General features: G+C 69.1%; 52 protein-coding genes and 1 riboswitch (2 of these 53 running past the window's edge). Of the genes, 30 read left to right on the top strand and 22 right to left on the bottom strand.

The window, feature by feature from the left end; all coding sequences use genetic code 11:
• A protein-coding gene (locus ABD808_RS07420; protein ID WP_344891830.1) for a tetratricopeptide repeat protein crosses the window boundary here: on the top strand, positions 1-2,652 show its 3' portion. It extends 1,215 nt beyond the left edge of the window; the window shows 2,652 of its 3,867 coding nt (coding positions 1,216-3,867); the start codon falls outside the window, past its left edge; the stop codon is at positions 2,650-2,652.
• Between the two features lie 96 nt (positions 2,653-2,748).
• Positions 2,749-3,456, top strand: coding sequence for a Crp/Fnr family transcriptional regulator (locus ABD808_RS07415; RefSeq protein WP_344891827.1), 708 nt, complete (start codon positions 2,749-2,751; stop codon positions 3,454-3,456).
• Positions 3,457-3,492: 36 nt separating this feature from the next.
• On the opposite strand, the gene ABD808_RS07410 is transcribed toward ABD808_RS07415, so the two are convergent.
• Positions 3,493-4,239, bottom strand: coding sequence for a maleylpyruvate isomerase family mycothiol-dependent enzyme (locus ABD808_RS07410; protein ID WP_344891824.1), 747 nt, complete (start codon positions 4,237-4,239; stop codon positions 3,493-3,495).
• Between the two features lie 71 nt (positions 4,240-4,310).
• Between ABD808_RS07410 and ABD808_RS07405 the strand changes: the two genes are divergently transcribed.
• The 8 genes from ABD808_RS07405 (at position 4,311) to whiA (ending at position 14,401) form a co-directional block, all read left to right on the top strand.
• Entirely contained in the window at positions 4,311-5,102 is a 792-nt protein-coding gene (locus tag ABD808_RS07405) for an MBL fold metallo-hydrolase (RefSeq protein WP_344891821.1), read from the top strand.
• A 210-nt stretch (positions 5,103-5,312) separates the two neighbouring features.
• Positions 5,313-8,147 (top strand): excinuclease ABC subunit UvrA, encoded by a 2,835-nt coding sequence (gene uvrA / locus ABD808_RS07400; RefSeq protein ID WP_344891818.1) that lies wholly within the window; start codon positions 5,313-5,315, stop codon positions 8,145-8,147.
• Positions 8,148-8,234: 87 nt separating this feature from the next.
• Complete coding sequence (locus ABD808_RS07395) at positions 8,235-8,675, top strand: Rieske (2Fe-2S) protein (protein ID WP_344891815.1); 441 nt, start codon at positions 8,235-8,237, stop codon at positions 8,673-8,675.
• Positions 8,676-8,778: 103 nt separating this feature from the next.
• Positions 8,779-9,312: a Rieske (2Fe-2S) protein gene (locus ABD808_RS07390; protein WP_344891812.1), complete on the top strand. Its 534-nt coding sequence runs from the start codon at positions 8,779-8,781 to the stop codon at positions 9,310-9,312.
• Positions 9,313-9,385: 73 nt separating this feature from the next.
• A complete protein-coding gene (uvrC, locus tag ABD808_RS07385; protein ID WP_425548894.1) occupies positions 9,386-11,482 on the top strand; it encodes an excinuclease ABC subunit UvrC in 2,097 nt (698 codons plus the stop codon).
• Positions 11,479-12,357: an RNase adapter RapZ gene (gene rapZ / locus ABD808_RS07380; protein WP_344891806.1), complete on the top strand. Its 879-nt coding sequence runs from the start codon at positions 11,479-11,481 to the stop codon at positions 12,355-12,357. Before uvrC ends, rapZ begins: the two co-directional genes overlap by 4 nt.
• 51 nt (positions 12,358-12,408) lie before the next feature.
• Entirely contained in the window at positions 12,409-13,362 is a 954-nt protein-coding gene (locus tag ABD808_RS07375) for a gluconeogenesis factor YvcK family protein (RefSeq protein ID WP_344891803.1), read from the top strand.
• Positions 13,363-13,423: 61 nt separating this feature from the next.
• Positions 13,424-14,401: a DNA-binding protein WhiA gene (gene whiA / locus ABD808_RS07370; protein WP_344891800.1), complete on the top strand. Its 978-nt coding sequence runs from the start codon at positions 13,424-13,426 to the stop codon at positions 14,399-14,401.
• On the opposite strand, the gene ABD808_RS07365 is transcribed toward whiA, so the two are convergent.
• Genes ABD808_RS07365 through ABD808_RS07355 form a run of 3 tightly spaced genes read right to left on the bottom strand, consistent with a single transcriptional unit; the run spans position 14,398 to position 17,487 of the window.
• Positions 14,398-15,588, bottom strand: a complete 1,191-nt coding sequence (locus ABD808_RS07365; RefSeq protein ID WP_344891797.1) for a hypothetical protein — start codon at positions 15,586-15,588, stop codon at positions 14,398-14,400. The two genes, whiA and ABD808_RS07365, sit on opposite strands and share 4 nt — an antisense overlap.
• Complete coding sequence (locus tag ABD808_RS07360) at positions 15,578-16,822, bottom strand: hypothetical protein (RefSeq protein ID WP_344891794.1); 1,245 nt, start codon at positions 16,820-16,822, stop codon at positions 15,578-15,580. Before ABD808_RS07360 ends, ABD808_RS07365 begins: the two co-directional genes overlap by 11 nt.
• Positions 16,819-17,487, bottom strand: a complete 669-nt coding sequence (locus tag ABD808_RS07355) for a hypothetical protein (RefSeq protein ID WP_344891791.1) — start codon at positions 17,485-17,487, stop codon at positions 16,819-16,821. The genes ABD808_RS07360 and ABD808_RS07355 overlap by 4 nt, the downstream gene beginning before the upstream one ends.
• Before the next feature lie 169 nt (positions 17,488-17,656).
• On the opposite strand from ABD808_RS07355, the gene gap reads away from it, so the two are divergent.
• From gap to ABD808_RS07325, 6 genes are all read left to right on the top strand, one after another.
• Positions 17,657-18,661, top strand: coding sequence for a type I glyceraldehyde-3-phosphate dehydrogenase (gene gap, locus ABD808_RS07350; RefSeq protein WP_344891788.1), 1,005 nt, complete (start codon positions 17,657-17,659; stop codon positions 18,659-18,661).
• An 86-nt stretch (positions 18,662-18,747) separates the two neighbouring features.
• Complete coding sequence (locus ABD808_RS07345; protein ID WP_344891785.1) at positions 18,748-19,980, top strand: phosphoglycerate kinase; 1,233 nt, start codon at positions 18,748-18,750, stop codon at positions 19,978-19,980.
• Between the two features lie 3 nt (positions 19,981-19,983).
• A complete protein-coding gene (tpiA, locus tag ABD808_RS07340) occupies positions 19,984-20,778 on the top strand; it encodes a triose-phosphate isomerase (RefSeq protein WP_344891782.1) in 795 nt (264 codons plus the stop codon).
• Between the two features lie 151 nt (positions 20,779-20,929).
• Positions 20,930-21,166 carry a preprotein translocase subunit SecG gene (gene secG, locus ABD808_RS07335; protein WP_344891779.1) on the top strand — a complete coding sequence of 79 codons (237 nt, stop codon included), beginning with the start codon at positions 20,930-20,932 and terminating at the stop codon, positions 21,164-21,166.
• Positions 21,167-21,256: 90 nt separating this feature from the next.
• Positions 21,257-21,628, top strand: a complete 372-nt coding sequence (locus tag ABD808_RS07330) for an RNA polymerase-binding protein RbpA (protein ID WP_344891776.1) — start codon at positions 21,257-21,259, stop codon at positions 21,626-21,628.
• 115 nt (positions 21,629-21,743) lie between these two features.
• Positions 21,744-21,829, top strand: a riboswitch (ZMP/ZTP riboswitch).
• A gap of 52 nt (positions 21,830-21,881) precedes the next feature.
• Entirely contained in the window at positions 21,882-23,153 is a 1,272-nt protein-coding gene (locus ABD808_RS07325) for a serine hydroxymethyltransferase (RefSeq protein ID WP_344891773.1), read from the top strand.
• A gap of 3 nt (positions 23,154-23,156) precedes the next feature.
• Here the strand turns inward: ABD808_RS07325 and ABD808_RS07320 are convergent, their stop codons facing one another.
• Positions 23,157-23,948, bottom strand: coding sequence for a class I SAM-dependent methyltransferase (locus ABD808_RS07320; protein ID WP_344891770.1), 792 nt, complete (start codon positions 23,946-23,948; stop codon positions 23,157-23,159).
• Between the two features lie 111 nt (positions 23,949-24,059).
• On the opposite strand from ABD808_RS07320, the gene ABD808_RS07315 reads away from it, so the two are divergent.
• Positions 24,060-24,731, top strand: coding sequence for a carboxymuconolactone decarboxylase family protein (locus ABD808_RS07315; RefSeq protein ID WP_344891767.1), 672 nt, complete (start codon positions 24,060-24,062; stop codon positions 24,729-24,731).
• Positions 24,724-25,320: a GNAT family N-acetyltransferase gene (locus tag ABD808_RS07310; protein WP_344891764.1), complete on the top strand. Its 597-nt coding sequence runs from the start codon at positions 24,724-24,726 to the stop codon at positions 25,318-25,320. Before ABD808_RS07315 ends, ABD808_RS07310 begins: the two co-directional genes overlap by 8 nt.
• A gap of 3 nt (positions 25,321-25,323) precedes the next feature.
• On the opposite strand, the gene ABD808_RS07305 is transcribed toward ABD808_RS07310, so the two are convergent.
• Genes ABD808_RS07305 through ABD808_RS07290 form a run of 4 tightly spaced genes read right to left on the bottom strand, consistent with a single transcriptional unit; the run spans position 25,324 to position 28,434 of the window.
• Positions 25,324-26,088 carry an isocitrate lyase/PEP mutase family protein gene (locus ABD808_RS07305; protein WP_344891761.1) on the bottom strand — a complete coding sequence of 255 codons (765 nt, stop codon included), beginning with the start codon at positions 26,086-26,088 and terminating at the stop codon, positions 25,324-25,326.
• A complete protein-coding gene (locus ABD808_RS07300) occupies positions 26,085-26,933 on the bottom strand; it encodes a cytochrome P450 (protein ID WP_344891758.1) in 849 nt (282 codons plus the stop codon). The genes ABD808_RS07305 and ABD808_RS07300 overlap by 4 nt, the downstream gene beginning before the upstream one ends.
• A gap of 9 nt (positions 26,934-26,942) precedes the next feature.
• On the bottom strand, positions 26,943-27,698 hold the full coding sequence (locus tag ABD808_RS07295) for an aspartate/glutamate racemase family protein (RefSeq protein ID WP_344891755.1): 756 nt from the start codon (positions 27,696-27,698) through the stop codon (positions 26,943-26,945).
• A 7-nt stretch (positions 27,699-27,705) separates the two neighbouring features.
• Positions 27,706-28,434, bottom strand: a complete 729-nt coding sequence (locus ABD808_RS07290; RefSeq protein ID WP_344891752.1) for a metallophosphoesterase — start codon at positions 28,432-28,434, stop codon at positions 27,706-27,708.
• A gap of 46 nt (positions 28,435-28,480) precedes the next feature.
• Here ABD808_RS07290 and pdxR point away from each other — a divergent pair, with 46 nt between their 5' ends.
• Positions 28,481-29,872, top strand: a complete 1,392-nt coding sequence (gene pdxR, locus ABD808_RS07285; RefSeq protein ID WP_344891749.1) for a MocR-like pyridoxine biosynthesis transcription factor PdxR — start codon at positions 28,481-28,483, stop codon at positions 29,870-29,872.
• Here the strand turns inward: pdxR and ABD808_RS07280 are convergent.
• Positions 29,859-30,521 carry an aminotransferase class IV gene (locus tag ABD808_RS07280; protein ID WP_344891746.1) on the bottom strand — a complete coding sequence of 221 codons (663 nt, stop codon included), beginning with the start codon at positions 30,519-30,521 and terminating at the stop codon, positions 29,859-29,861. The two genes, pdxR and ABD808_RS07280, sit on opposite strands and share 14 nt — an antisense overlap.
• 221 nt (positions 30,522-30,742) lie before the next feature.
• Between ABD808_RS07280 and ABD808_RS07275 the strand changes: the two genes are divergently transcribed.
• Positions 30,743-31,099: a MerR family transcriptional regulator gene (locus ABD808_RS07275; protein ID WP_344891743.1), complete on the top strand. Its 357-nt coding sequence runs from the start codon at positions 30,743-30,745 to the stop codon at positions 31,097-31,099.
• Between the two features lie 57 nt (positions 31,100-31,156).
• Here ABD808_RS07275 and ABD808_RS07270 read toward each other — a convergent pair whose 3' ends face one another.
• Positions 31,157-31,531, bottom strand: coding sequence for an ATP-binding protein (locus ABD808_RS07270; RefSeq protein ID WP_344891740.1), 375 nt, complete (start codon positions 31,529-31,531; stop codon positions 31,157-31,159).
• Positions 31,532-31,773: 242 nt separating this feature from the next.
• On the opposite strand from ABD808_RS07270, the gene ABD808_RS07265 reads away from it, so the two are divergent.
• Entirely contained in the window at positions 31,774-32,631 is an 858-nt protein-coding gene (locus tag ABD808_RS07265; protein ID WP_344891737.1) for a helix-turn-helix domain-containing protein, read from the top strand.
• Positions 32,628-32,843, top strand: a complete 216-nt coding sequence (locus ABD808_RS07260) for a DUF397 domain-containing protein (protein WP_344891734.1) — start codon at positions 32,628-32,630, stop codon at positions 32,841-32,843. The genes ABD808_RS07265 and ABD808_RS07260 overlap by 4 nt, the downstream gene beginning before the upstream one ends.
• A 331-nt stretch (positions 32,844-33,174) precedes the next feature.
• Here ABD808_RS07260 and ABD808_RS07255 read toward each other — a convergent pair whose 3' ends face one another.
• Positions 33,175-34,296 (bottom strand): FAD-dependent oxidoreductase, encoded by a 1,122-nt coding sequence (locus ABD808_RS07255; RefSeq protein WP_344891731.1) that lies wholly within the window; start codon positions 34,294-34,296, stop codon positions 33,175-33,177.
• 525 nt (positions 34,297-34,821) lie between these two features.
• Between ABD808_RS07255 and ABD808_RS07250 the strand changes: the two genes are divergently transcribed.
• Positions 34,822-35,340: a hypothetical protein gene (locus ABD808_RS07250; protein ID WP_344891728.1), complete on the top strand. Its 519-nt coding sequence runs from the start codon at positions 34,822-34,824 to the stop codon at positions 35,338-35,340.
• 55 nt (positions 35,341-35,395) lie between these two features.
• On the top strand, positions 35,396-36,841 hold the full coding sequence (locus ABD808_RS07245) for a DUF4303 domain-containing protein (protein WP_344891725.1): 1,446 nt from the start codon (positions 35,396-35,398) through the stop codon (positions 36,839-36,841).
• Here the strand turns inward: ABD808_RS07245 and ABD808_RS07240 are convergent.
• On the bottom strand, positions 36,822-37,622 hold the full coding sequence (locus ABD808_RS07240) for a class I SAM-dependent methyltransferase (protein WP_344891722.1): 801 nt from the start codon (positions 37,620-37,622) through the stop codon (positions 36,822-36,824). The genes ABD808_RS07245 and ABD808_RS07240 overlap by 20 nt on opposite strands.
• Positions 37,623-37,832: 210 nt before the next feature.
• On the bottom strand, positions 37,833-39,560 hold the full coding sequence (locus ABD808_RS07235; RefSeq protein WP_344891719.1) for a hypothetical protein: 1,728 nt from the start codon (positions 39,558-39,560) through the stop codon (positions 37,833-37,835).
• A gap of 582 nt (positions 39,561-40,142) precedes the next feature.
• Here ABD808_RS07235 and ABD808_RS07230 point away from each other — a divergent pair.
• The 3 genes from ABD808_RS07230 to ABD808_RS07220 all read left to right on the top strand — a co-directional run bounded on the left by ABD808_RS07230 (position 40,143) and on the right by ABD808_RS07220 (position 48,811).
• Positions 40,143-47,045: an RHS repeat-associated core domain-containing protein gene (locus tag ABD808_RS07230; protein ID WP_344891716.1), complete on the top strand. Its 6,903-nt coding sequence runs from the start codon at positions 40,143-40,145 to the stop codon at positions 47,043-47,045.
• 630 nt (positions 47,046-47,675) lie between these two features.
• A complete protein-coding gene (locus tag ABD808_RS07225; protein WP_344891713.1) occupies positions 47,676-48,515 on the top strand; it encodes a polymorphic toxin-type HINT domain-containing protein in 840 nt (279 codons plus the stop codon).
• A 14-nt stretch (positions 48,516-48,529) separates the two neighbouring features.
• A complete protein-coding gene (locus ABD808_RS07220; RefSeq protein WP_344891710.1) occupies positions 48,530-48,811 on the top strand; it encodes an SMI1/KNR4 family protein in 282 nt (93 codons plus the stop codon).
• 630 nt (positions 48,812-49,441) lie between these two features.
• Here the strand turns inward: ABD808_RS07220 and ABD808_RS07215 are convergent.
• The gene (locus tag ABD808_RS07215) at positions 49,442-49,897 is read right to left on the bottom strand and encodes a MarR family winged helix-turn-helix transcriptional regulator (protein ID WP_344891707.1); all 456 of its coding nucleotides are present in this window, start codon (positions 49,895-49,897) and stop codon (positions 49,442-49,444) included.
• A gap of 94 nt (positions 49,898-49,991) precedes the next feature.
• Between ABD808_RS07215 and ABD808_RS07210 the strand changes: the two genes are divergently transcribed.
• Entirely contained in the window at positions 49,992-51,470 is a 1,479-nt protein-coding gene (locus tag ABD808_RS07210; protein ID WP_344891704.1) for an MDR family MFS transporter, read from the top strand.
• 4 nt (positions 51,471-51,474) lie between these two features.
• Here ABD808_RS07210 and ABD808_RS07205 read toward each other — a convergent pair whose 3' ends face one another.
• The 4 genes from ABD808_RS07205 to ABD808_RS07190 form a co-directional block, all read right to left on the bottom strand.
• On the bottom strand, positions 51,475-52,140 hold the full coding sequence (locus tag ABD808_RS07205) for a response regulator transcription factor (protein ID WP_344891701.1): 666 nt from the start codon (positions 52,138-52,140) through the stop codon (positions 51,475-51,477).
• Between the two features lie 9 nt (positions 52,141-52,149).
• Complete coding sequence (locus ABD808_RS07200; protein ID WP_344891699.1) at positions 52,150-52,575, bottom strand: pyridoxamine 5'-phosphate oxidase family protein; 426 nt, start codon at positions 52,573-52,575, stop codon at positions 52,150-52,152.
• A 33-nt stretch (positions 52,576-52,608) separates the two neighbouring features.
• Positions 52,609-53,763 carry a sensor histidine kinase gene (locus ABD808_RS07195; RefSeq protein ID WP_344891696.1) on the bottom strand — a complete coding sequence of 385 codons (1,155 nt, stop codon included), beginning with the start codon at positions 53,761-53,763 and terminating at the stop codon, positions 52,609-52,611.
• A gap of 76 nt (positions 53,764-53,839) precedes the next feature.
• A complete protein-coding gene (locus ABD808_RS07190; protein WP_344891693.1) occupies positions 53,840-54,517 on the bottom strand; it encodes a DUF2249 domain-containing protein in 678 nt (225 codons plus the stop codon).
• A 75-nt stretch (positions 54,518-54,592) separates the two neighbouring features.
• Here ABD808_RS07190 and fdxA point away from each other — a divergent pair, with 75 nt between their 5' ends.
• Positions 54,593-54,916 carry a ferredoxin gene (gene fdxA, locus ABD808_RS07185; RefSeq protein WP_344891690.1) on the top strand — a complete coding sequence of 108 codons (324 nt, stop codon included), beginning with the start codon at positions 54,593-54,595 and terminating at the stop codon, positions 54,914-54,916.
• 5 nt (positions 54,917-54,921) lie between these two features.
• Positions 54,922-55,557, top strand: a complete 636-nt coding sequence (locus ABD808_RS07180) for a helix-turn-helix transcriptional regulator (RefSeq protein ID WP_344891687.1) — start codon at positions 54,922-54,924, stop codon at positions 55,555-55,557.
• Positions 55,558-55,579: 22 nt separating this feature from the next.
• Here ABD808_RS07180 and ABD808_RS07175 read toward each other — a convergent pair whose 3' ends face one another.
• The 3 genes from ABD808_RS07175 to pgl form a co-directional block, all read right to left on the bottom strand.
• Positions 55,580-55,912, bottom strand: coding sequence for a cupin domain-containing protein (locus ABD808_RS07175; RefSeq protein ID WP_344891684.1), 333 nt, complete (start codon positions 55,910-55,912; stop codon positions 55,580-55,582).
• Positions 55,913-55,955: 43 nt separating this feature from the next.
• Positions 55,956-57,164 carry a L,D-transpeptidase gene (locus tag ABD808_RS07170; protein ID WP_344891682.1) on the bottom strand — a complete coding sequence of 403 codons (1,209 nt, stop codon included), beginning with the start codon at positions 57,162-57,164 and terminating at the stop codon, positions 55,956-55,958.
• 94 nt (positions 57,165-57,258) lie between these two features.
• Positions 57,259-57,671, bottom strand: partial view of a 6-phosphogluconolactonase gene (gene pgl, locus ABD808_RS07165; protein ID WP_344891679.1) — the 3' portion only. It continues 325 nt past the right edge of the window; the window shows 413 of its 738 coding nt (coding positions 326-738); the start codon falls outside the window, past its right edge — the gene reads right to left on this strand; it ends in the stop codon at positions 57,259-57,261.

Below are 57,671 nucleotides of genomic sequence, written 5' to 3'. Positions count from 1 at the left end.
GACCGGCGCATGCTGCTGATCCTCGACAACGCCTCCAGGCCCGAGCAGATCAGGCCGCTGCTGGCGGCGGCGACGTCCGGGCTGGTGGTGGTGACCAGCCGCCGACGCCTGGCCGCCTCGCTCGGCGCCGCCGACATCCGGACGCTGGAACTCGGCGAGATGAGCACGCAGGAGGCCGTCGACCTCATCTCCAACGTCCTCGGACCGGAGGACGCGCGCGTCCGCGACGAGCACCGGGCCGCCATCCGGCTCGCCCGCGAGTGCGGGCACCTGCCGCTGGCGCTCGGCGTCATGGCGGGACGGCTCGCGGAGAACCGCGGCGAGTCCATCGCCGCGACCGTTCGGCAGCTCGCCGCGCAGGACGCCCCGCCCTACGGCCCCGGCCTGACCGGCACCGGCCTCGGCGAGGGCGTCGCGCACGGCGCGTCGGGCCCGGGGCTCCAGGCCGTGCTCAGCCCGACGTTCGACGTCGCCTACCGGAGCCTGCGCGGCGACCAGCGGGAGGCGTTCCGCAGGCTCGGCGTCGTCACCGGCCCCGACTTCACCCCCGCCGCGCTCGCCGCCCTCCAGGACCGGACGGTCGACGAGGCCCGCGAATGCCTGGAGGGGCTCCGGCAGGCCTACCTCGTCCAGGACGTCGGCCCGGACCGATACCGGATGCACGACCTGCTGCGCGACTTCGCCCGCGAACGCGGCCTGCGGGAGGACTCCGACGGCGAGCTGCTCGCGGCGCAGCGGCGGCTGCTGGCGGGCCACCTCGCCGACGCCCGCGCGGCCGGGACGGCGCTGGCGCCACGGCTGCGGCCCGCCGTGCACCGGGGCGAGGCGCGCGACCGTCCCGCCGGGACCGCCGAACGCACCGCCGCGCTCGCCTGGTTCGAGTCCGAGCGCCGCAACCTCGTCGCCGCCGTCCACCAGGCCGCCCGGCTCGGCCTGCACCGCACCTGCTGGGAACTCGCCGACGCCCTGTTCGACTTCCAGGAGTTCCGCCGCTACAGCGAGGACAACATCGCCGTCCACCAGGCGGGCCTGCACGCGGCCCGCACCGAGGAGGACTGGGCCGCCGCCGCCGTCATGCTCCACAACCTGGCGACCGCCCACTTCGAGATGGGCGACTCCGTCCAGGCCATCGGGTACGGGGAGGACGCGCGGCGCGGGTTCCGGGCCGTCGACCCGCCCGACCGGTACGGGGAGGCCGTCACGCACGGCACCCTCGCCGACGTCCATGTCGCGCTCGGCCGCTACCTGACGGCGATCGAGCACACCCGCCGCTCCCTGGACATCCACGCCGAACTTCCGGACGAGGGCGGCGACGCCGGGGCCGCCAAGGGTCACGACACCCTCGCCCGCGCCCACCTCGGCCTCGGCGACAACGAGCGGGCCCTCGACCACGCCTTCACGGCGCTCGGCCTGCGGCGCCGGATCGACGACCAGCCCGGCGTCGCGGAGACCCTCCTCACCGTGGCGCAGGTCCACCGGCGGCAGGGCAACGTCCACGAGGCGGTGGCGCACGCGCTGGAGGCCCTCTACATCCGGCAGGAACTCGCCGACATGCACGGCGCCGCGCAGGCCCTGACGGAGCTGGCGCGGATGCTCGCCGCGCTCGGCCTGCGCGACATGGCCCGCAAGGACGCCGAACAGGCCCTGCGCACCTACCGGGCCCTCGGCGCCCGCCACGGCGAGGCGCGTGCGCTCACCACGCTCGGCATGCTGATGTGCGACGCCGCGAACTTCGCCGAGGCGTTCACCTACTGCGGGCACGGGCTGCGCCTGCACCGCGACACCAGCGACCGGCACGGCGAGGCGGAGGCGCTCGCGCAGATCGGGATCGTCCAGTGGCGCCTCGGCCGGTACCGGGAGGCCCGCGAGAACCTGCTGCGCGCCCTGGAGATCCGCCGCGAGATCGGCGACCAGCACGGTGAGGCCCACGACCTGGAACACCTGTCGGTCGTCATGCGGCGCCTCGGCCGCCACCAGGAGGCGTTCGTCCTCGGCCTGGAGGCCCTGGACCTGTGGCACCGGCTCGGCGCGCGCGGCGGCATGGCCGGGACGCTCGGCAGCCTCGCCCGCACCTACTCCCGGCTCGGCCTGCCCGAACACGCCGAGCGCGCCGCGCGGCAGGCGCTCCAGATCCGCGAGGACGGCGGCGACTGGTACGGCCTCGGCGTCGGCATGGACACCCTCGCCGCCGTGCTGCGCCGCGCCGGACGCCCCGAGGAGGCCCTCGAACGCGAGCTGGAGGCCCTCCAGTACCTCGGCGAGGTCGGCGACCGGCACTCCGAGGGCACCGCGCTCGTCCACCTCGCCGTCATCCACCTCGACCTCGGCCACGCCGACGAGGCCCTGGAGACCGGGCGGCGCGCGCTCGACCTGGCCGCCGAGCTCGGCGACACCCGCGAACAGGCGTACGCGCTGCACACCATGGCCCGCGCGTCGCAACTGCTCGGCAAGCACGCCCGCGCCGTCGAACACGTCAACGCCGAGGTCGTCATCCGCCGCGACATGGACGACCAGCGGGGCCTGCGCGGGGCCCTGGAACTGCTCCGCGAGTCGTTCCTCGCGCTCGGCGACCAGGCCGCGGCGGCCGACTGCGTCCGCCGCGTCCGCGCCCTCGACAGCTGGCTCGAATCGGATCGCTCACTCGACATGTGACATAAGACGTAGTCCGTCGGCGCGGCGCCGCGTTCACTGGACGGTGACGGACCGCGAGGCACCGCGCCCCGAGCTGGGTTCGGTGGAGGAGGCCAGATGGAGACCACCCGGTTCTGGGACGCGCTGCCCGTCCGGGCCCAGGAGGCGCTGCGCCGCGCGGGCGCCCCCGTGGTGATCAGGCCGGGCGCGTTCCTGATGCGCGAGCACACCCGCGCGTCCCAGGTCTTCGTGCTGCGCTCCGGCGCCGTGAAGGTCTGGGTGGACCGCGACGGCGACATGGCCATCCTGGACGTCCTCGGCCCCGGCGACCTGGTGGGGGAGATGGAGGCCGTGGACGGCGGCGTCCGGCACGCCAACGTCGAGGCCATGACCCGGGTGGAGGCGCTCGTGCTGCCCGCCGCGCGGTTCCGGAACGTCCTGGACTCCCATCCCGGTTCGGTGTGGGCCGTCGCCGCCGTCCTGTCCGAGCGGCTGCGCGACTCCAACGACATGCGCGTCGCGCACTTCCCCGACGACCCCGAACGCCGCCTCGCGACCCGGCTGCTGCGCCTGGTGTCGCGCTTCGGCTCCCCGGTCAAGGCCGAGCGCCCGGACGGGACGCCGGACGCCGTGCCCGACGAGGGCGGCGTCCAGGTCCAGGTGCCCGTCTCCCAGCAGGACCTCGGCCGCTGGGCGGGCATGGGACGCCGCAAGGTCGCGCAGATCCTCGCCGCCGAACCCGTCCGCGGCGGCATCACCGTCGCCCGCAGCGCGATCGTCGTCCGCTCGGTCGACGCCCTGCACCGGCTGGCGGGCCACGACTAGAACCCGGCGGGAACGACTAGAACTCGGCGGGCACGACTAGAACTGAGACGGAGCGTGCGGCCAGGGCGGCGGGACCGGGAGGGGACCGTCGGGACGCAGGGTCACGCCCGCGCCGTCGGAACGGCCGCTCAGCCAGCCGAGCAGCGCCCGCCCCGACCCGGACGCCTCCGGACCGCCCGGCGCCCAGCCGAGATCGGCGGACTCCCCGGAGTCGGTCGCGGTGATCCGGTGCCCGGCGAGTTCGCCGCGCTCGTCGCCGGGCAGCGCGGCGACGTCCGTCAGCGTCCGGCCGAGCGCCCACCGGACGTAGGGCTCGGGCCAGTCGGCGGGCCCGTACCCGGCGGCGAGGTCGACGTGGTGCGCCTCCACCTCGTTCCACCGCCGGTACAGCGTGTACCAGGCGGGGTGGGGCCTGCCCTGCAACGGCCGCACCGGCCTGTCCCACGCCTCCTTCGGCAGGGTGCGGGCCTGCTCGGAGAACCGTTTCGCCGTCGCGCGGACGTCCTCGACCAGCTCGTCGCGGCCGCGTCCGGCGCCCTCGTCCAGCGCGGCGTTCCGGGCCTCCACGCTCGGGTACTGCGGGATCTCCACGCCCGTCCGCGCCCATTCGAGCAGGTTCCACAGCGAGTCGGCGTTGCGGGCGATGTGCGTCGCCACGTGGGCGCGGCTCCATCCGGGCAGCGCGGAGGGGGCGCGCATGTCCTGGTCGCCCAGATCCGACAGCGATCCGATGACGCGCTCCACCCCCGGGTCGAGCTCGTCGATGACGTCGCGCCAGTCCATGGTTCCTCCTTGACCCCGAAAGGGGCCTCCATCCTTACGTACCCCCGGTACCCGTGTCACAGAATGGGATCATGGAGCACCCGATCTGCGCGACCTGCGGCGTCCAGTACGGCGCCCCCCGCCCCGACTGCCCGATCTGCGAGGACGAGCGCCAGTACGTCGGCTGGGACGGCCAGCGCTGGACGACCCTCGCGGAACTCCGCGCCGACCACCGCGGCCGCGTCGCCGAGGAGGGCCCGGACGTCGTCGGGATCGGCGCCGAACCCGGCGTCGCCATCGGCCAGCGGGCCCTGCTGCTGCGGGCGCCGTCCGGAAACGTCCTGTGGGACATGACCGCCTACCTCGACGACGACATGGTCCGGCAGGTCAACGACCTGGGCGGCGTCTCCGCCATCGCGATCAGCCACCCGCACTTCTACGGCAGCATGATCGAGTGGGCGCACGCCTTCGACGCCCCGGTCTACATCCACGAGGCCGACCGCCGCTGGGTCGCCCGGCCCGACGACTCCGTCGTCTACTGGACGGGCGACACCCACGAGCTGGCCGACGGCCTCACGCTCATCAACGCGGGCGTGCACTTCGACGGCGGCCAGGTCCTGCACTGGCGCGACGCCCGCGCCCTGTTCTCCGGCGACATCCTCACGGTCGTCAACGACCGCGACTGGGTCAGCTTCATGTACAGCTACCCGAACCACATCCCGGAACGTCCTCGCATCGTGCGGCGGGCCCTGCGCCTGCTGGAGCCCTACGACTTCGACCGTGTGTACGGCGCCTGGTGGCGGAAGATCGTCCACACCGACGGCAAGGAGGCCGTCCGCCGCTCCGCCGTCCGCTACCTCTCCTTCGCCCTCGACGACGAATAACTCACATGGGTGGCGGGTGGTGTTCGAACACGTGTACGGTGCGGGGGTGCCGTCCGGACGGGCGGGGAGCACCGTGACAAGCACCGTGAAATGCGGCGGCGGGGATCGCTGTTATGCAGTCCGGGGGATTCTGTCAGACCCCCTGACTAGCCTTGAGACCGACGTGTCTCTCCCCATCGCCGCGCCCAGAAGAGGAACCGGAAGTACACCGTGCATGACCGACTCATCGTGCGTGGAGCACGCGAGCACAACCTGAAGGACGTCTCGCTCGACCTCCCTCGGGACGCCCTGATCGTGTTCACCGGTCTGTCGGGCTCCGGGAAGTCCAGCCTGGCGTTCGACACGATCTTCGCGGAGGGCCAGCGCCGCTACGTGGAGTCGCTGTCCGCCTACGCCCGTCAGTTCCTCGGGCAGATGGACAAGCCCGACGTCGACTTCATCGAGGGGCTGTCCCCGGCGGTGTCGATCGACCAGAAGTCGACCAGCAAGAACCCGAGGTCGACGGTCGGGACGATCACCGAGGTGTACGACTACCTGCGGCTCCTCTACGCGCGGATCGGGCACCCGCACTGTCCCGACTGCGGCCGTCCGATCAGCAGGCAGGCGCCGCAGCAGATCGTCGACCGGGTGCTGGAGCTGGAGCCCGGCACCCGCTTCCAGGTGCTCGCGCCCGTGATCCGCGGGCGCAAGGGCGAGTACCTGGAGTTGTTCCGCGAACTCCAGTCCAAGGGCTACTCGCGCGCCCTGGTCGACGGCCAGATGATCCGCCTGGACGAGCCGCCCACGCTGAAGAAGCAGGAGAAGCACGACGTCTCCGTCGTGGTCGACCGCCTCTCCGTGAAGGACTCCGCGCGCCAGCGGCTCGCCGACTCGGTGGAGACCGCGCTCGGGCTCGCGGGCGGCACGATCGTCCTTGACTTCGTCGACCTGCCGGAAGGCGACGAGCACCGCACTCGGATGTACTCCGAGCACCTCTACTGCCCCTACGACGACCTGTCGTTCGAGGAGCTGGAGCCGCGGTCGTTCTCGTTCAACTCGCCCTACGGCGCCTGCCCCGACTGCACGGGCCTCGGCACCCGTATGGAGGTCGACCCGGAACTCGTCGTCCCGGACGTGGAGCTGACCCTCGGCGAGGGCGCTATCCAGCCGTGGTCGAACGGGCACGTGAGCGACTACTTCCTGCGGCTGCTGTCCGCGCTCGGCGACGCCATGGGCTTCGACCTCAACACGCCGTGGGAGAAGCTGCCCACCAAGGCGCGCAAGGCGGTGCTGAACGGGCACGAGACCCAGGTCCACGTGCGCTACAAGAACCGTTACGGGCGGACGCGTTCGTACTACACGGCCTACGAGGGCGTGATCCCCTACATCCACCGGCGGCACTCCGAGTCCGAGAGCGACTCCAGCCGGGAGAAGCTCGAAGGCTACATGCGCGAGATCCCGTGCCCGACGTGCGAGGGCGCCCGGCTCAAGCCTGTCGTGCTGGCCGTCACCATGGGCGGGATGCCGATCGCCGAGGTCGCCTCCATGCCGATCGGCGAGGCCGCCAAGTTCCTGCTGGCGATGGAGCTGAGCGAGCGCGAGACGCACATCGCCGAGCGGGTGCTGAAGGAGATCAACGCCCGGCTCGGGTTCCTGCTGGACGTCGGGCTCGACTACCTGACGCTCGACCGGGCGTCGGCGACGCTGGCCGGGGGCGAGGCGCAGCGCATCCGGCTGGCCACGCAGATCGGCTCCGGGCTGGTCGGCGTCCTGTACGTGCTGGACGAGCCGTCCATCGGCCTGCACCAGCGCGACAACCACCGGCTGCTGGAGACGCTGATCCGGCTCCGCGACATGGGCAACACGCTGATCGTCGTCGAGCACGACGAGGACACCATCGCCGCCGCCGACTGGATCGTCGACATCGGGCCCCGCGCCGGTGAGCACGGCGGCGAGATCGTCGTGTCCGGCACCGTCGACGACCTGAAGACCTCCGAGCGCTCGCTGACCGGCGCGTACCTGGCGGGGCGCCGTGAGATCGCCGTCCCGGAGATCCGCCGTCCGCGGACGCGGGGGCGCGAGCTGATCGTCAAGGGCGCCCAGCAGAACAACCTGCGCGACGTCGACGTGGCGTTCCCGCTCGGCGTCCTCACCGCCGTGACGGGCGTGTCGGGTTCCGGCAAGTCGACGCTGGTCAACGACATCCTGTACAACGCGCTCGCCAAGAAGCTGAACGGCGCGAAGACCGTCCCCGGGCGGCACAGGCGCGTCAACGGCGTCGACCAGCTCGACAAGGTCGTGCACGTCGACCAGTCGCCGATCGGGCGGACGCCCCGCTCCAACCCGGCGACCTACACCGGCGTCTTCGACCACATCCGCAAGCTGTTCGCGCAGACCACCGAGGCGAAGGTGCGCGGCTACCAGCCGGGCCGGTTCTCCTTCAACGTCAAGGGCGGGCGCTGCGAGAACTGCTCCGGCGACGGCACCATCAAGATCGAGATGAACTTCCTGCCGGACGTCTACGTCCCCTGCGAGGTCTGCCACGGCGCCCGCTACAACCGGGAGACGCTGGAGGTCCACTACAAGGGCAAGACGATCTCCGAGGTGCTCGACATGCCGATCGAGCAGGCGACCGAGTTCTTCGAGCCGGTCACGGCGATCCACCGGCACCTGAAGACGCTGAACGACGTCGGGCTCGGGTACGTCCGGCTCGGGCAGCCCGCACCGACCCTGTCGGGCGGTGAGGCGCAGCGGGTCAAGCTGGCGTCGGAGTTGCAGAAGCGCTCCACCGGCCGCACCGTCTACGTGCTGGACGAGCCGACCACCGGCCTGCACTTCGAGGACATCCGCAGGCTTCTCGGTGTCCTGAACGGCCTGGTCGACAAGGGCAACACGGTGATCATCATCGAGCACAACCTGGACGTCATCAAGACCGCCGACTGGATCATCGACATGGGCCCCGAGGGCGGCTCGCGCGGCGGCACCGTCGTCGCCACCGGCACCCCCGAGGACATCACGAAGGTCGACGCCAGTCACACCGGGCAATTCCTCAAGAAACTGCTCTGATGGCGGCCGGACGCGGCGCGGAAGCGCGGCGCGCCGAGCCCGGGGGGCGGTGCGGCGTGTCGGGTCCCGTGCACCAGGATGGTGACCATGGGAGAGAACGTGACACCCGGGGCCGGGCGGGCCGCCGGAGACGGGGGTATCGGCCGCCGCGCGGTGCTGTGCGGCGGGGTCGGGGTGGTCGGCGCCACCGCGCTCGCGGGCTGCGGCGGCGACAAGGAGAAGAGCACCGCCGAACTCAAGGGCAAGGAGATCGCGAAGGTCTCCGACATCCCGGTCGGCGGCGGCAAGGTGTACGGGTCCGACAAGGTCGTGGTGACGCAGCCGACCCAGGGCGCCTTCAAGGCGTTCACGGCGGTGTGCACGCACCAGGGCTGCACGGTCGGCGGTGTGTCCAACGGGCTGATCAAGTGCGACTGCCACGGTAGCGAATTCAAGATCACGGACGGCTCGGTGCAGCACGGCCCGGCCGACAAGCCGTTGAAGGAGTACCCGGTGCAGGTCAAGAACGGCGGGATCGTCGTCACCTGACCGTCGCGGCACCCGGCGGAACGGTTCGGTATTGAACCACCCCGGCCGCGTGTACGTGCTTCCTGGTGACGTACGGGAATCGAGATGTCACCGGAGGATGAGCATGCCAGAGGGGTCCGAGACACGGCTGGACGCGACGGAGCAGGCACCGGAGGGCGCCGGGGAGACCGCACCGGCCGGGGGTGGCACCCGCAGGGGGCTGCTCGTCGGGGCCGGGTTCGCGGGCATCGCCGGGCTCGTGGCGGCGTGCGGCGGCTCCGACGACGCGGACGGCTCCAAGGACACGGGCAGCTCCGGCGGTTCCGGGGGTTCCGGCGGCCAGTCGCCCGGGGGAGCGGCGGGCGGCGCGGGCACGGCGCTCGCGTCCGCCGCCGAGATCCCGGTCGGCGGCGGAAAGATCTTCAAGGACGCGAAGGTCGTGGTGTGTCAGCCGACGCAGGGCCAGTTCACGGCGTTCTCGGCGACCTGCACGCACCGCGGCTGCCCCGTCGGCTCGGTGTCCGGCGGCACGATCAACTGCGACTGCCACGGCAGCAAGTTCAAGATCACTGACGGCTCGGTGGCGAACCCGCCCGCCAACGAGCCGCTGCCGGAGAAGAAGATCAACGTCCAGGGCGACAAGATCATGCTCGCCTGAGTGTCTCCGCGGCGGACCGGGCGGCCCCCGACGGGGCCGTCCGGGACGGCGGTCACGGACGGGGGAGACGGAGATGCTCGCGGTCGGCGTGTCGGTACCGCCCACTAGGCTTTCTCCTGTGGCAGATCCGGCGACCTACCGACCCGCATCCGGCTCCATTCCCGAGTCTCCCGGGGTGTACCGGTTCCGCGACGAGCACGGCCGGGTCATCTACGTGGGCAAGGCCAAGAGCCTGCGCCAGCGCCTCAACTCCTACTTCGCCGACTTCGCGGCCCTGCATCCCCGCACGCAGACGATGGTGCAGACCGCCGCCCGGGTCGACTGGACGGTCGTCTCCACCGAGGTCGAGGCCCTCCAGCTCGAATACTCCTGGATCAAGGAGTTCGATCCGCGGTTCAACGTCCGTTACCGCGACGACAAGTCCTATCCGTACCTCGCCGTCACCCTGAACGAGGAGTTCCCGAGGGTGATGGTGATGCGCGGAGCGAAACGCAAGGGTGTGCGCTACTTCGGTCCGTACTCCCACGCATGGGCGATCAGGGAGACGGTCGACCAGCTGCTCCGCGTGTTCCCCGTCCGGACGTGCAGCGCGGGGGTGTTCAAGCGGCAGCACCAGCTCGACCGCCCCTGCCTGCTCGGCTACATCGGCAAGTGCTCGGCGCCCTGCGTCGGCCGCGTCTCGCCCGACGAACACCGCCTCCTCGCCGAAGACTTCTGCGACTTCATGGCGGGCCACACCACCCGGTTCACCAAGCGCCTCGAACGCGACATGCGCGAGGCCGCCGCGTCCCAGGAGTACGAGCGCGCCGCCCGGCTCCGCGACGACATCCGCGCCCTGGAGCGGGCGCTGGAGAAGCAGGCCGTCGTCCTGCCCGACCGGACCGACTGCGACATGATCGCCTTCGCGGAGGACGAGCTGGAGGCGGCCGTCCAGGTCTTCTACGTGCGCGGCGGCCGGATCCGCGGCCAGCGCGGCTGGGTCGTCGACAAGGTCGAGGACGTCACCACCTCCGACCTGGTCGAACACTTCCTCATCCAGATCTACAGCGAGAGCGAGTCGGTGCCGCGCGAGGTGCTCGTCCCGGCGCCCCCGCCCGACGAGGACGCGATGACCGAGCTGCTGGCCGAGGCGCGCGGCGGGCCCGTCCAGCTGCGCGTCCCACAACGCGGAGACAAGAGGGCCCTGCTGGAGACCGTCGCCCGCAACGCGCACGAGGCACTCAAACAGCACAAGACGCGCCGCGCGTCCGACCTCACCACCCGCAGCCGCGCCCTCCAGGAGATCCAGGACGCCCTGGAGCTGGACGAGGCGCCGCTGCGCATCGAGTGCTACGACGTGTCCAACCTCCAGGGCACCGACGTGGTCGCGTCCATGGTCGTGTTCGAGGACGGCCTGGCCCGCAAGGCCGAGTACCGCCGGTTCACGATCAAGGCCGTCGAGGGGCAGGACGACGTCCGCTCCATCCACGAGGTCATCACCCGCAGGTTCAGGCGCTACCTCGCCGAGAGCGAGAAGATGGGCGAACTCGACCACCTCGGCGACTCGGAGGAGGCGGTCGCCGAGGGGCCCGGGGGGCCGTCCCCCCAGAACGGCTCGGAGGAGGGCGCGCACCAGCCGATCGACCCGGAGACGGGCAGGCCGCGCAAGTTCGCCTACCCGCCGAACCTGGTGCTCGTCGACGGCGGCCCGCCGCAGGTCGCGGCCGCGCAGCGGGCCCTGGACGAGCTGGGCGTCGACGACATCGCCGTCTGCGGCATCGCCAAGCGGCTGGAGGAGCTGTGGCTCCCCGCCGAGGACGACCCGGTGATCCTGCCGCGCAACAGCGAGGGCATGTTCCTCGTCCAGCGGGTCCGCGACGAGGCGCACCGGTTCGCGATCACCTTCCACCGGCAGCGGCGGTCCAGGTCGATGACGGTGAGCGAACTCGATAACGTTCCGGGACTGGGTCCGGCACGCCGCGCGGCGCTGCTGAAACACTTCGGGTCGCTGAAGCGGCTGAAGGACGCGACGCCCGAGCAGGTCGCCGAGGTCCCGGGCATCGGGCCGCGCCGGGCGGAGGGCATCGTCGCGGCACTGCACGGCGGCGGGCTCGCTGGCGGGCACAGTGGCGGGCCCGGCGGGGGGAACGGCGGGGGCCACAACGGGGAGCACACGGGGAGACCGACATGACCAGCGACACCAAGATCCCGGACATCGTGATAGTCACCGGAATGTCCGGGGCGGGCCGCAGCACGGCGGCCAAGTCCCTGGAGGACCTCGACTGGTACGTGGTCGACAACCTCCCGCCCGGGCTGCTCGCGACGATGGCCGACCTCGGCGGGCGGGTGAAGGACGCCGTGCCGCGCATCGCCGTCGTCGTCGACGTCCGCAGCCGCGCCTTCACCGACGACCTGCACTCGTCCATCGCCGAGCTGGAGGCGCGCGGCGTCCACCCGCGGGTGGTGTTCCTGGAGGCCAGCGACGACGACCTGGTGCGCCGGTTCGAGAACGTCCGCCGCCCGCACCCGTTGCAGGGCGACGGCCGCCTCGTCGACGGCATCGCCCGCGAACGCGAGCTGGTCCGCGAGGTCCGCGCCGAGGCCGACCTGGTGATCGACACCAGCGGCCTCAACGTGCACGAGCTGCGCAACAAGATCATCGGGTTCTTCGGCAACGACACCGGCGAGTCCAGCCTCCGCGCGACCGTCGTGTCGTTCGGCTACAAGTACGGGCTGCCCGTCGACGCCGACCTGGTCGTCGACTGCCGCTTCCTGCCGAACCCGCACTGGGTGCCGGAGCTGCGGCCGAAGACGGGTCGTGACCCCGCCGTCCGCGACTACGTTCTCAGCCAGCGCGGAGCCAAGGAGTTCCTGGACTCCTACGCCGAAGTGCTGCGTCTTCTCGCCGACGGGTATGAGCGCGAAGGCAAACACTACGTGACCCTCGCCGTGGGATGTACCGGTGGTAAACACCGTAGTGTTGCCATGGCGGAACAGATCGCCGCCCGGCTACGGGACGAGGGCATCGACGTGCAGGTCGCCCATCGTGACCTCGGCCGCGAGTAGACCCCTGACCGGTGCCCGGCGGGGGCCCGGACGGAGTGGAGAAGCGGCACGGTGAAGCCCAACGGCCCGAAGGTCGTCGCCCTCGGCGGCGGCCACGGACTCTACGCCTCGCTGTCGGCGCTGCGCCGCGTCACCGACCAGCTCACCGCGATCGTCACCGTCGCCGACGACGGCGGGTCCAGCGGACGGCTCCGCCGCGAACTCGGCGTCCTGCCGCCCGGCGACCTGCGGATGGCCCTGGCCGCGCTGTGCGGCGACGACGAATGGGGACAGACCTGGCGCGACGTCGTCCAGCACCGCTTCCGCACCGACGGCGACCTGCGCGGCCACGCCGTCGGCAACCTCCTCATCGTCGCCCTCTGGGAACTGCTCGGTCAGGACGCCGCCGTCGCGGGCCTCGACTGGGTCGGGCGGCTCCTCGGCGCGCACGGTCGGGTCCTGCCGATGGCGGCCGTCCCGATGGACATCGTCGCCGAGGTCCGCGGGGCCGACCCGTCCCGCCCCGACGAGGTCACCCACGTCAAGGGGCAGGTCGCGTGCGCGAGCACCCCCGGCGGCGTGCTCGGCGTGTCGCTCGTCCCCGCCGACCCGCCCGCGTGCCCGGAGGCGCTCGCCGCCGTCGAGGACGCCGACTGGATCGTGTTCGGCCCCGGCTCCTGGTTCACCAGCGTCCTGCCGCACCTCAAGGTGCCCGCGCTGGCCCGCGCGCTCGTCTCGTCCCGCGCCCGCCGCGCCGTCGCCCTCAACCTCGCACCGCAGCCGGGCGAGACCGACGACTTCTCCCCGCAGGCCCACCTGGAGGTCCTGCGCGCCCACGCCCCCGACCTCACCGTTGACGTCGTCCTCGCCGACGCCGGTATCGTGGACGATCCGGTCGCCCTCGACAAGGCCGTCCAGGAGATCGGTGGGCACCTCGTCCTCGCCGACGTCGCCGCCGACGACGGGTCGCCGCGTCATGAACCCGCCCGGCTGGCCCAAGCCTTCGTACAGATTTTCAGCGAGTGACGTCCCGCGGCGCCGTGATCGGCGACACTGCTGGGAGTCCGATAGGGGGAGGGTTCATCAGATGGCGATGACCGGTCTGGTCAAGGACGAGCTGAGCAGGCTCACGATCTTGAAGCCGTGCTGCCGCAAGGCCGAGGTCTCGACGCTGCTGCGCTACGCGGGCGGCCTGCACCTGGTCAGCGGGCGGATCGTGATCGAGGCCGAGATCGACACCGGCGTCGCCGCACGCCGCCTGATCAAGGACATCTCGGAGGTGTTCGGACACACCTCGGAGGTCGTCGTCCTCGCCCCGAGCGGCCTGCGTAAGGGCAACCGTTATGTCGTCCGCGTCTTCCGGGACGGCGAGTCGCTCGCCCGGCAGACCGGGCTGATCGACAGCAACGGCCGCCCCGTCCGCGGCCTGCCCCGGCACGTCGTCGCGGGCGCCGCCTGCGACGCCGAGTCCGCCTGGCGCGGCGCGTTCCTCGCGCACGGCTCCCTCACCGAACCGGGCCGCTCCATGTCGCTGGAGGTGACCTGCCCCGGCCCCGAGGCCGCGCTCGCCCTCGTCGGCGCCGCCCGCCGCCTGAAGATCCACGCCAAGGCCCGCGAGGTCCGCGGCGTCGACCGCGTCGTCGTCCGCGACGGCGACGCGATCAGCGCCCTGCTCACCCGGCTCGGCGCCCACGACAGCGTCCTCGCCTGGGAGGAACGCCGCATGCGCCGCGAGGTCCGCGCGACCGCCAACCGCCTGGCCAACTTCGACGACGCCAACCTCCGCCGCTCCGCCCGCGCCGCCGTCGCCGCGGGCGCCCGCGTGGCCCGCGCCCTGGAGATCCTCGGCGAGGACGCCCCCGACCATCTGGTCAACGCGGGCCGTCTCCGCCTGGAACACAAACAAGCGTCCCTGGAAGAACTCGGCCAACTGGCAGACCCGCCCCTGACCAAGGACGCGATAGCGGGCCGAATCCGCCGCCTCCTGGCCATGGCCGACAAACGCGCAGGCGACCAGGGCATCCCCGGCACAGAAGCCAACCTGACCGCAGACATGCTCGGCTAGTCCTTGCGGGTCTGGTCGCCTCTGAGGATTCGGGGGATGAGGTCGGTGCGGAGGTGGCCGTAGCCGGTTTCGGCCCAGACGCTTTGGGACGGGTCGGCCTCGAAATAGGGGACGTCGTGGCCGTCTTCGCGGTCCATCAGGATGTCGGGGGTTTCCTTCGCGCGGGTGGCGCGGGTGCATTCTCGGCAGGCGTGGACGCGGAGGCGGCGGCGGGAGCCTACGGGGCGCCATTCGATTTTGGTCGGGGCGTCGCCGTGGAAGGGATTGAAAAAGCAGAGGGGGCTGGGCGGGATTGGCGGGCGGCCGGAGGCTATGGCCTGGGCTGAGGCCAGTGCGTCGCGGCCCTGGTCCAGGAGAACCAGGACGCCTGCCAGGTCTGGGATGCCGGTCGCGCCGTCCAGGACTTTTCCGGCTGCCTGGTAGGCGTCCAGGGCTCGGGTCATGAGGTCGCCGGTTTTATCGCCGGGGATTTCTGTCTCGTCCAGGAGTTCGCCGAAGGCTATGACTTCATTTGTTGCCTGGTCGCGTAGTTGGTCTTCGTTGGCGCGTTTCGCCGTGGAGAAGACCGTCCGGGGGAGGAGCAGGGCGCTGTCGGTGCGGCGGACGGACGTCATGCGGCGGCGTCGCCATAGGAGTACCGCTGTTATTCCGGCGGCTGCGATTCCTGCGGCGCCCAGCGAGATCGGGAGGGCGGGCGAGGAGTTGGGTTCTTCCTCCTTTCGGCGTTCCTCGGCGCGTTTGTTGATTTCGGCTGAGACGCGGTCGTATTCCTTTTTCGCTGTGCCGGAGAGCATGAGGTCGGCTATGCGGTTCAGGCGGGTCGAGAGGGACGTCTCGTCGTAGGCGCGGTTCAGGGAGACGGCCCAGGCGGCGTAGCGGGCCTGATGGTCGCCGCCCCATTCCTTGGCTCGGAGTTCGTCTCCGATGTCGCTGAACGTGATGTAAATGCCGTCGCGGCCCAGTTTCGCGTGGACGACCGTCGCCACCTGCTCGTCGTCGCTCCAGGTGCCGCCCTTGACCAGGGGGACGAGGACGACGAAGACGGGCACGGGGAGTTTGCGGAACTTGGTGATGAGCTGCGTGCGGTCCGCCCCGGACAACGCGGAGGCCAGGGACGGGTCGACGTAGATGAGGGAGCGCCGCAGGGCGGCGGCCAGCCGTTCGCCGGGGGACGGTTCAGTCGACACCGAGGTACTCCTGGACACGGGGGATCAGTTTGCCTTCCGTCCCGAACGCGGTGTCCTTCCAGACGCCGGGGACGGTGTAATGCGGGCGCGGTCCGTCCGGGCCCGGGACGCGCAGGATGTGGGTGGTGAGCGTCCTCATGCCTTTGCCTTGGCAGGACGCGCAAACGGGGCGGCGCCGGGACCGTCCGTCGAGACGTATTTTCTGGGTCGCCGTCGACTGGCCGTGCAGAGGATTCACCCAGCATGGTGGGGACGGTTTCTGTGTTCTCGCGTCGAGGGCCGCCAAACCCAGCCGGGCCAGCACGATCGCCCCGGCCAGGTCGATGGCTCGGTCGGGGGTTTCGCCCGCGTCGTCGTAGAGGATTTGTGCGACGTCGTAGGCGGACACCGCGTACTCGCGCCCCGGGTTCGTGGTGCTGGTGGGGAGTTCGGTTCGCAGTTTGTCCAGTTCCTTGGCGCCGGTGCGGCGAAGCCATTTCGTGGAAGGTTCGGTTGGCGCGTTGCTGGGTGGTCCGCCCGTCTTTTTGGTCTTGCCGTGTCGCCACAGGGCGGCGGCGGTCAGGCCCGCGATCCAGACGGCCACGGCCGCGAACGGGCCCGCGAGGAGGAGGCCGGTAAGGAAGGGGGCCTTGATCTCGGGGTCGACGGGACGCAGTTCGCTCTCGTGGCCGAAAGGGTCGGGAGTGGTGTGCAGTTCGGGGGTCTCGGGGGGCCGGGACTGGGCGTCCCGGATGAGCTGGAGGCGGGTCGTGAGCCGATTGGGCAGGTCGGCGAAACGCTTGTCGCGGTCGGCGGGAATGTCCGTGCGCTCGTCGTCGATCCTCCACAGTTGGAGTGGCACGTTGAACGCTTCTTCCTCGAACCAGGCCGCCTGATTGACCATCAGGTACAGGCCGTCTCGATGGAGGCGGTCGTGAAGCCAGTGGAGAAAGACATCGCCCATCCCTTGGCTCTCTGACTCGGAACCGTTGGGCATCACCACCACATAGACCGGGGCGCCGAGCTTGCTCGCTGTCCTTTCCATCGCCGTTCGGACTTGGGCGCGTTCGGTGTCGTCCAGGGCCGAGGACATGTCGGGATCGACGAAGAGGGAGTCCTTGGCGAGTGCCGTCGCGACCCGGTTCAGGCGGTGCTGCGCGTACGCCGGGATCGGCTCGTCGGCCGCCGCCGGTGTCATGGTGAGCAATGGCATCAGCAAGGGGACGACGGCCAGGGCCCGGGTCAGGGGGTTCACCGGCGCTTCCTTCGCTTGATCGTTCGGCCGAATTGCAGGAAGAACAGGATCGTGACGCCGCTGAGCGCGGTTCCTCCGGCGAACACGCCCCATTCCGTCCGGCTGGCGTCGCGTTCCGAACGGTCGTGGGCGTCCAATGCGAGGCGGACCTTCGACTTCGGGGGAGGGCCCGTCGGCACCGTGATGTCGCCGGACAGGGCGATGTCCACGAAACGCTCGATCTTCGTGACGGCCGTCGCGTCGGTGGGGAGTTCCGCCAGCGTGGCCCGTTTCGCGTCCCTGACCGGGAGCGTGTCGCCGCCGTACTGGATGGCGGACATCGCTGAACTCGTCGGATCGACCACGATGTAGAGGCCGGGCCGTCCGACGCTGTCGTGCAGGAGGGGGACGAGGTCCTCGGCGTCGTAGCCGTCCACGAGGTACGTCGGGGTCACCGCGACGTAGGTGGGGACGCCCAGACGGCCGATCGCCTTCTTGATCTGGGCCGATGCGTCCGGTGGAAGCGCGCGGGGAGCGTGGTCGGTGACGTAGACGGGGTCGCGGCCGAGTTCGGCGGCCAGGTGGTCGACGCGGCTCACCGGCTTGGCACGCTCCATGGCGAGGGCGGGCGCGGGCAGGCAGGTCAGGACGAAACCGATCATCAGGACGATCCACCCGCGGCGCATGGACCGGGAGTGTAACGGGACGACCTTCTCGCCCTGTGAGACCTGGGCGTCCGGTGTCCGGTCACCCCCTGGTCATTGGATAGGGTCGAGGGTGGGGTTGAACCCCGGATCCACCGTAGTCAGCAGTCCGGGCGCGGCCCGGACGATCGACGTGAGGGAGAGCCGTTCCGTGACCATCCGAGTGGGCATCAACGGGTTCGGCCGGATCGGCCGTAACTTCTACCGGGCCGTGAAGGCGTCCGGGGCCGACATCGAGATCGTGGCGGTCAACGACCTGACCGACAACGCCACGCTCGCCCAGCTGCTCAAGTACGACAGCATCCTCGGCCGCTTCCCCGAGGACGTGCGCGCCACCGAGGACGAGATCATCGTCGGCGGCCACGCCATCAAGGCGTTCGAGGAGCGCGACCCGGCCAACCTGAAGTGGAGCGACGTCGGCGCCGACATCGTCGTCGAGTCCACCGGGTTCTTCACCGACGCCACCAAGGCCAAGGTGCACGCCGACAACGGCGCCAAGAAGGTGATCATCTCCGCGCCCGCCAAGAACGAGGACGTCACCGTCGTCCTCGGCGTCAACGAGGACAAGTACGACCCGGCGCGGCACACGGTGATCTCCAACGCCTCCTGCACCACCAACTGCCTGGCCCCGCTGGCGAAGGTCCTGCACGACAGCTTCGTCATCGAGAAGGGCCTGATGACGACGATCCACGCCTACACGCAGGACCAGAACCTCCAGGACGCCCCGCACAAGGACCTGCGCCGCGCCCGCGCCGCCGCGATCAACGTGGTGCCGACCTCCACCGGCGCCGCCAAGGCCATCGGGCTGGTGCTGCCCGAGCTGAGGGGCAAGCTGGACGGCTACGCGCTGCGCGTCCCCGTCCCGACGGGCTCGGCCACCGACCTGACCGTCACGCTGTCCCGCGAGGTGACGGTGGAGGAGGTCAACGAGGCGTTCCGGACGGCCGCCGAGGGCGCGCTCAAGGGCTACCTCACCTACACCGACGACCCGATCGTCTCCAGCGACATCGTCACCGACCCGGCGTCCTGCGTCTTCGACTCCGGGCTGACCAAGGTCATCGGCGACCAGGTCAAGGTCGTCGGCTGGTACGACAACGAGTGGGGCTACTCCAACCGGCTCGTCGACCTCGTCAAGCTCGTCGGCGCGCGGCTCTGACCGCGTAACCATGACAGGGTCCCTCGCGCCGTGGCCGCCTACGACCGGCCACGGCGCGGTCGTGTACGGAAGGACACCGCATCCCGATGCGCACCATTGACGACCTCGACGTCGCCGGACGGCGCGTCCTCGTCCGCGCTGATCTGAACGTCCCGCTGGAGGCCGCCGAGGAGCCGGGGGGTGTGGGGGGTCGTCCCCCCACAGCGACGCGCCAGATCACTGACGACGGGCGGATCCGGGCGAGCCTGCCGACGATCGAGGCGCTGCGGGGCAGGGGCGCCAAGGTCGTCGTCTGCGCCCACCTCGGCCGTCCCAAGGGCGAGGTCAAACCCGAGTTCTCGCTGGCCCCGGTCGCCGCCCGGCTCGGCGAACTGCTCGGGACGCCGGTCGAGTTCGCGGCCGACGTCGTCGGCGACTCCGCCCAGGCGGTCGCGGCCTCGCTCCCGGACGGCGGCGTCGCGCTGCTGGAGAACCTGCGGTTCGAGCCGGGCGAGACCAGCAAGGACGACGCCGAGCGCGGCGCGTTCGCCGACCGGCTCGCCGCCCTCGCCGAGATCTACGTCGGCGACGGGTTCGGCGCCGTGCACCGCAAGCACGCCTCCGTCTACGACGTGCCGAGGCGGCTCCCGCACGCGGCGGGCGGCCTGATCGTCGCCGAGGTCGAGGTGCTGCGCAAGCTCACCGAGGACGTCGAGCGTCCCTACGCGGTCGTGCTCGGCGGGTCCAAGGTGTCCGACAAGCTCGGTGTGATCGACAACCTGCTCGGCAAGGCCGACCGCATCCTGATCGGCGGCGGGATGGCGTACACGTTCCTGAGGGCGAAGGGCCACGAGGTCGGCACGAGCCTCCTTGAGGAAGATCAGCTCGACACCGTCCGCGACTATCTGCGGCGGGGCGAGGAGACGGGCGTGGAGTTCGTGCTGCCGGTCGACGTCGTCGCCGCCGCGGCGTTCGCGGCCGACGCCGACCACGGCGTGGTGGCCGCCGACGCCATCCCCGCCGACCGGATGGGCCTGGACATCGGGCCCGAGTCCGGCAAGCTGTTCGCGGCGCGGCTCGCCGACGCCAACACCGTGTTCTGGAACGGCCCGATGGGCGTGTTCGAGATGGAGCCCTACGCGAGCGGCACCCGCGCCGTCGCGCAGGGGCTCATCGACTCCGGCGCGTTCACGGTGGTCGGCGGCGGCGACTCCGCCGCGGCCGTCCGGCGGCTCGGCTTCGACGAGGCCGCCTTCTCCCACATCTCGACCGGCGGCGGCGCCAGCCTCGAATACCTCGAAGGCAGGACGCTGCCCGGCCTGCAGGCCTTGGAGGACTGACCGATGGCTCCCGCGACTCCCGCCCGCAAGCCGCTGATGGCGGGCAACTGGAAGATGAACAACAACCACCTTGAGGCGATCGCGCTCGTCCAGAAGATGGCGTTCGCGCTCAAGGAGGCCGACTTCGAGGCCGTGGACGTCGCCGTGATCCCGCCGTTCACCGCGATCCGGTCCGTGCAGACGCTCATCGACGCCGACAAGTACGCCATCCAGTACGGCGCGCAGGACGTCTCGCCGCACGCCTCGGGCGCCTACACCGGCGACATCTCCGCCGCGATGCTCGCCAAGCTGCGCTGCTCCTACGCCGTCGTCGGGCACTCCGAACGCCGCCAGTACCACCGCGAGGACGACGCGCTCGTCAACGCCAAGGCCAAGGCCGCGCTCGCCGCCGACATCACCCCGATCCTGTGCGTCGGCGAGGGCCTGGACGTCCGCAAGGCGGGCGGGCAGGTCGCGCACGTGCTGGCGCAGGTGGACGGCGCGCTGGAGAAGATCCCGGCCGACCAGGTGCGGCGCACCGTGATCGCCTACGAGCCGGTGTGGGCGATCGGCACCGGCGAGGTCGCCACCCCGCAGGACGCGCAGGAGGTCTGCGCCGCGATCAGAACGCGGCTCGCCGAGCTGTACGACGGCGGAGTGGCCGACGAGGTGCGTATCCTGTACGGCGGTTCGGTGAAGGGCGGCAACGTCGCCAAGCTCATGGCGCAGGCCGACGTGGACGGCGCCTTGGTCGGTGGTGCCAGCCTGGACCCGGGAGAGTTCGTCAAAATCTGCCGGTATCGGGATCTTCCAGTCTGATCAAAACTGATCAATTCCGCGTGAACTGGGGGTTCATGCCGAACCAGCGGCTGGTTCGTCGTACCCTTCGTAGCTGACGGGTAAACCGCCCGGGCCGGTCCACCGTCCCACTACAGACCGTCCTGACCTAGAGACAAGGCGCTGAAGAATCGTGATCATCGCATCGTCCATCGTGCTCATCGTCACGAGCCTGTTGATGGTCGTCCTCGTCCTCATGCACAAGGGCAAGGGCGGCGGGCTGTCCGACATGTTCGGCGGCGGCGTCTCGTCGTCCCTGGGCGGGTCGTCGGTGGTGGAGCGCAACCTCGACCGGCTGACGATCGCCGTCGGCGTCATGTGGTTCGCCTCGATCGTCGCCCTCGGCCTGCTGTTCAAGGGCAACGCCTGAGTCACCCGTTCCGATTGACCATTAGCGAGCGCCGCACCGCCCCTAGCTGGAGGTACGGGCGGTGGCGATAGACCAAGCGAGGAGTACTCCGTGGGTAGTGGCAACGCGATTCGGGGCAGCCGTGTCGGGGCCGGTCCGATGGGAGAGGCGGAACGCGGCGACGCCGCCCCCCGCGTGTGGGTGACCTTCTACTGCGCGAACCGGCATGAGACCCGTCCGAGTTTCGCGACGGACGTCGCGGTCCCCGAGACCTGGGACTGCCCGCGCTGCGGGTTCCCCGCCGGGCAGGATTCGGAGAATCCCCCGGCACCGCCGAAGACCGAGCCGTACAAGACGCACCTGGCATACGTGAAGGAGCGGCGCAGCGACGAGGACGGCGAGGCCATCCTCGAAGAGGCGCTGGCCAAGCTCCGCAAGAAGCGCGCCGCAGTCAAGAAGGCACTGGAGGCCGCAGGCCGCTGAGGCCCAAGCCCCACCGCACGTCACATGGTCCGCGCCCCACGAGGGGTCGCGGACCATGCGCCTTTCCGGGCGGATCGGACGCGATGCCTTCGCGGCGCCGGGTGGGTCGGTAGGATGGCGGGTACGCGACTGGCGCAGTCAAGGTGGAGTCGACCACCGGGGAGCGAAGCAGTCCGCACACCGCGCGCCTGGGTGTCGGGCCCTTTCCGCCGGGGCCGACCGTCGTCCCGGCGCCGCGACCGCGGAGGCTCACATGCACGAACCGGCCGTTCCCCATCTCCACGCCGAAGACCCCGAGATCGCCGGAATGGTGGAGGCCGAGGCCCGCCGCCAGTACGAGAAGCTGCGGCTGATCGCCTCGGAGAACTACGTGTCGCCCGCCGTCCTGGAGGCCGCGGGCAGCGTCCTGACCAACAAGTACTCCGAGGGGTACGAGGGCAGGCGCTACTACGAGGGCCAGCAGGTCATCGACCCGCTGGAGGCGCTGGCGGTCAGGCGGGCGCAGGAGCTGTTCGGCGCCGAGCACGCCAACGTCCAGCCGTACTCGGGGTCGCCCGCGAACCTCGCCGTGTACCTGGCGTTCCTGGAGCCCGGTGACCCCGTGATGGGCCTGTCGCTGCCGATGGGCGGGCACCTCACGCACGGCTGGTCGGTGTCGGCGACCGGGAAGTGGTTCCGTCCCGTCCGGTACGACGTGCGCGCCGACACCGGACGGGTCGACATGGACCAGGTCCGCGACCTGGCGCTGAAGGAGCGACCGAAGGTCATCTGGTGCGGCGGCACCGCGATCCCCCGGACGATCGACTTCCCGGCGTTCGCCGAGATCGCCCGGGAGACCGGCGCGGTGCTGGCCGCCGACATCGCCCACATCGCGGGCCTGATCGCGGGCGGCGCGCACCCGTCGCCCGTCGGCCACGCCGACGTGATCACCACGACGACGCACAAGACGCTGCGCGGCCCGCGCGGCGCGATGATCATGTCGACGGCCGAGCACGCGAAGGCGGTCGACAAGGCCGTGTTCCCGGGCCTCCAGGGCGGCCCGCACAACCAGACGACCGCCGCGATCGCCGTCGCGCTGCGGGAGGCGGCCCAGCCCGGCTTCGCCGCGTACGCGCGGCAGGTCGTCGCGAACGCCGTGGTCCTCGCCGCCGCGCTGCGCGACCGGGGCTACGACCTGGTGTCCGGCGGCACCGACAACCACCTCATCCTGATCGACCTGACGAAAAAGGGCATCGGCGGCAAGCCCGCCGCGCAGGCCCTCGACCGCGCCGGGATCGAGTTGAACTACAACGCCGTCCCGTTCGACACGCGCAAGCCGTTCGACCCGTCCGGGCTGCGCGTCGGCACCGCCGCGATCACCACCCGGGGCCTCGGTGAGGAGCTGATGCCGCAGGTCGCGGCGTGGATGGACGAGGTCGTGCAGGCCGCGGCCAAGGGCGACGAGAGCGTCGTCGAACGGGTCGCCGCGCAGATCAGGGAGCTGCTCGCGTCCTACCCGATGCCGGGCTGGACGGCCACGCCGTAGCGGTCAGGCGCCGCGCAGGATCGTGATCATGCGCCAGGCGGCGGGGTCGGTGAGCGCCACGGCGGCCTCACCGGCCCCGAAGTCGCCGTACCGGGCGACGGTCTCCAGGCCGCCCGCCAGCCGGATCGCGGCGTCGAGTTCGGTCGCCGTCCAGAACCGGTACGGGACGACGTCGCGCAGCACCCGCGTGGCCCCGTCGGCGGTGATCGTCATCGTGACGTGGTCGTCGGCGACCTGCGTGACGGGGTCGAGCCGGTCGCCGCTCTCGCCCCACCGGACCGTGGCGTGGACGCCGTCGCGCTCGACCGTCCAGCCGGTGCCGACGCTGGGTTCGTCGGTGAGACGGTCGCGCGGATGCGCCATCTCCACGACGTAGAGGCCGCCGGGCGACAGGTGCGCGGCGGCGCAACGCAGGTGCGCGACGAACGCGTCCAGTGTCAGGAGGTGGGACGTGGAGTCGAGCATGGTCACGACGAGGTCGAAACGGCGGTCGAGGTCGAACCGGGTCATGTCGTCCTGGACGACCGTCACGTCGACGCCGCCGCGCTCCGCCTCCTTGACCGCGTACGCGCACATCGCCGGGTTCAGGTCGAGCGCGGTCGCCGCGACGCCACGGCGGGCGAACTCGCGTGCGTGCTCGGCGGGCCCGGCGGCCAGTTCCAGCATCGACGCGGGCTTGACCTGGTGTTCCGCGCACCAGGCGAGCAGGACGTCCACGTCGGCGGACACGTCGCGGAACGAGCACGCCAGTTCGTACGCCCACGGGTCGTCGTAGATGCCGCTCACTCCGCCCATCCTGCCAGGGTCATGTCGGTGTCACGCCGCCGACAGGTCAGCGTGCGCCCGGGGTTTCACATTCCGGACCGGGTCTTGAGCCGCCCCGTCCGACCGCCTAGCGTGCGGTAAGTGATCGACCCCGTGAGCGGTGAGCACGTCAATGACCGACCTCCGCCCGGTCCGTCCACGACCCGGCTCCCGCTGCTGCTCCCCGGCACCCTGAGCGACGAGCAGCGAACCGTCTACGAGGCGGTGACGGGCGGCCCCCGCGCTTCCGGCCGCGTGCCGCCGCCCGTCCTCGCCGACCAGTACGGACGTCTCCTCGGCCCGTTCAACGCCATGCTGTACAGCCCGTCCGTCGGGCTGCCACTCCAGGACCTCGGGGCGGCGCTGCGGTTCCGCACCGCGTTCACCGAACGGGAACGGGAGATCGCGACGCTGGTCGTCGCGGCGCGGCTGCGCTCCGACTACGAGTGGTGCGCGCACCGTCCGCTGGCCCGCCGCGCCGGTCTCGGCGACGACGAGATCGACGCGCTCCGCGACGGCCGCGCCCCGATGCTCGCGGACGTCCGCGAACGCGTCGTGTACGAGGCGGCCCGGCAACTCGCCGCCGAGGACGACCTGGGCGACGCCGTGTTCACCGAGGCGGTCGCCACGCTCGGCCGCGCCGCCGTCGTGGAGCTGGTCACCCTCGTCGGCTACTACAAGGCGCTGGCGTTGCAGATGCGGGTGTTCCGCGTCGGCGTCCCGGACGGTGAGCCCGCGCCCGCCTGGCCCCCGACGGGGAACGCCGATGACTGACGTGTTGCGCACGGTGCGGCTTGCCCTGCACCCGGTGGCGATGAGCGACCAGGCCGCGCTGCTGACGCACTGGACGGGCCCGCTCGTCCGGCGGCACCTGTTCGACGACCGGCTGATCTCCGCCGTCCAGGTCGCCGAGATCATCGACTCCAGCGAGCGCGACTTCGCCACCGAGGGCTACGGGCTGTGGGCGCTGCGCCCCGTCCGCTGGTCCGTCGACGCCGACGACCCGGGGCCCGCCGCGCCGGGAGACCCGCTGATCGGGGTGGCCGGGCTCAGCCACCACGAGGGGCCGCTCGGCCACGGCGCGGACGTGGAGATCCTCTACAGCCTGGAACCGGACCACTGGGGCCAGGGCCTCGCCGCCGAGGCGTCCCGCGCGGTCCTGGACTACGCCTTCGGGGTGGTCGGCGTGCGCCGCGTCACCGCCGAGATCGACATGGCGAACCCCACGTCGGCGGAGATCGCCCTACAACTCGGCATGCGCCGCCCCCCGGACGGCCCATCGGGGCCTGACGGCGCCGCCTACTACGCGGCCGACCGCTCCCGCTGGATCGGCTACCGCCCCGTCGTCGACGCCGTCCCGTGAGGGCTAGCCGCCGATGAGGTCCTGGATGTCTTCGTAGGTGGGGGTGGGGTGCCCGGCGTTCTGGCCGGTGACGCCGAGCGCTGTCGTGACTGCTGTTTGGAGGGCCTCGCGAAACAGTAGTGATCCGGTGCTGATGCGGTGGACGCCGAGGCGCGCCATCCGGTCGAACTCGGTCTTGCCCGGCAGGTGCAGGACGTTCAGCGGCACGTTCGTGGCGTCGAGGACGGCGCGGATGTCAGCGTCGTCCATGATGCCGGGCACGAAGACCCCGTCCGCGCCCGCCTCCGTGTAGGCGCGGGCTCTTCGGAGCGTTTCGTCTCGGTCGGGGTCGCCTAGCCAGAACGTGTCGGTTCGGGCGTTGAGGAAGACCTGGGGCGCGGCCCGTTTCACGGCGGAGATCAGGGTGGTCTGGTGGTCGAGCGGCGTGAGGGTCTGGTCGGCGCGGCCGTCCTCCAGGTTGATCCCGGCGATCCCGAACGAGGCGAGGTCGGTGACGAGTTCGGCGACCTCCCCGATCCGCGTGGAGAACCCATTCTCGATGTCGACGGTGACCGGCACGGGCAGACGGGACAGGACGCTGGCGAGCGCGACGGTCTCGTCCCGGGTATCGCCCGTGGCGTCGGCCTTCCCGGCGGCCGCGGCGACGCCGAGGCTCGTCGTCCCGATCGCGGGGAACCCGGCCTTGACCAGCGCCGCGCCGCTCGCGAAGTCCCAGGCGTTCGGCAGCAGCAGCGGACGATCACCATGATGCAGGTCGTGGAACCTCATCGGCGGGCCTCCGTTCCGTCCAGGACCGCCTCGACGACCCCGGCGGCCAGGTGCAGGGCGTGCTCGGCGGCAGGGCACGGCCGTCGACCCGCGCCGAACGTCAGGTGGGGACGTTCCCGACGGTCGGGATCGAAACGGTCAGGGTGGTCGAACACGGCCGGGTCGCGGTTGGCGGCGCGCAGATCCAAGGTGACCATTGCCTCTTTCGGGATCGTGTGCCCGTTGACGTGGGCGTCGTCGGTGGCGACGCGGCGCATGACGGGGACGGGCGGGTCGAACCGGAGTGTTTCGGCGATGACGTTGTCGACAGGCCGCCCGTGCGATTCCTGGCGGCGCGCGTGGGGCAGCGTCCTGCGGATGAGTCCGGCCGTCGCCTCGCACGCCTGCATGAGGACGGCGATGCGGCTCGCGATCAGCTCGTCCGGGCCGGGGCCGAGGAGTTCGACGAGCGTCGCGACGGCTGCGTCCGCCTCGGTTCCTCCGTCCCCGGTGAGGTACCCGGACGCGGCGACGGGCACTGCCTCCATGAGCGCGTCGAGGTCTTCGACGCCGAGAGCTTCACCGAGGACGGCGACCGGCGCCCGCTCCGGTGGATCGCCGTCGAGCACCCGGGCGCGGGCCCGTTCTCGCAGGTCGGCGGGCCGCATGGCGTCCAGGGCGGTGACGACGAGGGCGCGGCGCCGCTGATGGTCCGCGCCCTCGCTGAACCGGCATACTGTCTGCCGGAGCCACGCCAGTGAGTGTCGGCGGGCGTCCTGTCCGGCCGGCGGGACGACGAAGCGCGGGTCGTCCAGGACGGCGGTGACGTCGGCGTGGCGTGAGATGACCAGGTTTGTGCTCTCCACACTCCGAATCTAGGGGCGATTCGCTTCGTCACCGGACGAAACGTCGGCGGGTCCGCCGCGCCACGTCGGGAAGGGCCGTTGCCCGGTGCACACCTCGAAGGCGGCGCGGGCCAGCAGGCGGGTGGAGTCGAGCGTCGGTAGCGCCGAGACGTCGGGCGTGACCAGCAGCGGGATCTCCGTGCACACCAGCGCGACGGCGTCGCAGCCCCGGTCGGCGAGCCGGTCGATGACGCGGGCGTACTCCCGGCGCGAGTCGTCGGTGAAGACGCCGTTGACCAGCTCGTCGAAGATGATCCGGTGCACGATCGCCCGGTCGTCCTCGTCCGGGACCTCGGCGGCGATGCCGCGCGCCGCCAGCTCGCGCGGGTACACGGGGCCGTCCATGGTGTAGCTGGTGCCGAGGACGCCGACGCGGGTGCGTCCGTCCCGCGCGGCCCGGTCGGCGACGACCTGGGCGATGTGCAGCCCCGGCAGGGCCAGGTCGTCGCCGGGACGTTCGAGCGCGAGATGCGCGGTGTTGTCCGGGCAGACGAAGAAGTCGGCGCCCGCCCCCGCGAGCCGCCGGACGTTCTCGGCGAACGTCAGCCGGATCGAGTCGTGGTCTCCGGCGTCCCACGCGGGCATGCTCCGCGCCATCGCGATGAGGTCGAGCGTCACGTCCGGGTGGTCGTCGGGTCCCAGTTCGCGGAACCCCTCCTGGCAGAAGGCGCGGAGGCACAGCGCGGCGCCCTCCATGCTGTGGGCCAGGATGCCGAGATGTTTCATGCGAGTCCTAAACGGTGCGGTAGTGCGTGGTAAGAAGCCCATCATCGTGCAAGACGTGGAACGTCAGGCCCGGGGGAGCGTCGTAGTCGGCGACGCCGCCCTCCTCACCCGGCAGCCGCAGCGTGGACACGACACCCGGCGCGACGAGCAGCGGACGTCCCGCGAACGTCGTGGCCGTCGCCGTGTGCGCGTGCCCGCACAGGACAGCCACGATCTGCGGATGCCGCGCGACTGTTTCGGCCAGCCGTTCCTCTCCGAACTGCCGGATCCGGTCGACGAACGGGATGTTCAGCGTCACCGGCGGATGGTGGAAACAGACGAACGTAGGCGCGTCGGGTTCGGCTGCCAGTTGCCGGTCGAGCCAGCCGATCGTCTCGTCGTCGAGAAACCCGCGACCCTTGCCGGGGACCGTGGAGTCGCACATCAGGAACACGACGCCCGACACCTTGTGCGCCCGGTTGATCGGACCGTCGTCGAACGGTTCGTCCAGAAGGCCCTCCCTGTACGGGCCTCGCGCGTCGTGATTGCCGGGGCACATCAGCACCGGATACGGCGATCGCAGTTCCTTGCGAGCCTGCCTGTACTGGGCGGGCTCGCCGTCCTCGACGATGTCGCCGGTGATGAGGACGGCGTCGAGCGGCACGTCATTCACACGCGCCATGACGCGCGCCGCACGTTCGAGGCGGTGGTCGCCGCCGTCCAGATGGGTGTCGCTGAGCTGCGCGAAGAGGAACATGCCGCGAACCTAAGACACAACCGGACCAGTATTAAGATCCAGGCATATGCCGAAAGATTGGGCCGGTTCAGGGATCGACTTGCACCTGGACGTCGACACGTCCGGCGGCCGCCGGACGGGTCTCGAACGCGCCCTCCGCGCTGCCATCCGGACCGGACGGCTCGCGCCAGGCGACACCGTCCCGTCGACCCGCGCGCTGGCCCTTCAGCTACACCTTGCGCGCGGAACGGTCACCGCCGCCTACGACCAACTGACCGCCGAGGGTTATCTGACGACCGTCCCTGGCTCCGGCACGAGGGTCGCGGAGATCGCCCCTACAGCCGACGACGCCCCTGGCCCGGCGGGCACCGGTGCACCCGTCCACGACCTTCTGCCGGGACGGCCCGACCTCAGCGCGTTTCCGTCGCGAGCATGGCTGCGCTCGACCCGCCGCGTCCTGGAAACCGCTCCGCCCGAGGCGCACGCGCTCGGCGACCCGCGAGGCCGCCCCGAACTACGCGAGGCACTGGCCGCCTACCTGGGACGGGCCCGTGGCGTCCACGCCGACCCGGGCCGGATCATCGTCACGTCCGGATACGCGCAGTCGCTCGGCCTGCTCGCCGAAGTCCTTTCCGCCGCCGGGACGACGACGATCGCGATGGAAGAGCCGGGGCACCCATTCCACCGTGAGATCGTCAACCACCGCGGCCTGACGATCGTCCCGCTGCCCGTGGACGACCTCGGCGCCCGAGCCGACATCCTCGCCGAAGCGGGCGCGGCCGTGCTCACCCCGGCGCACCAATACCCGTCCGGCGTAACCCTGCACCCCGACCGCCGCCACGCCTTCACCACCTGGGCCCGCGCCACCGGCGGACTGATCATCGAGGACGACTTCGACGGCGAGTTCCGCTTCGACCGCCAGCCCGTCGGCGCCCTCCAGGGCACGGCGCCCGACCACGTCGTGTACGCCGGGACCGCGTCCAAGACCCTCGCTCCGGGGATGCGCCTCGCCTGGCTGGTCCCGCCCGCGCACCTGGTCGAACCCGTCGCGGAGGCCAAACGCCTAGCCGACGCGCAGACCCAGTCGCTGGGCCAGCTGGTCTTCGCCGACCTCCTCGAAACACACACATACGACCGGCACGTCCGCGCATCCCGCTTCCGCTACCGCCGACGCCGCGACCTCTTGGCTGCGACACTCCACGTCCGCGTCCCGCACGTCCGCGTCCAGGGCATCGCCGCCGGGCTGCACGCCCTCGTCCTCCTCCCGGACGACGGCCCCGACGAGCAAGCAATCATGCAACGCGCCGCGCCCCTCGGCCTGGCCCTGATGCCCCTCCACGACCATTGGCAGAACCCGTCCAGCCGCCCGCAAGGCTTCATCATCGGCTACAGCACGCCGCTTGCCTCCGCCTACCCACCCGCACTGGACGCCCTGTGCACCGTCCTCAGCACTCGGTAAGTGGTTCAGCCTCAAAGGCCCGGTGAAGCAGTTCCAAGAAACGCGGAGCTTGGGGCAAATCCACAGAACCAACCCGCCTGACCGCAACACTCGGCGTCCACGAATTCATGACAACAGCACCACCCAACGTCGGCAGGTCAGCGACAGCAATCTCCTGAACACGCTGCGACACACCAAGCTGCTCCAGCTGACGACGGACGATACCCATCGTCGTCCCAACCAGCATCTCGGCATCGGGCCACACCACAGCCTCGCCGTCCCAGAACGCCAGATTCCAAATCGTCCCCTCGCTGAACCGCCCCCGCCGATCAACAAAGGCGGCATCATCAAGGCCCTCCCGAACGGCCCGCCGCATGAACAAGGTCTTGGCCACCTCACCGACATGCTTCACAGCAGGCAGCACCCGCTCGTACTCGACCACCGCCAACGCCAACGGCCCCGCCGGCCCGGCCGAGGGCGCCCCAGTACGCACCAGAACATCAACCGCATCTCCACCCGCGACGAACTCACCCGGCGACGAGTAGACAGTGGCCGTCAACGAAACATCCGCAGGAGAAGATGCCAACGCCGTCCGCAGCGCGTCCCGCACCCGATCGTCAGGCAGGGCCCGGCCGAACATCTCCACCGAGGCGAACCGCAGCCGTTCCAAATGAAGATCGAGGCCCCGAACTCTCCCCCCGCGCACCCTGCATCGCGGTGAAGTGGGCATACCCCGCGAAGGCGAGCGGCGCCAACTCCTCACTGGTCGCCGGACGGCCATTGCGTTGGACCACGAACATGGACATGGATGTCTCCAACAGTGCGGAATGATCGCTCCCAGCACGACGTTAGGCCTTCACACTGATGGAAAGGTCAAGCCGGGACGGTGACATGCTGATCGGGGAGTTGTCCCGGCGAACCGGCGTCAGCACACGACTTCTGCGCTACTACGGGGAACAGGGCCTACTTGAGGCCACTCGCGCCGCGAACGGCTACCGCCACTACGACGCCGACTCCGTGCTCACCGTCCGGAAGATCCGCGTCCTCCTGAACGCAGGCCTGTCCACCGAAGTGATCCGCTCGGTGCTCCCATGCACCCGCGACGACCAGCCGGAATTCGACTGGTGCGCCGACATCCGCGACCTCCTGGACCGCGAACTGGCGGTCCTGGACGGACGCATCGAGGACCTCCAACGCAACCGAGGCACCCTGGCCAGATTCGTGACCCACCCCAGCGATCCCCACTAGCCGAGCAGCCTCCACGTTCGGCCCGAACGTGTGATCCCTCCCGCCCAGAGGGACGCCTCAGCCCTCGCCGCCGCGAGCAACGAACTCCGCCCACACGGTCGTCCGAGGCCCATCGGCGTGATGCCCCCACCGAACGGCAAGGGCCTCGACGATATGCAGGCCGCGCCCACTCTCGTCATCCGCGTCCCGCAGCACGGGCCGCGCCCCGCCCGCCCCGTCGTCGCTCACCTCGGCGCGCAGGACACCCTTTCCCGCCCACAACGCGATGTGGATCTTCCCGCCCCGCCCGGACGCGGTGTGCCGGATCCCGTTGGCGGCGAACTCGTCCACCACGAGCGTCATGTCGTCCAGCAGATCCCCACCGGCCGCCAGATGCTCAGGCACGAGGGTGACGACCAAGAACACCCGCGCATGCCGAACAGAACGCTTCACGCCCGGAAGGGTCAACACGCCAAGAAGCCGCAGCCCCCCAGCCCCGCAGGTCGTCATCGTGATACCTCCTCCGATGCTCACCCGCCCAGGCTGATCGCCCTCCGTCACCCCATCAACACATTCCCGTGAGGTAAGAGCCATCCGTCGCGGGCCGATGCACAAGCTGAAGTATCGAAGTCCGGATGTATCCAACTTCCGCGAACCTCCGTCCACTCGGATACTCACGGTGACAAACTCGTCGCATGTCGTCAGATGAACGATTGTCTTACCGGCGTCGCAAGATCGGCCAGGCCCTCCGTCGATACCGCGAAGAGCGCAACCTGACGCAGGAGGCTGCGGGCCGCCTCGTTGAGCGCTCACCAGCCTCACTCAGCGCCTACGAGAACGGTCACAGGGCAATCCGCCCGCGTGACCTTCGCCAGATTCTTGATCACTACGGGGTCGGCGACGAGGGGGAGCGCGCACGGCTCCTCGAACTCGCCGTGCAAGGCCGGAAAGAAGGCTGGTGGCGTGACTTTCACCTGTCGCAGGAGCCCGTCATCGTGGACGTGGCCTCCCTCGAAGAGGATGCCTCTCGTATCCGTTCGCTCGAGACCATGGCCATCCCGGGCCTCCTCCAGACGGAGTCCTACACGCGGGCGGTCTTCTCGAGCTACAGCGACGTCCGGGACACCAAACGAGACAAGGACGCTCTCGCCTTCAGGATGGCGCGGCAGCGGATTCTCAAGAGCCCGTCTCCGCCGCAAGTGACGTGGATCCTCGCCGAAGCGGTAGCGCACATGCTCGTCGGCGGGGCGGAGGTGATGAAGGAGCAGTTCCGCAAGATCCTCATGGGCGCGAATGCCGGGCGGTTCGAGCTGCGGGTCCTTCCCTTTTCTGCGGGGGCGCATCCAGGGATGGACGGCTCATTCTCGATCATCGATGTCGGTACAGAAGACCCCATGAAGGTCGTCTGCGTGCACAGTCTCACGCGCAGTTGGCTCATCGACGAACCGCCGAGGATCGATCGCTACGAATGGGCATACGAGGAGTTGTCATCGTTGGCTCTCTCGAAGACAGATTCCCAGATCCTGCTTAAGGAGATAGCGTCCACGCTATGAGCATGCCCCCCACGCAGTACACGACCTGGCGCAAGAGCAGTTACAGCACTCAGGACCCGACCGAGTGCGTTGAGCTAGGCGTGCGAGCAGACGGTCAAGGCTTCGGCGCACGCGATTCCACAGATCCGGTCGGCCCGATGCTCGCCTTCACGAAGGCCGAATGGCGCGTGTTCTTGGACGAGGTGAAGCGCGGCACGCACGACCTTGCGTGACAACACCGAGCAGCCCCGGTGGCGCAGGAGCAGCCGCAGCACTGAGTAGCCCGCCAGGCGCGGACGCCCACCGCCCACACGGCGCTGACACCCATACGCTCCACCCTCCACCGCGAGGCCCCGCGCCACCCGCGGCCGGTTCCCAGCGCCTCCACGGCGCACGATCAACGTCGGAAGCCTCCCGTAACTACCGAACACGCCTGCCCCGGCGATCGCTCCACTCTCCAACGACGAGATCCCGCCCGATCAACGCGACCGAACGGGATCTCGTCGAACGACCTCAGGCCATATCAAGAACGGTCCCGAGGGCTCGGAGTGAGTGTTGGGCGGCTCAATGCTTCTGCTGGAATATCTCCACGAGCCGGGATACGTCGTCGCTGGACAGGGACTCACTCAGCTGTTCGTGTTCGGTGATGACCGTGGTGCTGCGGAGGAACATGGCCTGCTCGTATTCGCTCAGCGCGGTTTCGGGGTCGTCACGGTGCGCGGCGATGGCCTTGCCGAGTTCGGCACCGTCGAGCATGGCCAGGTTGGCGCCTTCGCCGTTCGGTGCCGCGAGGTGGGCGGCATCGCCGAGCAGCGTCACACCGGGCACCCGCCCCCACCGGTGCTCGGTCGGCAGCGCGTAGTGGGGGCGCAGGACCGGCCCGGTGTCGCAGTCGCTGATCAGCGCGGTGAGCTCGGGTGCCCAGCCGTCGAACTCCGCCGTGATCCGCGTGGTGGCAGCGCGGGCATCGGTGAAATCGATGGCGGCGAACCAGTCCTGCGACCTGGTCAACCCCACGTAGGTGTGCAGAGTGTCGCCGGTTTCCCGGTGAGCGAAGATCTCCTTGCCCTCCGCGGGCGCCATCATGGAACCGCCGCCGACCGCGTGCGCGGCGCCCGGGTGCAGGGTGTCGGCGTTGAACAGGTAGGTCTCGACGAACGACCTCCCGGCGTACTCGGGTACGGCGGTGGACACCAACGGCCGGACCCGCGACCACGCGCCGTCGGCGCCGACCAGCAGGCTGGTGGCGACGGTGCCGCCGTCCGCGAACGTCACCTCGTGACGGCCCTCGCGCAGGGTACGGGTGCCACTGACCTTGTGGCCCCACTGGACGGTGTCGGCCGGGAGCGAGTCGAGCAGAATCCGCCGAAGCTCGGCGCGCATCACCTCGGGGCGCCCACCGGTGCCGTCATCGAGTTTGTCGAACAGGACCGACCCGTCCCGGTCCAGGACTCGCATCTGCTGGCGGCCCTTCAGGACAATGGCATGGAACTCCTCCATCAAATCGGCCGCCTCGATGGCGAGCTGCCCGTTGTAGTCGTGGATGTCAAGCATCCCGCCCTGCGCGCGCATCTCCGGGGAAGACTCCGCCTCGTAGACCGTGGCTGGAATTCCGTGGACGTGCAGTACGCGGGCGAGCGTGAGACCGCCGAGACCAGCGCCGATGATCGTGACGTCATTGCTCATAGTGATTCCCCTATTGGTCGCATGCCTGCCCGATGGGCATTCGGCAGGTTCTCTGTGGAAGCTGCCAGACCCCTCTGATGCGCCGCTGACACCGGACCGACACGCCCCTGACACATGCAGGTCGGGCCAGCTGGATCTCCGGCATTGCGGGGCTCCGATGATGTTGGTTGTCTGTCCCCGGGGCCGGTGAATTCGTTGGCGGCGGCACCTCCCCTACGGAAGGCATGCGAACGCTCTCCCGGTGTCTCTTGGCCGAATACGTCCGGGAGGGCCGCGCAGCGCACGGTCGCGCCCATGCGTGCGGAGTTAACGTCAACAGATCCGCTTCGCTCTCGGCCATGTACTCAACTTGCCGCGACGCCCGGTTCGGCTCGTCGGAATTCACCTGGACGGGGGAGCGGGCTCACTCTGACGGGCGAAGATGGCGGGGCGGCCCGCTTGCGATCTTTGATGTCCGGCACGCCGAGACCCAAAGGATCGCGAATGACCTCATCGACTGACAGGGGGCGGCTGCGTAGGGCCTGGGTGGCCGCGCACGACCCGGTGGCAGGGGTTCCCCGCTGGGCGCGGATCGCTGCCCTCGCGGTCCCGCTGACCGTGTTGCCAGCCAGCCTTTGGCGGATCCCGGCCGCGTTCGACGAAGGGATCGGGATCGGCGAACGGCTCTACGTGGTCTGCCTTTCGATCGTGTCCGAACTTGTCGCGTTCACTGCGGTCGGCCTCATCGCTCGGTGGGGCGAAGTGTTCCCGCGGTGGACGCCCTTCGTGCGCGGCCGCCGCGTCCCGCCGAAGGCAGTGGCCATCGCTGCGGCCTTCGGAGCCCTGATCCTCACGGTGATGTGGACCGCCGCGTGGATCTCCATATTCAGGGGGGTCACTCTCCGGGGTGGGGCGACGCCAGCGAATTTCCCCACAGAGGAAGGTGGCTGGAAGGCCGCGACCTTCTATGTCTACTACCTCCCACTCCTGCTCTGGGGGCCGCTGCTCGCCGCCGTGACCTTCGCCTACGTCCAGCGTCGTCGACCTGCCATCGTGCAGGCCTGAGTGCGGGCCTTCCAAAGCGGCGCACGATCCCAATCGAGTCTGGGACGATCGCGGGATGTCGTTCGAAGAACTGGTGAACCGGCTGGTCGAGGCGGCGCGTGCGGCGTTCGGGGAGGTGCGGGAACGGCATCCGGGGGAGTCGTTCTACTTCTTCGCGCTGTTCACCGATGCGTTCGCCGCCTACATTCTGCCCAGTTGCGGTTCCGAGGAGGGGCTGCGGAGCGTCGCGGAAAAGTACGTCGCCGAGTTCGGACAGACCGTCGAGCAGCAGATGGACGACCTGCGATGGAGCCCGGTCGACTCGCCCCATCACATGGGCGGCGAGGAGCATTTCCGCCCCGTCCTGGAATTGCTGGAGCGGCGGGGCGACCCGTGGCAGCGTCACGACGACGGGCTCGACGCCGAGGTCGACGGACGTTTCGAGGCGTGTTTCCGCGCACTGGAGATCCTGGACGAGGAAGGATTCTTCGGACGTGGTCCCGAGCGTGACCGCGTCCTGGTGAACGTCCTGCAAGGCGACCAGAGCGAGCGGAGCGTCCTGGAGAACGCGCGGCGCCTCAACCCGCCCGCCGCGGTGGCCAGGTTGGAGCGCGACCTGGACATTCCCGCGCCCGAGGGCGAGTTCGTGACGCTCGGGTCGAGGGGCGCCTACCAGATCAGGGCATTGGAGTACGCGCCCGGCCCAGGGCTGCTGGTCGCGTGCGGTTCCGGAGGCGACCTGTTCGCCTGGGACCTCCATGGCGGACGCGAGTTGCTCGCCGCCGAGCACTCCGACAACTACTGGGGCTGCGCGCTGTCGGCGGACGGCCGGACCTTGCTGGTGAACGACACCAAGCGGGTCATGCGCGTCGATCTATCCGACGGCGCGCGGCACGACACGGGCATCCGGGACGCCTGGGCGATCGCGATCTCACCCGATGGCGCGACCGTGGCGGCAACTGGAGGCGGATCGGTCCGAGCCATCGACGTCGCCGAGGGACACGAACTATGGCGTGCCGAACGTCCGGCGTCCGCCCTGAGCTTCAGCGGTGACGGCTCTCTGCTGGCCCTGATCGGGGACGCCCACGCGCGGGGCGTCACGGTGCTCGACGCGTCCGACGGGACGTTGCGGCATGAAATTCAGCGGAAACCGTCGCGCGGCCTGGCATGGGCTCCGGACGACGGGCTCCTCGCGACAGCAGACCAGGACGGACATATCCGCCTATGGCACTCTCGCGACGGCTTCACCCCAGGCCCGACATTCGACCCGGTTCCCGGTGACGTCACGGACCTGGCCTTCTCCCCGGACGGGACGTTGCTGGCGACGGCGCACACCGGCGGCGACGTGAACATATGGGACATCGACTCCGCCCGCCACCTGGAACGGTTGCACGGCACGCCCGAGACGATGAACGCCGTCGTGTTCGTCGGTGACCGCCAGGTCGCGGCGGCGGGCCGGGATGTCGACTCCGGCCCGCCCGTTCACATCTGGACCGTCGAGTTCAACGCCGGGCCGCGGTGATCGCCAGTGTGGAGTAGGGAAGGGTGAAACTGTCTCCCATCTGATCCAGCGAAGGTTGAAGCGCGTCCATCAGTTCCGCCAGCTTCTCGGGTGGGAGCCGGGTGAGAATGCCGAACGTGGGCAGCTGATCCAACCATTCCTCGCGGGTGTAGGTGTGCTCCCAGTCGAAACGCCACCGGTCAGGGACGTCGAACGCTTCCGCCTGGTGCATTCCCTCCGCGACCTTGTCCAGCCCGGCCGCGTAGATCTCCACAGCGGACTTGGTGAACGCCTGAGTCAGATCGACCGGGGAATCGGGGATTACCCGCTGGCAGGCCTCGACCAGGGCCGACGACATTTCCGGAGGCAGCTGGAGCGCATTCCAGAACGCCGACAGAAGTCCACTGGGCCGAAGTACACGCGCCGCCTTGGCCGCACCAGCGACCGGGTCGATCCAGTGCCATGCCTGGCCCGCGACGACCGCGTCGAACTCGCGACCTCCCGCGTCCCAGTCCTCGAACGTCGCCACGTCCACCTCGAGCCCGAAACGGCGGGCCAACTCGGCCATCCGCTCGTCGGGCTCAACCCCGTGGACGGTCGCGCCCGCGCCCTGGAGCTGCCGCGCGACGATCCCAGTACCGCAACCGACATCGAGGACAGCGGGTCCAGGCGCGGCGGCAACGATCCGGTTGACCAGCTCAGCAGGGTAGCGAGGCCGAGCGCGGTCGTAGCGCTCAGCGTCCGTACCGAACGACTCCGCCATCTGCCGCTGGTGATGAGCTTCCGATGAATGAGTGGGCATGCGCCCACTCTAAGGGGCGCACGCCCACTTACGGGAGACCCCGGACCCACCAACTCCCGTAGGCGTCGACGAAGAGCCTTAGCACCCGACCAAACTCGCCGCATTCGCCGTCCGTCCAGCCGCTCACTGCCTTGGCGAACAGCTCCTGCCGGGTGGCGTCCACAATCGCGCGCTCTTCGGCGGCTAACTCCGGATGGACACCGTGGGTCGCTACCTCAGGGGTGCATCCGGGGATGGGCGGCTCATTCTTAGTTGGCCGGTTTGGACGGGGTCGCTTGTGGGGGATTGGGCGGTGTTTCCGTAGTGGTCGGTGGCGCGGATGGTGTAGGTGTGTGTGCTGCCGGGTGGAAGGCCGGTGTCGGTGTGGGTGAGGGGTTTGAGGTCCCAGAATCGGGAGGGTGAGTCGAGTGTGTGGATGACGCTGGTGCCGTCGCGGATGATTTCGTATTTGAGTTGTTTGTTGTCTCGGTCCCAGGTTTGGGTCCAGGTGATGGTCAGGGTGCCGGTGGTGCCGTCGGGTTTGGTGACGGTTGGTTTGGTGAGTGGCTGGGGTGGGTTGGTGTCGGTGGTGACGGTGAGGTCGCCGAAGCGGGTGAGTGATTGTTGGGGTTGGTCGTTGATGGTGGTGAAGTCGCCGCCGAGCCAGAGGTAGTGGCCGTTGTTGTCCATGGCGCGGGGGCCTTGGCCGTCGGTGGGGCCGGCGTTGGTGTCGGCGAACCAGTGCAGGATGGGCGGGGTGTCATAGCGGGCGGGGTCGGGGTTGGCGGGTTCGGCGAGCAGGCGTTGGTGGCGGTTGTTGTCCAGTTGGGGAAATCCGTCGGGTTGGGTTGAGCAGTCGTGGGCGTGTGAGCCGCTGTAGAGCACGCCTGCCAGAAGGGTGATGGCTTCGGTGCCTCCCAGGCAGTTGTCGATCCAGCGGAGGGTGCCGCCGTCGGGGTTGACGGCGAGGCGTCCGTCGAAGGTGCCGGTGCCGGCTGCGCTGACGTAGACGGTGTCGTCGTCGGTGATCAGGTCGGTTGCCCAGGAGTGGCGTGTGTCGCTTTGGCGTTCCAGGCCGGTTTCCCAGGGGGCGTTGGTGCCGGTGGCGTCGGTGCGGATGGAACTGAGGCCGTGTGGGGGTTTGCCGTTGAGGGTGTCGAATTTGCCGCCGATGATGACCTGGGTCTGGTCGGGCGACAGGGCCATGGACATGACTCGGCGGTCGGCGGAGGGGGTCCAGCCGGTGAGAGTGCCGGTGGTTCTGTCGAAGGCGGCCAGGCGTTGGCGGGGGCTGCCGTCGGCGGTGGTGAAGTTGCCGCCGGTGTAAACGGTGGTGGGGGTGACGGCGAGGGCTTCGGCGGCGGCGTCCAGATCGTGTCGGAAGCCGGTGAGGGGGCCGTCGGGGAGGGTGAAGGCGGCGATGCGGGGTCGTGACTGCCCGTTGATTTTGGTGAATTTCCCGGCGATGTAGAGGGTGTGGCCGTCGGGGGAGGGCTGCAGGTCCCAGACGATGACTTCGGCGCCGGGGTTGGCCTCCACGGCGGGGTTGAAGGGGAGTGGCTGGCCGGTGGTGGCGTTGAAGGCGGCCAGGTTGAGGCGGGGGAGTTCGGCGGGGTCGCCGGGGCTGGTGCCGGGTGGTCGGATGGCGGTGAAGGAGCCTCCGACGTAGACGGTGTCTCCGATGATCTCGATCGTCCACACGGTGCCGTTGGTCTGCCAGGTCGGCAACGGGTCGGCGGTGACAGTGGGCAATTCTCCCGGCGGTGGGGCGGTGTCGGCGACAGCCGGTGGCACGGTGGTCAGGGCGGCCGTCAGAGCGGTAATGGCGAGCAGGGCGCGGGCAGGGAGACGCCGCCGTCGCCGACTGACGTGCCGGTGCTGTCGGGAGCGTGGAATGGACCAGGACGTGGCGAGCATCGAGCTCTCCCGGGTGGTCGAGGTCTGGATAACCATGATCATTGCAGGTGATTAATCGCTCGACAAGATCAATGATAGCCAATTTTTATTCTGGGTCATCGAATTTGTTTGTTTTCTAACACCTGTTAGTCGGCGTGCGCGGACGCGCCTGCTGGGCGTGCGGTTGTCATGCTGGTCGAACAAAGTGATGAGTCGATAGCTGCGAGGCTGTCCTGTCGGACATCTCAAGTGTTAGGAAGACCATTTGGCTTATGGTCCGCGTTGGCTTGCTGCGACCGCCATCGATTGTCGTCGTGTGTCCGCAAGTGGACATCAACCTCGTCCTGACCTGCTATATGACTGGACATTCTGTCGACAGTGTTGGTGAGGTGTTGATTGCCTGGCCCTGACGCTTCATTGTGCTGAGTGATCAATCTCCTGTGGTGTGTGCGTACACGAATCTGTACGCTGCGCGCTCACCTGACCGTCGAGGAGTAATGGCGTGCTGGTGTTTCCCAAGATCAGGCAGGTGTTGGCGAGAGCTGGGCGGTCCAGCCTGTTCGCCGAGTTCGGACGCATCGCAGGCCATCGTTCCCATCTCGATTCAGGGTGCTCGGACGGACAGCCCGCTATTCGGAGGATGTCATGGTGACCATGAGCCGCCGCCAGATCTTCGCGATACGGTGGCCATTGCGGCATTTGGCTGCCGGAATGACGGTGGTGCTGGCGGTCGGGCTGGCGTCTGCCCCGGCCGCGCAGGCCGATCCGCCGCATTCGAAACGTCCCAAGGTCGCCGATCACGAACGGACGGTCGAGGGCAAGGCATCGAAGGTGCGTCCTCGTTCTCCGGACGCTGCGGGGAAGCCGGGGCCAGCGGCCAGGGCTGCGTGGCCCAAGCCGGGCACGGTCGAGATTGTGGCGCCGGGCCGTGAGGTTGCGCGTTCTGGTTCGTCGCAGGGTGTTGTGCGCGCCGAAGGGTCGCCGGTCGCGTTGGCGCCGCCGGGCCCGGCGGTGAGCGCCGCGCAGGCGGGTCCGGTGTTGCGGGGACCGGTGAATGTCGCGGTGCTGGACCGCGCGACCGCCGCGCGCGCCGGGGTCGAGGGCCTGCTGTTCACCCTGACTGCGCCTGGGCGGGGACGTGTAGGGGTGCGTGTGGACTATGCGGCGTTCGCGCAGGCGTTCGGCGGCTCTTACGGTTCCCGGCTCCGCCTGGTCCAGTTGCCGGGATGTGCAGTGATCGCTCCGGTCAAGCCGGAGTGCCGGGCCTCGTCGCCGATCCCGTCCACCAACAGCGGTGAGTCCCGCACGCTCGCGGCGGATGTGACCACGACGTCTGGCACCCCGACGGTTCTGGCGGCGGTCGCGGCGCCCGCGGGGTCGCAGGGCGACTACTCGGCGACGAAGTTGCAGCCGTCCGCGACGTGGAAGGCGTCCGGGAACACCGGTGATTTCACCTGGTCGTACCCGATAAAAGGTGCGCCGGTGCCGGGTGGTCTTGTTCCCGGTGTTGCGTTGGCCTATTCGGCGCAGAGTGTGGACGGTCGGACGACCAACGCTAATAGCCAGCCGTCGTGGGTGGGTGAGGGTTTCGATTTTTGGCCGGGTTTCATCGAGCAGGGCTACAAACCGTGTGCCGAGGACGGTGCGCCCAAGGACCCGCAGGGCAGGTCTCCGGGCGACCTGTGCTGGGGATATGAGAACGCGACCGTCACCTGGAACGGCAAGGGCGGCGAGCTGGTCAAGGCCACCGACGGTACCTGGCGGCTGAAGAACGACGACGGCACCAAGTTCGAGAAGCTCACCTCGCTCGATACCGGCAACGGTGACCACGAGGGTGAGTACTGGAAGGTCACCACCACCGACGGGACCCGCTACTACTTCGGGCTGAATCGGCTTCCCGGATTCGGTTCTGGCGGCCCGGAGAGCAATTCGGCCTGGACGGTCCCAGTGTTCGGCGACGATGCCGCAGAACCCTGCCACAAGGACTCAGGGTTCGCTGATTCATGGTGCCAGCAGGCGTGGCGGTGGAACCTGGACATGGTCGTCGATCCGCACGACAACGCCGCCATCTACCTCTACGACAAGGAGACCAACTACTACGGCCGCAACCTCAAACCGGCCGACGCCACCCCCTACACGCGCGGCGGCTACCTGAAGTCCATCGAGTACGGGCTGCGCGGCGACAACGTCTTCGCGGGCGCGCCCCCGGCCTACATCCAGTTCGACAAGGCCGAGCGGTGCATCCCCACCGCCACCTTCGACTGCGCCCCTGCCAAGATCGACACCAGCCCGGACCAGTGGTGGGACGTCCCGTGGGATATGAACTGCACCGCCGGTCAGGAATGCAAGGACGGGCACGGCTCCACCACTCCCACCTTCTGGACCCGGTACCGCCTCAAGAAGATCACTACCAGGATCAACCGCGGCGCCGGTTGGCCCGCCCGCGACGTCGACTCCTGGACACTGGACCACCACTGGGGCGCGGTCAACGACGAACGCGACCTGCTGCTCAAGGAAGTCCAGCACACGGGTCTGGCTGGCGCGACCACCGCCGACGACATCGCGCTGCCCAAGGTCACCTTCAACCACGAGCAGAAGGCCAACCGCCTCGACCAGGCCGGGGACGGCCTGCCGGCCTACATCCGCTACCGCGTCACCAAGGTCTTCGACGAGTCCGGCGGCGAACTCGACATCAACTATTCCGACCCCGAATGCTCGCGTGCCTCACCGCCCACCCCGCAAACCAACACCAAGCGCTGCTACCCGCTGCTTTACCAGGTGCCCGGCTCGCCCACGCCGGTCTCCGATTGGTTCAACAAGTATGTGGTCACTTCGGTGGTGCAGAAGGACCGCACCGGCCACGCCCCCGACATGGCCACCCAGTACCAGTACCTGGGCGGCGCCGCGTGGCATTTCGACGATGACGACGGGCTGACTCGGGAGAAAAACAAGACCTGGTCACAATGGCGCGGCTACGGCCAGGTTCGCGTCACCACCGGTAGCCCAGCCGCCCCATCCACCCAGACCGACACCTACTACCTGCGCGGCATGCACGGTGACCGCGCCGGACCCGATGGTGGTACCAAGACCGTCACCGTCCCCGACGGCGAGGGCGGCACCCACACCGACGCCGAAGGACTGGACGGCTTCGAACTCAAAACCGTCCACTACACCGCGCCCGGCGGCAGCGTCCACGACAAGACCGTCAACACACCTTGGCGGCAGCAAACGGCTTCCCGCACCCGCTCCTGGGGCACCGTCACCGCCACCGCCGTTCAGGTCGGCACAGTCAACTCCTGGCTGGCGATGGACGGCGGCGCGTGGCGCCAGACCAGGAGCATCAACGAGTTCGAGACCGACTTCACCGGTGTCGGCCGGGTCAAGACCGTCAACGATCTGGCCGACGTCGCGGTTACCGAGGACGACCGGTGTACGAGGACCGAGTACGCCGACAACACCGGGAAATGGATGCTCGCCTATCCGTCCCGGATGGAGACGGTCGCGGTCGCCTGCACCCAAGAACCCGACCGCTCCAAGCACGTCCTCTCCGACGCGCGCACCTACTACGACAACGGCGACCTCGGCGCCGAGCCGAGCAAGGGTGACGTCACCAAGACCGAAAAGATCGCCGAACACGATGGCAGCCACGCTACCTACGTCACCGACAAGCAGGCCACCTTCGACACCTGGGGCCGCCCACTCACGGTCACCGATGCGCTGGGGCAGACCACTACCACTCGCTACACCCAAACCCAGGGCCTGACCACCAAGACCGTCACCACGACACCGCCCGCGACACCCGGTGACGCGAGCACGGCGCTGACTACGATCCAGGTTCTCGATCCGGCGTGGGGCGCGCCGACGTCCGAGACCGAGCCCAACAACCTGCGGACCGATCTGGCCTACGACGCGCTCGGCCGACTCCAGAAAGTCTGGAGACCCGACCGGTCCAAGGCGCAGAACCAGACGCCCAGCCTGGAGTTCGGCTACCAGGTCGCCGAAGGACAGATCGTCGCCATCACCACCAAGACCTTGAAGAACGACGGCACCCAGCGGATTGGTTCGATCGACCTCCTGGACGGCTGGCTGCGCGCCCGCCAGACGCAGGTCCTTGGTCCGGACGGCCGCCTGATCACCGACACCCTCTATGACGACCGCGGTGAGGTCTCCAGAAACTACGACTTCTACTCGGCCGCCGGCGCCCCCACCACCGCGCTCTTCACCGCCACCGACCCCGCCAACATCGAAACCCAGGCACACCACACCTACGACGGCCTCGGCCGGAAGACCGTGGAACGCCTGATGGTCGGCGACGGTGAGCTGAAAGAGAAATGGCGTACCACCACCACCTACGGCGGGAACTGGACGGCGGTGGACCCGCCTGCGGGTGCTACGCCGACGGCCGAGTTCACCGACGCGCGCGGTCAGGTCATCGAGCGGCGCCAGTACCAGGGCGCCGGCCCGACCGGAACCTATGACGGCACCGCTTACGGCTATGACCGCGCCGGCAACCTCACCAAGATCACTGACCCGTCGGGCACCATCTGGTCTCGCGTCTTCGACCTGCGCGGCCGGACCACCAGCGCCACCGACCCCGACTCCGGGACAACCGCACTCACCTACGACGACCTCGACCGGGTGACGAGCAGCACCGACGCCCGTGACCGCACCCTCGTCACAAGCTACGACGGGCTCGGCCGCAGGACCCAGCTCCGGGACGGGTCTGGCACTGGGAACGTGCTGGCGTCATGGGCCTATGACACCGCGACCCGGGGCAAGGGGCTTCTCGCGTCCTCGACCAGGCACGGTGAAGGCGGCGACTATGTCACCCGCGTTCCCGGCTACGATCCGCTCGGCCGTCCGGAGTCGACGCAGATCACCGTCCCCTCGTCGGAGGGGCCGCTGGGCGGCACCTACACCTTCGGCCAGACCTACAACCTGGACGGCACTCTCAACCAGGAAACGCTGCCCGCGGCCGGTGGCCTGCCAGCCGAGACCCTCAGCCACGGCTACGACGCCTACTTGCGTCCCACCCGGCTGAGCAGCGAACTGGCCACCTATGTCGGCACCACCGGCTACACCCCCACGGGCAAGCCAAAGCTCCTGGAGTTCGGCGCCACCGGCAAACGCATCTGGAACGAGATCACCTGGGAGCACGGCACCCAACGGCTGGCCACGTCCCGCAGCTACCGCGAGAACATCGCCGGCGACCTGCGCAACGCCACCTACGGCTACGACGACGCCGGCAACATCCTCAACCTGTCCGATGTCACCACAGCCGGCACCGACACCCAATGCTTCCGCCACGACTACCTGCAACGCCTTACCGACGCCTGGACCGTCAACAACCCCACCTGCCCGCAAACCCCAGGCGCCTCCGCCGGGCCCGCCCCGTACCGGTTCCACTACACCTACAAGACCGACGGCAACCGCAGTACCGAGCAGTCCTACAAGCCCGACGGAACCCTGCAATCCACCCGCACCTTCCGCTACCACGGCGATCCCGGCGTGGACGGCAGCGTCAAAGGCCACATGCTCGGCAAGGTCGACCAGACCGGCGCCAACCCCTTCACCGGACCCGACACCAACGACGAGAACTACACCTACGACCCGTCCGGCAACCCCGCCACCCGCACCATCGGCGACAGCACCCAGACCCTGACGTGGAACACCGAAGGCGACCTCACCAAGATCGCCGAAAATGCCACAGTCACAGGCTTCGTCTACGACGCCAACGGCAACCGCCTACTCCGCAAAGACCCGGGCGGCACCACCCTCTACCTGCCCGGCACCGAACTCCGCCGCACCACCGGCTCCGACACCGTCACCGGCACCCGCTATTACGACCACCTCGACCAGACCGTCGCTATGCGCGACGCCCTCGGCGTCCGTCACCTGACCGAGGACCACCAGGGCACCTCCAACGTCGCCGTCAACGCCACCGACCAGCAATCGACCACCCGACGCTTCACCCCCTTCGGCCAGCCTCGCGGCACCGATGAACACCAGACCTGGCCCGGCGAGAGGGGCTTCGTCGGCGGCACCGCGGATCCCAGCGGCCTCACCCACCTCGGGGCCCGCGAGTATGACCCCAACACCGGCCGCTTCATCTCCGGCGACCCCGTCATGAACGTCGCCGACCCGCAACAACTGAACGGCTACTCCTACGGTGGTAACAACCCGGTCACTGACGCCGATCCCAGTGGCCTGTGCCCACCCGACCGGTGCGGTCCAGGTGTCATGAACGTCGGCCACGACAAACCGGCCACTACCGGCGGCTGCGGCCTTCAAGAGTGCGGACCGGCCAACTACGTGCCCAAGCCCGCGCCTAGCACCTCCCACGGGTGCACCGCCGGGCAGGCCTACATGGTCGCGGTCTGCGGGGACTCGCGGATGACCTCCCTTTCCATGGCCGACAACCCCAAGCCTCCAGTGGCGAACCCGTCATTCGGTCAAGTCCTCCACGATGCGTTCTCGATCTGGGGTGAATGGCTGGGATATCCCGACCTCAAGAACTGTGTCACCGGAAAAAGCAAGGCGGCATGTGTCTGGACGGTTGTCTCAATAATTCCCGTGTTCGGGAAAGACTTGAAGCCATTCCTGCGGGCGCTGGCGAAGCTGCGGCGCGCGGAGGAGAGGGCGGACCCGGTGATCGACCTGGCGAGACACGCCGACGGCCCATGCAACAGCTTCGTCCCCGAGACGAAGGTCTTGATGGCGGACGGCAGCCACAAGCCCATCGAGGAGATCAAGTCCGGGGACATGGTGTTGGCCACCGATCCCTCCACAGGCGAGACGAGCGTCGAACCCGTCCTTGACACCATCACTACCAAGGGCGACAAGAAGCTCGTCCAGCTCACCATCGACGCGAACGCCCGGCTTCTGCCCGGGGGACAAGACGACAACCCCGAGCACGCATCCCTGGTACTCAAGCGCAAACAGCCCAAGAGCGGCGTGGTCATCGCCACCGACCAGCACCCCTTCTGGGTCGCCGGCGACATCAACACATGGGTCAAGGCAACCGACCTCAAACCCGGCATGTGGCTCCGCACCAGCGCCGGAACCTACGTCCAGATCACCGCCACCAACCACACGACCGCCGCCCACCAGCGCGTCCACAACCTCACCATCGCAATCGCCAACACGTACTACGTGCTTGCTGACAACACGCCCGTTCTTGTCCACAACTCCACTAAGTGTGGCGACATCGCTCTCGGTTTGAGTGAATTCGAGGGTGATCCACTGCATCTGCATGAATTTGCCACATCAACAGGGGCGACGCATTATCATGATTGGCCGTCCCAGGGGGAAGATTGGGTAAATGAATTCAAGGAGTTCGTGACAGATGGAGAGACCAATATCCACTTCAACCTAAACGGGATTGACGACCCCGTGGCTGCGGCAAGGGCTGGCAGTGGCCTTGACCCCATTTTTGATGGACACTCGACCGCATGGGAGCTAAGCTTCATTAGGGACAACCCGAAGTCGTGGTCTCGTGTGATCTTCTATCGAAGTGGGGAACCTGTTGCCAACCCCTTTGCCCCCTGAAGTTGGCGGCCGCGAGGAGGCTGACTTGCCCCTACGGCTCGACCGTCGGTTTCGCCCGTGGCGTTACAATGTCAGTCACTCCGAGTTGATGCTTCGAAGTATCGATAAGGTACCGGCTGGCGACCGCATCGATATAACCTTCTTCGGAGTTGTCGCCATGAAGCTCAAGACGGTATACGGTTCCATCACCCTTAAAAGGGCCTCGTCTGTCATGTCGGACGAGATACTGGAGTTCGCTGGGATCATGGGCCGGGCCCAGACTCGAAGTGTTCAGTGCATTACCCTTGAGTCAGAAACAGCAGAGAGCTTCGTTGCATGCATTAGATTTAGTGTTCGGATGCATCGACAAGTTGGCGAACACGATCGCCCCGGGATATCCTGCGAAAGTTCAACTCTGATCCTCCGCGGATAGAAGGTTCCGGATATACGTTGCTGAAAAGTATGGTGCGTACGCATTTCGGGAGATTTTGCGGGCGGGAGGTGTTCGACGCCGTCGTTTGTGGGGTTGGGGTGCGGTAGTGCAGGTCCCGGATGAACACGGTGCAGGCGTGGCAGCGTGGGCGACGCTTGGCCCTGTATTGAGGAATTCGTTGATTCGGAAGCGAGCATTGCCGCTCTAGGTTTGGGGAGGTGTCCTCCTCGGCCGCCGGCGATGAGAGCAAGGTGGTGGCCACCGATCCCTCCACAGGCGAGACGAGCGTCGAACCCGTCCTGGACACCATCACCACCAAGGGCGACAAGAAGCTCGTCCAGCTCACCATCGACGCGAACGCCCGGCTTCTGCCCGGGGGACAAGACGACAACCCCGAGCACGCATCCCTGGTACTCAAGCGCAAACAGCCCAAGAGCGGCGTGGTCATCGCCACCGACCACCACCCCTTCTGGGTCGCCGGCGACATCAACACATGGGTCAAGGCAACCGACCTCAAACCCGGCATGTGGCTCCGCACCAGCGCCGGAACCTACGTCCAGATCACCGCCACCAACCACACGACCGCCGCCCACCAGCGCGTCCACAACCTCACCATCGCAATCGCCAACACGTACTACGTAGAGGCCGGGGAAACACCCGTCCTTGTACACAACTGCGGTAATACCCCGCCCGGAGTTAGGTGGCCTGTGCCGCCGGCACTGGCGCAGGACCAGCCGATGCTCCTATCCGCGCCAGCGGTCCCTGGACCCGTGCGGACATCGGAAGAGGAACTCGCGGATTGCGCCCCCAGCAGCCTGGGGACAACCTCGAAATTCATCATGCTGACCAGATGCCCGGCTCCGCGATTCACGAGTTGGACCAAGGCGTGCATCGTGGTCCTGGAACTGACCTTCACCGAAACATATGGAATCAAGGTGTTACTAGCGGGATGCGCGCTGAAGATACTCAGCTTCACTGGTGGTATCGTTCGCAGGAGCAAGGCTGAGGCCTATGGGAGCCTGAGGCTTGGTTCGACAACTGGCCTGAATAATCGCTAGGTCGGAAGAATGCCTTGGAGTTTGAGCAGTTTGAGCAGGTTCTGCAGGATGCAAGCGCAGGAAGGCTTGGGAGAAATTATCCCGCGGAAATTCAGATCTTCGATTCTCGGCGCGCCACCGGATCGGAGCTTCAGCAGGTCGAATCTGAGCTCCGCGTGCAGTTGCCGTCTCAGTACAAGGAGTTCATGCGTCGGCATGGCAGTGGTGTCTTCATGTTCGTGGATCTGCTCCCAGCGATCGCGTCCGATGGTCGTTCAGATGATCTGATCGCAGTTAACAAGGGGTCGCTCCGTTAGGCGGGCTTCTTGGCTATTGCGCCAGTCGGTACTGGGGACTGGTGGGGGTTCTCTGTTTCTAGTGAAATATGTTCGAATGTAGTTTGCTTCATGGATCACGAGGATGGAAGTATTTCCTATTCATTTCCGGATATCCTCGACTTTCTTGTCCGCGAAGGGCTTCGCATAGAGATTGGCCCCTGAAGCGGCGACCGCTGGTCGCCATGTGGCTATGGGGCGGCCTCGTCGACAACCACGCAAGATCCTCTAATTCCGGTGACCGTGCTGGATCAATACTTTGTTCACGCTATCGTCGGGTCTGGGTGTCTATTCAGGACCAGAATGCCATCCTGAAAGCTCTACCGAAGTCCTCGGACGGTCTCGGGGTGCGTGGAGGCTAAGCTTTGTCTCGGCAAGCCGGGCCGTCGCGGGGTGGTCGTCCCGGCGAACATCGCGATCCATTAGGCGTGGATGTGGTTCATGCCCGGTTGGGCCTTTCGGTCAAGGTCGGGATCATCGCGCTGGTCGACAAGGGTTATCAAGGCGCCAGCTTGCGTTGTCTTCTCCCGTGCAAAGGACGAAATAAGCTTGAACTCCAGAGGGAAGCCAACCGCTCTGGGTATGTGTGTCCACTAGGTGTGTGTTCCTGTGTTAGTCGTTGTAGGTGTGGACGAAGCGGGTTAGGAGGCGGGCGAATTCGGTGCGTTCGGATTCTGTCCAGTCGCTCATGGCTTTGGCGAAGTGTTCTTGGCGGGTTTGGCGGGTGGCGTCTACTACTGCTTGGCCTTCGGGGGTTAGTTCTAGGTGGATGCGGCGGCCGTCTTCTTGGGACGCTACGCGGCGTACGTAGCCGGATTTGACGGCCTCGGTGACGATGCGGCTGCCGCGGGAGGCGTCCACGCCTAGGCGGGTGGCTACCAGGCCGACGCTCATCTCCTCGCCGGGGAGGTCGGGGCCCTCGTCGATGACGTCGACGACGTGCAGGATCTGCACGTCCACCGGCAGGTTGTGCTCTCTGATCGCGGCCTTGCCGAGGCGTTGCCGCGACATGCCGCGTCGCAGTTTGACCATGCTCCGTTCGACCGCGTCCAGCGCCTCCTCGCCCATGTGGACAGTCTAGCTAGGTTGCGGAACACATGTGGGTGTGCTTAGCATTCGTGTGCTTAAATCATCTATGTGTGAGGTGCATGTGGTTGCGACGATGAGTCAGCGGCATCGGGTGGTTGTTTTCGGGGGGCTGATGCTCGGGGGCCTGATGTCCTCGTTGGACGCGACGGTTCTCGGGACCGCGCTGCCCACGATCGTGGGGGATCTGGGCGGGCTTGATCGGCTGGCCTGGGTGTCGACCGCGTATGTGCTCGCTACGAGCGTGACCGTGCCGTTGTCGGGGCGGCTTGGGGATCTGTTCGGGCGGCGGGTTGTTCTGTTGGTCGGGCTGCTGGGCTTCTTGGCCGGGTCGGCGGCGTGTGGGGCGGCGCCGTCCATGGACTGGCTGATCGCGTTTCGGGTGGTGCAGGGCGCCGCCGCCGGGTGCCTGATGAGTTCGATGTTCGCGGTGACCGGTGATTTGTTCGAGCCGAGGGAGCGGGCCAAGTACCAGGGGTACTCGGCGATGATCTTTGCGGTGTCCAGCATCGCGGGGCCGCTGATCGGCGGGTTCCTCACCGATCACGCCTCCTGGAGGTGGGTGTTCTACATCAATCTGCCGTTGGGGGTGCTTGCCACTGTTACGACTGTGCTCTTCCTGCGGCTGCCCAAGCCGGAGGGCAAGCCGCGGGTGGACTACGCCGGGATCGTGTTGCTCGGTGCGGCGGTCACCTGCTTCACGTTGGTCACCAGTTGGGCCGGGACGCGTTATGCGTGGGGTTCGCCGGTCGTTCTTGGGCTGGCGGCGGGTGCGGTGGTGTTGTTCGCCGTGTGGGTTCTTGTTGAGCGGACGGCTGCTGAGCCGGTCATTCCGCTGCGATTGTTCCGGGATCGGTCATTTGCGGTCGCCTGCGTTGTCGCGGCCGTGGGTGGCGCTACCGGGTTCGGGCTTGCCGTGTATCTGCCGATGTTCTTCCAGGTCGTTGGGGGAGTGGGGGCCACGGAGTCTGGTCTGTTGCTTCTGCCGATGATGATCGGGCTGTTGGTCGCGTCCATGGGGGCCGGGCGGTATATCGAGCGGACCGGGCGCTATCATCGGCTGCCCGCCGCGAGTATGGGGGTGAGTGTGGTCGGCGTTGCCTTGTTGGCGACCATGGATACCGGGACTGGGCTGTTGACCGCTGGCTGCTTCATGGCGGTGTTGGGGTTCGGGGCCGGGTTGTCGCAGCAGGTTGTCATGCTCATCGCGCAGAACGCGGCGTCGCGCAGGGACATGGGGGCGGCCAGTTCGGGGGTGTTCGCTACGCGGATGCTTGGCACTGCGGGTGGGATGGCGGTGTTCGGGTCGATTGTTGCTAGCCGGTTCGCTGAGGAGGTGGGGCGGCGGGTGCCGGACGGGCAGGTTCCCGCGTTCGGTGATGCCGTGCGTCCCGAGGTGTTGGACGTGCTCCCGCAGCCCGTGCGGGACGGGGTCGCCGAAGCGTTCTCGGCCGCGTTTTCTGAGCTGTTCGTCGCCGCGTTGCCGTTGCTGGTGGTCGGGCTTGTGGTGGCGTTTTTGCTTCCGCAGGTTCCGCTTGCGGCAAGGGAGCGGTGACCGGTCAGTCGTCCAGGGCGGCGTCGTGGACGAGGAGTGCGATCTGCACCCGGTTGTTCAGCTCCAGCTTCGTCAGCAGCCGCGACACGTACGCCTTGACCGTCGCGACGCTGAGCGAGAGTTCGCGGCCGATCTCGCTGTTGGTGCGGCCCTGGCCGATGAGCGCGGCCACGGATCGTTCGCCGTCGCTGAGGCGGGACAGCAGGTCGCGGGCGCGGGTCTGGCGGGGGTCGGTGCCCGCGTCGGCGACGTAGGTCATCATCTTGCGCAGCACCGTCGGGGACATCATCGGCTCGCCCGCCGCGACCTGCCGGATCGCGCGGACGATCTCCGGCGGCGGGGTGTGCTTCAGCAGGAAGCCGCTCGCGCCCGCCCGCATCGCGCGCGTGATGTGGTCGTCGGTGTCGAACGTGGTCAGGATGATGATCTCCGGCGGCTCGCGGCGGGCGCGCAGCAGCTCGGTCGCGGCGAGGCCGTCCAGGCGGGGCATCCGGACGTCCATCAGGACGATGTCGGGACGGTGCTGGTTGACGGCCGCGATGACCTCGGCGCCGTCGGCGACGCCCCCCACCACGTCCAGGTCGGGCGCGGTCGACAGCATCAACTCCAGGCCCGTCCGGACGAGCGCGTCGTCGTCCACGATCAGGACGCGGATGGGTGCGGAGTCCATTCCGTCACCCTATGGCCTGCGGACCCGCCTGCCGGTCACCTCGTGCGCGGCCAGCCGGAACCAGGCGTCGCGCTCGCCGCCGGGCCACGGTTCGACGGGTTCGACCTGGGCTATCTCCCCGTCCGACAGGGGGTGCGCGCCGCCGCGCAGCAGGACGCTCCACCCCTCGTGGTCCTCCTCGTCGAATCGGTCGACCTGGAAGGCGGCCCTGACCTCGCCGGGGACGACGGAAAGCAGGCTGCGGCTGAGACGTCCCTCGAGCGACGTACGGAAGATCACCGCGTCGCCGTCGAGGGTGTAGTTCACGGGAACGACCGTGGGGCCCTCGCCGTCGTCGAACGCGACGCGGCCGACGGTGCCGCCCGCGAGGAGCCGCAGGCATTCGGCGCGGTCGAGTTCTTCGAGGACGGGCTTGTCGGAGGAGTTCGCTGCCATGCGTGTGCCCTTCCCGCGTTCGCCCGCGACATGCTAGAGCGGAAGGCGGGCGTGCAGTCGGAAGCGCCCGTCGCCGGTGCGGCCGTGCTCCAGGGTGCCGCCGAGCAGCGCGACCCGTTCGGCGAGGCCGACCAGGCCCGCCCCGGCGCCGGGCATGGCGAGGCCGGGCTTGGCGGGTGGGACGGCGTTGACGACCTCGATGTCCAGGTCGGTGGCGGCGTCGAGCGTCACCCGGACGGCGGCGCCCGGCGCGTGCTTGCGGGCGTTGGTCAGCCCCTCCTGGACGATCCGGTAGGCGTGCCTGCCGACGCGGGACGGGACGCGCCCCGGGTCGGGGACGTGCTCGTCCAGCGTGACCGGGCCCCCCGCCCGGCGCGACTCCGTGACCAGGCCGGACACGTCCGCGAGCGTCGGCTGTGGTCGTTCGGGGTCGTCGGTGCCGGGACGGTCGCGCCGCAGGACGCCGATCACCTCGCGCAGGTCCTCCATCGCCTCGAACGCGCTCTGCCGGATGATCCCGGCGGCCTCCCGCTGCTCGGCGGGCGTGTCCGGACGGAACTCCAGCGCCCCGGCGTGCACGGCCAGCAGCGAGATGCGGTGCGCGAGGACGTCGTGCATCTCGCGGGCGATCCGCTCGCGCTCCAGCAGCCGCGCCTCCTCGACCCGCAGGAGCTGCTCGGTCTCGGCGGCGCGGGCCCGTTCGCGCAGCGACTCGATCAGCATCCGCCGCGACCGGACGAGCATGCCGACCGCGACCAGGACGGTGTAGCCGAGCACGAAGACGACCGACGCCTCCCAGCGGTCCTGCCGGCTCATCGGGTTGCTGACCAGTTGGAACAGCAGCATGACGATCGTCGCGTTCAGCGCCGCGACGGCGATGGCGGATGGCCAGCGGCGATACACCGCGACGGTGTACACGCTCATCGCCGTCGCGCCCCAGGACACGGAGTTGGTGAACCCGAGGAAGGTCAGGAACACCGCCACCCCGACCGGCCACCGCTTGCGGAACAGCATCAGCACCAGGAGCCCGACGGCGCCGAGCGCGGCCTCCCGGACGTCGTCGACCCATCCCGTCGGAGCCGGATAGTCCTCCCGGGACCCGGCCAGGACGAGCAGACCGATGGCCAGGCCGACAGCCGTGACGGCGGCGTCGCCCATCCATTCGCGTGCGGACCTGCGGAGAATCACCCCACCACGCTAACCGCCGGACGAACCTCCGGCAGTGGCCGCCGGTCGGCCGTCGATCGACTTTGGTATCGGCGCGTCAGGCCGCGCGGCCGATGCGGATCCGCCACAGGTCCGGGCCCGACTGCTCGTAGTCCCAGGTGTAGGCGCCGGGGTGGGCCAGTTCGAACTCGCGCCGCAGATGCTTGGGGTCGTGGTTGTTGACCAGCGCGAACGACTCGCCGGGCGCCAGCCTGGAGAAGCGCGCGAAGATGCGCGGATGCCGCTGGCCGCGCGGGATCTCCCGGACGTCGACGATCCCGGGACGGTCCAGGCGCCCGCCGTCCAGGAGAGTCCGCAGATCGGTGACCATGAGGCCGACGTCGGCGCCGGGCAGCTCGGCGAGCGCGGGCAGCAGGACGGTCTCCTCCACCGCCAGGTGGACGGACAGGACGGCCCCGAGCGCCCGGGTGGCGGCGGCCGGGTCGGCGGCGGTGTCGAGCGTGCCGATACGCCGGTCGATCTCGGCGGACGTGGCGCGCAGCGCGCGGATCAGCAGGCGGGTCTCGGGCGCGCCCGCCGCCGGGCCGTACAGCGCCTCGTCGGCGGCGGCGAGATGGCGGCGCAGCTCACCGGCGCAGAACCCGGCCGCGAGGCCCGGCTCGTGGTCGGCGAGCGAGGCCAGCCGGTTCCGCAGCCGGTCATGGATGTGGCGGACGTCGTCGGTCGCCCGCACCGCCGGATCGGTCTCGGTCCCCTGGATGAACAGATCGGACATAGCGCCCCTCCTCGTTTTCCCCCAATTATTACATGTAGTATTTGTTAAAACTGCTCTGGGGTGGAGGAACGCACCGTGACCTATGTGATCGCCGAACCGTGCGTGGACGTCAAGGACCGCGCCTGCGTCGACGAATGCCCCGTCGACTGCATCTACGAGGGCGCCCGCTGCCTCTACATCCACCCGGACGAGTGCGTCGACTGCGGCGCCTGCGAACCCGTGTGCCCCGTGGAGGCGATCTACTACGAGGACGACGTCCCCGACCAGTGGAAGGCCTACACCCCGGCCAACGCCGAGTTCTTCGACGACCTCGGCTCGCCCGGCGGCGCCCAGAAGCTCGGCGTCATCGACGGCGACCATCCGCTGGTCGCCGCGCTGCCCCCGGCGGGAGAGGGCTGAGCGGCATGGCGACGGACCGTCCCCGCAGGCGGGCCGTGCTGGACGCGCTGCGCGCCGCGACCGGGCCCCTCGGCGTCACCGACATCGCCGAGCGGCTCGGCGTCCACCCCAACACGGCGCGTTTCCACCTGGACGCGCTCACCACCGAAGGCACCGTCGAACGGACCGTTGAACAACCTTCCGGCCCCGGACGCCCCCGCACCGTGTACGCGCCGCGTCCCGGCATGGACCGGGGCGGGGCGCGCGGCTACCGGCTGCTCGCCCGGATCCTGCTGAGCCGGCTCGCGTCCGACGGCCCGGACGCCCGCGCCAGCGCCGCCCAGGCCGGACGTGAATGGGGCCGGTATCTCGTCGAGCGGCCAGCGCCGTCGTCCGGGGGCGTGACCGGCGAGGAGGCGGCCGGACGCCTCACCGCCCTCCTCGACGATCTCGACTTCGCGCCCGAACCGAGCGGGGACGTCATCCGGCTGCGGCACTGCCCGTTCCTCGAACTGGCGGAGGAGTTCGGGCCGCTCGTCTGCGACGTCCACCTCGGCCTCATGCAGGGCGCCCTGACGGAACTCGGCGCGCCGCTGTCGGCCGACCGGCTGGAACCCTTCGCCGAACCCGGCGCGTGTGTCGCTCGACTGCGGCACGCTTGAACCGCTCGGAACCTCCCGGCCGTCAGCCGAGCTTGGCGACGGTCAGCAGGACGGCGGCGTCCTCCACGGCCTCCAGGCTGTGCCGCGCGTCCGGGACGATGAGCAGGTCGCCGGTCATCCCGTCCCAGGCGTCCTCGCCGGACAGCAGCCGCACCCGCCCGTGCAGGACCAGGACCGTCGCCTCGCCCGGGCTCTCGTGCTCGGCCAGCGTCGTGCCCTCGGTCAGCGCGATCACCGTCTGCCGCAGGACGTGCTCGTGCCCGCCGTAGACGGTGTCGGCGCTGCGGCCGGTCGACCCGGCGGCGGCGCGCTTCAGTTGGTCCCGTACCTGTGCGTCCAGCGAGAGCTTCTGCATGATCCCCATCCTGCCAGCGGGCGTGCGGTCGGTCCCCGGGGGGTCAGTTGAGCGGCGTGCCGGTCACCGGCTTGCCGGTCGCGCTGCCCGCCAGCCAGTCCTGCCAGGACTTCGCCCACGGGGTCGGGCCGTTGCCGAACTGGAGCTGCCGCGTCGTGCCGGTCACCTTCACGATGTCGCCGCGGTTGGTGAAGTTGTAGAACCACTTGGCGTCCTCGGGGGAGGCGTTCACGCACCCGTGGCTGACGTTCGCGTTGCCCTGCGAGTCGGTCGACCACGGCGCCGAGTGGACGAACGTCCCGCTGTAGGTGAGCCGGACGTTCCAGTTCGTCTTGATCCGGTACTCGCCGGGGTTGCCGGTGGTCGCCGAGTCCATGACGATGCGGCCCGCCTTCTCCTGCGCGATCATCGTCCCGCTGTAGCTCTCGTGGCCGGGCTTGCCCATGCTGACCTTCATCGTCCGCACCGTCGCACCGCCGTCGGTGACGACCCCGCGGTGCTTCTTGGCGTCGATGGTCGTGATGTGCCGCGGGCCGACCGTGAAGGACAGGCTGCGGTCCTTCATCCCGTACATGCCCTCGCCGACCTTCAGGCCCGCGAGGTGCGCGACGACCTTCACCTTCTGCCCGGACGGCCAGTAGTCGCGGGGACGGAAGTCGACCTCCTTGTCGCTGACCCAGTACCAGGCGCCCTGCACCGGCTTGGACATCCTGACCTCAAGGGCCTTCTCGACCGCGACCTTGCCCGCCTTCGACGACACCGGCTTGGACAGCAGCAACTGGACCGGCATGCCGACGCCGACCGTCTCGCCTTCGAGCGGCGACATGCCGGTCTCCAGCTTCGTGCGCGGCGTCAACGTCGTGAACGTGGACGTCGCCGTGCCCGGCTTGCCGTCCTTGCCGGACCCCTGCGCGGTCACCGTGTACGTCGTGGACGGACGCAGATTCCGCGTCGACTTCCACGACAGGCCGTCCGCCGCGAGCTTCCCGTCCGCCTTGGTCTTCTTCTTGCCGAAGGTGAGGGTCACGCTCGTCAACTTGCCGTTGTCGGCGGTAACCGTGACGGGCTTGTCGGGCGCGACCTGCTGCGTCCCCGTCGCGGGCGTGATGGCGAGTTTCACCACGTCCTCGGCCTTGGCGCCGCCCCCACCGCCCTTGCCGCCGTCGTCATCGCCTCCGGACGAGCAGCCAGCGGCCAGCAGCACCGCAGCGGCGATGATCGCGCCCGCCGTTCCGGTCCGAGCCCTGAGCACCACAGATCTCCTCACGCTCGACGCGAGTTCCCTGTCAGGGTATGCACGCTTTTACGCGAGGCATGCGAAAGCTTGGACTCTCTTCAGAAATCTTTCAGGTGGTGGCGGCGAGGTCCACGAGGAACAGGGTGCGTTCGGTGCCGCGCGCCCCGGCGACCGGGGCGCGGGACGGGTCGCCGCCCGCCAGGCCCAGCCGGACGGGTTCCGCCTTGGACGCGCCGGACGCCAGCACCCACACCTCGCGGGCTGCCCGTAGTGACGGGAATGTCAACGTGATTCGGGTCGGCGGGGGCTTGGGTGCGTCGCGCACCGATGCCACGGGGCGGTCGTCGGTCAGCGCGGGCATGCCGGGGAACAGGGACGCGACGTGCGCGTCCGGGCCCACGCCCAGCATCAGCACGTCGAACCGGGGGACCGAGGCCCCGGGGCCCGCCGCCGCGCGCAGGTCGGCGGCGTAGCGGTCGGCGGCGGCGTCCGGGTCGTCGCCGTCCGGGCCGTCGGTCGCGG

Origin of the sequence: Actinomadura meridiana, assembly GCF_039537545.1 — a bacterium.
GTDB classification, from domain to species: domain Bacteria; phylum Actinomycetota; class Actinomycetes; order Streptosporangiales; family Streptosporangiaceae; genus Spirillospora; species Spirillospora meridiana.
This window is presented reverse-complemented; position numbering and strand designations above follow the sequence as displayed.

Excerpts from the sequence above, each read along its gene's own strand:
- ABD808_RS07415 (WP_344891827.1), top strand. The coding sequence starts at position 2,749 with ATGGAGACCACCCGGTTCTGGGACGCGCTGCCCGTCCGGGCCCAGGAG.
- ABD808_RS07410 (WP_344891824.1), bottom strand. The coding sequence starts at position 4,239 with ATGGACTGGCGCGACGTCATCGACGAGCTCGACCCGGGGGTGGAGCGC.
- ABD808_RS07405 (WP_344891821.1), top strand. The coding sequence starts at position 4,311 with ATGGAGCACCCGATCTGCGCGACCTGCGGCGTCCAGTACGGCGCCCCC.
- ABD808_RS07395 (WP_344891815.1), top strand. The coding sequence starts at position 8,235 with ATGGGAGAGAACGTGACACCCGGGGCCGGGCGGGCCGCCGGAGACGGG.
- ABD808_RS07390 (WP_344891812.1), top strand. The coding sequence starts at position 8,779 with ATGCCAGAGGGGTCCGAGACACGGCTGGACGCGACGGAGCAGGCACCG.
- uvrC (WP_425548894.1), top strand. The coding sequence starts at position 9,386 with ATGCTCGCGGTCGGCGTGTCGGTACCGCCCACTAGGCTTTCTCCTGTG.
- rapZ (WP_344891806.1), top strand. The coding sequence starts at position 11,479 with ATGACCAGCGACACCAAGATCCCGGACATCGTGATAGTCACCGGAATG.
- whiA (WP_344891800.1), top strand. The coding sequence starts at position 13,424 with ATGGCGATGACCGGTCTGGTCAAGGACGAGCTGAGCAGGCTCACGATC.
- ABD808_RS07355 (WP_344891791.1), bottom strand. The coding sequence starts at position 17,487 with ATGCGCCGCGGGTGGATCGTCCTGATGATCGGTTTCGTCCTGACCTGC.
- ABD808_RS07345 (WP_344891785.1), top strand. The coding sequence starts at position 18,748 with ATGCGCACCATTGACGACCTCGACGTCGCCGGACGGCGCGTCCTCGTC.
- tpiA (WP_344891782.1), top strand. The coding sequence starts at position 19,984 with ATGGCTCCCGCGACTCCCGCCCGCAAGCCGCTGATGGCGGGCAACTGG.
- ABD808_RS07325 (WP_344891773.1), top strand. The coding sequence starts at position 21,882 with ATGCACGAACCGGCCGTTCCCCATCTCCACGCCGAAGACCCCGAGATC.
- ABD808_RS07320 (WP_344891770.1), bottom strand. The coding sequence starts at position 23,948 with ATGGGCGGAGTGAGCGGCATCTACGACGACCCGTGGGCGTACGAACTG.
- ABD808_RS07310 (WP_344891764.1), top strand. The coding sequence starts at position 24,724 with ATGACTGACGTGTTGCGCACGGTGCGGCTTGCCCTGCACCCGGTGGCG.
- ABD808_RS07305 (WP_344891761.1), bottom strand. The coding sequence starts at position 26,088 with ATGAGGTTCCACGACCTGCATCATGGTGATCGTCCGCTGCTGCTGCCG.
- ABD808_RS07295 (WP_344891755.1), bottom strand. The coding sequence starts at position 27,698 with ATGAAACATCTCGGCATCCTGGCCCACAGCATGGAGGGCGCCGCGCTG.
- ABD808_RS07290 (WP_344891752.1), bottom strand. The coding sequence starts at position 28,434 with ATGTTCCTCTTCGCGCAGCTCAGCGACACCCATCTGGACGGCGGCGAC.
- pdxR (WP_344891749.1), top strand. The coding sequence starts at position 28,481 with ATGCCGAAAGATTGGGCCGGTTCAGGGATCGACTTGCACCTGGACGTC.
- ABD808_RS07275 (WP_344891743.1), top strand. The coding sequence starts at position 30,743 with ATGCTGATCGGGGAGTTGTCCCGGCGAACCGGCGTCAGCACACGACTT.
- ABD808_RS07265 (WP_344891737.1), top strand. The coding sequence starts at position 31,774 with ATGTCGTCAGATGAACGATTGTCTTACCGGCGTCGCAAGATCGGCCAG.
- ABD808_RS07260 (WP_344891734.1), top strand. The coding sequence starts at position 32,628 with ATGAGCATGCCCCCCACGCAGTACACGACCTGGCGCAAGAGCAGTTAC.
- ABD808_RS07255 (WP_344891731.1), bottom strand. The coding sequence starts at position 34,296 with ATGAGCAATGACGTCACGATCATCGGCGCTGGTCTCGGCGGTCTCACG.
- ABD808_RS07245 (WP_344891725.1), top strand. The coding sequence starts at position 35,396 with ATGTCGTTCGAAGAACTGGTGAACCGGCTGGTCGAGGCGGCGCGTGCG.
- ABD808_RS07240 (WP_344891722.1), bottom strand. The coding sequence starts at position 37,622 with ATGCCCACTCATTCATCGGAAGCTCATCACCAGCGGCAGATGGCGGAG.
- ABD808_RS07235 (WP_344891719.1), bottom strand. The coding sequence starts at position 39,560 with ATGATCATGGTTATCCAGACCTCGACCACCCGGGAGAGCTCGATGCTC.
- ABD808_RS07230 (WP_344891716.1), top strand. The coding sequence starts at position 40,143 with ATGGTGACCATGAGCCGCCGCCAGATCTTCGCGATACGGTGGCCATTG.
- ABD808_RS07215 (WP_344891707.1), bottom strand. The coding sequence starts at position 49,897 with ATGGGCGAGGAGGCGCTGGACGCGGTCGAACGGAGCATGGTCAAACTG.
- ABD808_RS07210 (WP_344891704.1), top strand. The coding sequence starts at position 49,992 with ATGAGTCAGCGGCATCGGGTGGTTGTTTTCGGGGGGCTGATGCTCGGG.
- ABD808_RS07205 (WP_344891701.1), bottom strand. The coding sequence starts at position 52,140 with ATGGACTCCGCACCCATCCGCGTCCTGATCGTGGACGACGACGCGCTC.
- ABD808_RS07200 (WP_344891699.1), bottom strand. The coding sequence starts at position 52,575 with ATGGCAGCGAACTCCTCCGACAAGCCCGTCCTCGAAGAACTCGACCGC.
- ABD808_RS07190 (WP_344891693.1), bottom strand. The coding sequence starts at position 54,517 with ATGTCCGATCTGTTCATCCAGGGGACCGAGACCGATCCGGCGGTGCGG.
- ABD808_RS07180 (WP_344891687.1), top strand. The coding sequence starts at position 54,922 with ATGGCGACGGACCGTCCCCGCAGGCGGGCCGTGCTGGACGCGCTGCGC.
- ABD808_RS07175 (WP_344891684.1), bottom strand. The coding sequence starts at position 55,912 with ATGCAGAAGCTCTCGCTGGACGCACAGGTACGGGACCAACTGAAGCGC.